Consider the following 56,705-nt stretch of genomic DNA (forward strand, 5'->3'; position numbering starts at 1 on the left):
GTCCGCGCGGGCGGGCGGGCCGCCGCCGCGACGGTGGCGGGCTCGGCGAGCCGGTCGGCGACCGCGGCCTCCTCGCGCTGCCAGTCGTCGAGCCGGTGCTGGAGCTCGCTCTGCTGCCGCTCGTCCAGGAAGGCGGCGGCCGCGGCCCGGGGGGTGTCGAACCCGGCCCGGAAGGCCGCCTCCGACAGCCGTCCGTCGGCGTCCTTGAGGCGCTGCGCGCTCGCCTCGACCTCGCGGACGTCCGTGGCGGCCGCTGCGAGCAGTCCGGCGCGGTGCTCCAGGAGCGCCGCCTGCTCGGCGACGCTGCCCGCCTCACCCCTCGCCTGCGCCAACTCCTTTTCGAGGGCGCCCTGTTCGCGGTCGAGCAGTTCGCATCGGGTCGTACGGGCCGATGCGCGGTTGGCTGCCTGCTGCTGTTCCGCGCGCCGCCGGTCGTGCTCGCGCTCCGCGCTCTCGAAGGCCTCGCGCGCGGCGTGCAGCCCGGCGGCGAGCGAGCGGACCTCGCCGTACTCGGCGTCCAACTTCCGTACCTCGTCGGAGAGTTCCGTGAGGGCCGCCACGCCCGCCTCGGCGCGCTTCGCCGCGTACTGCTCGCGGACCGAGGCGAGCGCGCGCTCGGCGTCGGCACGGGCCGCGTCGGCGCCTCGGTACGCCTGCTGCGCGGCCTCCTCCGTCGTACGGTCCACCTGGCCTGCGCCCACGCGCGCGGGGGCGGGGTGTTCGGGCGAGCCGCAGACGGCGCACGCCTCTCCGTCGCGCAACCCGGCGGCGAGCTCGGCGGCGATGCCGCGCAGCCGCTCCTCGCGCAGTTCGAGCCAGTGCTCATGGGCCGCGTTGGCCCGTTCGCGGGCAGCGCTCTGCTGTGCCTCGGCGGCGTGCAGACGTCCTTCGAGCGCGTCCCGGTCGCGGGCGGCGGCCAGTCGGCGCCGGGCCGGGTCGAGCTGTCCTGCCAGCTGTTCCGCGCGCGTGGCGGCCTGGTGCGCCGCCTCCACACGCTCCTGGTGGCGCAGCCGGGTGGCGTCCCAGGCGGCGAGCCAGGCGCCCGCCTCCAGGAGCAGTTCGTCGTCGGCCCTGGCCTGGCGGTCGAGGTCGGCGCGCTCGGCGGAGATCTCGGCGCTGCGCCGCTCGGCGCGGCGGGCGGCGTCAAGGGCGCCCAGGTCTTCGCGCATCTTCCGTTCAAGCGCGGCCAGTTGCTCGGCTCCGGCCTCGGCGAGGTCGGGGGGCAGCTGGGCCCGGGAGCGCTCGCGTGCGCCGCTCGCCGCGTGGTGCTCGCGCTCGGCCTGCTCCCGCAGGGCGAGGGCAGGCGCCACGAGGTCGGCTTTACGGGCCCGCTCCAGGCGCTCCCGTACGGCATCGCGCCGGGGCGCGGCGGCGGCCAGCTCGTCGGCGCGGCGCCGGGCGTCGGCGTAGCCGCGCTGGAGTTCGGCGAGGCGGCGCTCGTCGTCCAGGGCGGTGCGCGCGGCCGCCTCGCGGCTCTCGGCCGCGGCCAGCGCCGAGTCGGCGACGGCGAGCCGTTCACGGGCCCCTGCGCGCGCGACGGCGGCCCAGGCGAGGACGTCCTCGGCGAGCCCCGGCTCGCCCGGGCGGCTGTCGGGCAGCGGCCACTCGCGCGCGTCGGCGCTGTCCCCGGCGGCCTGCGCCATGCGCTGGGCGAGGGCGAGCAGCCGCTCGTCACCGCCTCGCACCTGCTGTTCGGCGCCCCGGCGCAGCTCGGCCAGGCGGTCCTCGACGGCGGCGAACCTGCCGGTGTTGAAGAGCCGCCCCAGGAGCTTGCCGCGCGCCTCGGCGTCCGAGCGCAGGAACTTGGCGAAGTCCCCCTGCGGCAACAGCACCACCTGGCAGAACTGCTCGCGGCTCATCCCGATGAGCTGCCCGATCTCCTCCCCCACCTCCTGGTGGGAGCGGCTCAGCGCCTGCCAGCCGTCCTCGGAGTCGTACTCGCGCAGCCAGGTCTGCGCCTTCTCCGTGGTGAAACCGGTGCCGCGCTTCTTGGGGCGGTTCTGCTGCGGCCGCCGGGTGATCTCCAACCGCCGTCCGCCGACGGTGAGTTCGAGCAGCACCTCGGTGACGGTGTCCGGCGCCGCGTGGTCGCTGCGCAGCGTCGCGCCGGGGCTCTGGCGCGCCCCGGGCACGGCCCCGTACAGGGCGTAGCAGACCGCGTCGAGCACGGAGGTCTTGCCCGCGCCGGTCGCGCCGTGCAACAGGAAGAGTCCGGCGCCGGAGAGCTCGTCGAAGTCGACTTCCTGGGCGGAGCCGAAGGGGCCGAAGGCGGTGACGCGCAGCCGGTGGAGTCTCATCGCCCGGCCTCCTGTCCGGCGCCGGTCACGGCCGTGCGGACGCGCGCGTGGTCGAGCGTCAGCGCCTCCTCGACCCGTACGTCGTCGAAGGCGCCGCGCAGCACCGTCCGCTCGTGCTCGTCGGGGCCGCTGCCGCCGCGCACATGGGCCACGAAGTCCTCCGCGATCTCCTGGTCGGTGCGGCCCTGGAGGCGTCGCGCGTACGAGGCGAGCGGGTCCTCGGGGGCGCGGTCCGGCTCGAAGACGAGGCTGAGGGTGTGCGGGAAGCGGGCGGCGAGGCGGGCCATCGCGTCGTCCGGGCGCACCGGGTCGGTCAGCGTCGCCTCGACCCACGCCTCCTCGTGGCGCTCAAGCGCCGGGTCCTCCAGGAGGTCGTCGAGCCGGCCCCGGACGCGGGCCAGCGCGCGCGGTACGGGGCAGTCGATCCGCTCGGCGCTCACGGCACCGTCGGGAGCGAGGTCGACGAGCCACATCGACTTGCGGTGGGTGGTCTCGGAGAACGAGTACGCGAGCGGGGAGCCCGAGTAGCGCACGCGCTCGGTGAGGGTCTGGCTGCCGTGCAGATGCCCGAGCGCCACATAGTCGACGCCGTCGAAGACGCCGGCCGGGACGGCGGCGACCCCGCCGACCGTGATGTCGCGCTCGCTCTCGCTCGGCTCCCCGCCCGCCACGAAGGCGTGCGCGAGAACGACGGAACGGGTGCCCGGCTGGCGGGCCGCGAGGTCGGCGCGGACGCGCTCCATGGCCGCGCTCAGCACCTGCTCGTGCCCGGCCTTCGCGGTCTTGAACTCGTCCCGGACCAGGGCCGGTTCGAGGTAGGGCAGCCCGTAGAAGGCCACCTCCCCGTCCGCGTCGGCCAGCAGGACCGGGGTGGAGCACCCCGCGGGGTCGGTGCGCAGATGGATGCCGGCCCGCTCGATGAGGCCCGCGCCGACACCGAGCCGCCGGGCCGAGTCATGGTTCCCGGAAATCATCACCGTGGGCACGCCCGCGTCGGCGAGGCGGTGGATGGCCCGGTCGAAGAGCTCCACGGCCGCGAGCGGCGGCACGGCCCGGTCGTAGACGTCGCCCGCCACCAGCACCGCGTCCACGGCGAACTCGCGCACCGTCGCCACCAGGCGGTCGAGGAACGCGGCCTGGGCGTCGAGCAGGCTCACCCGGTGGAACGACCGTCCCAGGTGCCAGTCCGACGTATGCAGGAATCTCATGATCCCCGAGGGTAACGGTGGGGTCGGACATCCCGGGCGGCAACTGCCTTACCGGTACGGCGCAGAGCTGTCACGCGTCCCCGTACGCCTCTCCGCCGAGCTCCAGCGTCGCGGTGCCCGCGGTGGTGTCGGCGAGCCAGGCGCGCAGGGCGTCCACGTCCGCCTCGGGGATGCCGATCTCGATCGTCACGGCCTCCGCGTAGCGCACCTCGCGCACCGCGCGGCCGGTGGCCCGAAGATCGTTCTCCAGCTTGCCCGCACGCTGGTGGTCGACGGTGACGGTGGCCAGGCGGAAGCGCTGGCGCACGACAGTGCCCAGCGCGTCCAGGGCTTCGCCGACCACGCCTCCGTAGGCGCGGATGAGGCCGCCCGCGCCGAGCTTCACACCGCCGTAGTAGCGGGTGACGACGGCGACGGCGTAGCGCACCTCGCGACGGGTGAGCATCTGGAGCATGGGGACTCCGGCGGTGCCGCCGGGCTCACCGTCGTCGCTGGCCTTCTGCACGGAGGCGTCGGCACCGATGACGTACGCGAAGCAGTTGTGAGTCGCCGTCGGGTGCTCCTTGCGCACGCGCGCGATGAACTCCTGCGCCTCCTTTTCGGTGGCGGCGGGCGCGAGCGCGCAGAGGAACCGCGATCGGTTGATCTCGGTCTCGTGCACGCCCTCGCGGGCGATCGTCCGGTACTGCTCCTGCATACGGCCACCCTATGCGGTGCCGCACACCCGACCACCCCGCTCACGGCCCACGCGCGCGTAGCGGCCGCAAGGGCGCGGGACCGGCGGTTCGCCGGAGGTCGCAAGGTGATGGATATCACGCGGTTCGGGACGAAAGCTGCCAGATCGCCTCCCGGGATGGCTGTCGGACGGCTGCCAAATGAACCCCCACCTGCGGCTCCCCCTTGATCCTCAACTCTCGCTATAGCAAGAGGCGACAGACTGCGGGGAGGAGTCGTGTCACAGCAGAGAGTGCGCCGGTTCACGAGGAGCAGCCTTATATGTCACCACATCTGCCGTTATTCACCGTCCTCCTGGGAGGCGATTACGCGGGCAAGTCATCGGCGATGTCCCGGCTCGCGGCCGACCCGGAGCCGGTGCGGGTCGTCTCGGTCGACGACCGGTTCCTGGAGGCCCGGCACACGCTGATCGGACGGCTGCGGCGCGATGTGGTCAAGACCGTCGCCGCGCCCGACGGCGCCTACTCGCCGGACTTCATGGCCAGCATGCTCCAGACGGCGGTGGTGCATCTGCGCGACCAGCTCCTGACCGCGGCGGAGACCGCCGACGGACGGCCGCTCGTCGTGGACTCGTACTACTACAAGATCCTTGCGAAGTGCCGTCTCGCGGGCGTGCGCGAGAACCCCATGTACGACTGGTGGCGCTCCTTTCCGCAGCCGTCCCGTGTCGTCTACCTGAAGGTCTCACCGCGCGAGGCCTGGCTGCGCAGCCGCCGAGGGACGCGGGTCAACTCCCTTGAGTACTACGGCGACCGGCCGGACCGGGCCTCCTTCGAGCGCTACCAGAGCGACCTGGACAAGCTGCTGTGGGACGAGATCAGCCATCTGCCCGTCACGGTGGTCGAGCAGCACCACTCGGCCGAGCGCACCGCCGAAGTCGTACGGGAGGCGGTCCGTCATGACCACGTCTGACCCGCACCGGGACGACACCTCGTGGGCGAGCCCGGAGCGCGTACGCCGCTACCACGCGCGCGTGCTCGGCGAGCGGGCCCGGCTGCGCGCCGCGTTCGCGGACGCCGCCGGCCACCAGCGGCGCACGCTCACCGACCTGCTGGCCTTCAACGCGGACACCGAGTACGGCCGCGCCCACGGCTTCGGCCGGATCCGTACCCTCGACGACTTCCGCAAGGCCGTCCCCGTACAGGACTACTCCGCTCTCGCGCCCTGGATCGAGCGGGCGGCGGCGGGCGAGGAGAACGTCCTGACCGCGGACCGGCCCGCGGTGTTCTTCACCAGCAGCGGCAGCACGGGCGCGCACAAGAAAGTCCCGGTCACCCCGCGCTTCATGCGGACGACGTTCTTCCCGTTCTACTACGCGGCGTGGGCGCCCCTGATCGAGCACTTCCCCGATGTCCTCGCGCGCCCGGACGCGGTGCTCAATCTGAAGCACGACCCGCTGGCCGCGCCCCCCACGACCGCCTCCGGCAGCCCCCATGTGGGCGCCAGCCAGGTCGACTTCGGCACCCGGTTCGGCGAGCCGCTGTCCGCCGAGCCCGGCACCGGCGCCCCCTGGGCGACCCTGCCCGTGCCCGTCGAGGCGGGCGAGCACCTGGAGAAGATGTATCTGCGGCTGCGCATGGCCGTGGAGAGCGATGTGCGCTGTGTCATCGGGATCAACCCGGCGATGGTCGCGGCCCTCCCGTACCAGCTGGACCTGTGGTGGCCCCGGATCGTCAAGGAGGTCCACGACGGCACGCTCGGCGGGCTGCCGCACGGCGCCCCCAACCCGGCGCGCGCCGCGGAACTCCAGCGGCTGGCCGATCGTTTCGGAAGAGTACGACCGGCTCACATCTGGCCGAACATGCGCGCCCTGTTCTGCTGGACCACCGGGCTCGCCTCGCTGTATCTGCCCAGGCTGCGCGAGGAGTTCGGGGCCGGGGTGACCGCGCTGCCCGCCCCGGTCGCGGCGTCCGAGGGTCCGGTGGGGGTGGCCCTCGACCGGCATCCGTCGGCCGGCAGCCTGGTGGTGACCGCGTCGGTGTACGAGTTCGCCGACGCCGACACCGACCTCGCGCCGGACACCGCGACGCTCGGGCCCGACGAGCTCGAACCGGGCCGCGACTACCACGTGATCTTCAGCCATGTGGGCGGGCTCTACCGCTACGGCGTGGGCGACGTGGTGCGTGTGGTGGACCGCGAGGACGGTGTGCCGCGCGTCGAGTACACCGGCCGCAGCACGCTCTCCGACGCGGCCGGGGAGCGGCTGCGGGACGCCCAGGTGATCCGGGCGCTCGGCGAGGCGCTGGCGGCCGGCGGGCTCGACCTGCGCAACGCCGCGTGCCGGGTGCGGAACGCCGAACAGGGCGCCCCCGCCTACGAGTTCGCGGTGGCCCCGGCGACCCCGTGGAGCGACGACGAGTCCCGCCGGTTCCTGCCGCGCCTGGACGACGCGCTCGGCCGGGAGTCGGCCGGGTACCGCCGGGCCCGCGCCGAGCACCGGCTCGGCGCGCCCACCCTGGTGCGGCTGCGGCCGGACGCGTTCCTGCGCGACTGGCAGGCGGCCGTCGCCACCGGCATCCGCCCCACCCAGGTCAAGGACCGGCTGTTCCGCCAGGACCCGGCCCAGTGGCACCGCCTCACCGACGGGGCCGGCGCCTGACCGACGCCACCCGGGCGCACGGCCGGATTCCCCACCCGGCCATGCCCCGACCGGCGGTCCTGGGCCTGCCGGTCCCTTCCAACGGCACGCGCGCGTGAGCTACGAACGTCCTCCACGCGCGCGACCGTCGCACTCCGTACTCGATTCCGCCGCACCCCCGCCCCCACCCGTCCATCGCCATCCGCCCGACCGAAGGAGACGAGCCCGCGTGACCGAACTGCTCGACGCCGTCGAACGCACCGCCCTGCTCACCGCCGCCCTGCGCGCCGCGGAGACACGGCGGCCCGACCGCATCTACCAGGACCCGTACGCGGACGTCCTGTGCGGCGACATCGGGCCCGAACTGCTCTGCCAGATCCGGGCGGCGACGTTCCCGGCGGATTCCTCCCGTACGCTCCCCAGCACCCCCGACTACAACGCGATCCGCACCCGGTTCTTCGACGACTACCTCCAGGAGGCGGCGCGCGAGCCCGGGATGCGGCAGATCGTGCTGGCCCCGGCCGGTATGGACTCGCGCGCGTACCGCCTCGAATGGCCCGAGGGGCTGCGCTACTTCGAGATCGACCGGCCCGCCGTCCTCGCGTACAAGGAAAGCCGCCTCGAGGGGATCACACCGCTCCCCGACCACCGCACGGTCGCCGTCGACCTCACCTCGCCCGACTGGGAGGACGACCTCAAGGCGGCCGGATACGACCCGTCGCTGCCCTCCACCTGGCTGCTCGAAGGGCTGCTGTACTACATCCCCGAGGCCGACACCCACCGCATCCTGAGCCGCGTAGCCGCCCTCTCGGCGCCGGGCAGCCGGATCGCCGCCGACCTGGTCAACGCCGCCGCCCTGACGCTGCCTCATATGCGGGGTCTGCTGGACATCTTCGCGGGCTGGGGCTGCCCCTGGCTGTTCGGGACGGACGAGCCCGAAGCGCTCTTCGACGGCCATGGCTTCTCCGTCGAGGCGCTCCAACCCGGCGAACCGGGCGCCGACTTCGGCCGCTGGCCGGACCCCGTACCGCCCCGGGACGTCGAGAACGTGCGCCGGGTGTTCTTCCTGCACGGTCGGCGGCGCTGACATGGCCAACGCGTTGGTCGTGGGAGGCAGCGTCGCGGGCCTGGCGGCCGCGCTCGCCCTCGCCGGGTCCGGCCGCAAGGTCGTGGTCCTGGAGCGCTCGGCCCCGCCGCCCCGGGGCGCGATGGCCGATCTGCACAACCGCTGGCAGCGCCCGACCGTGCCGCAGGCCCAGCAGTCCCACACGCTGACCTCGCTCGGGGTGCAGACGCTGCGCACGCGCGCGCCCGAGGTCCTGGAGCGGCTGCTGGCGTCCGGTGCCCCGCTGTTCGACCTCACGCGCGCGTTGCCGCCGGGAGCCACCGACCGGGGCCGCGAGGTCGGCGACGACGACCTGGTCGCGATCGGCTGCCGCCGCACCACGCTCGAACTCGTCCTGTACCGGACGGTCGAGGCGCTGCCGCAGGTCGAGATCCGGCACGGCACGACCGTGCGCGGACTGCGGCTCGACGCCGAAAAGCGGTCGGTACGCGGTGTGGTGACCGCCAACGGCGCGCATCTTTCCGCCGACGTGGTCGTGGACGCCACCGGCCGGCGCGCGGCCTCCCGCACCTGGCTCGCCGACGCAGGGGTGGGCCTGGGCAACGATCTGACCACGCCGTCCGGCCTGCGCGGCTTCACCCGGTTCTACCGGCTCAGAGGCAGCTCGCTGCCCGGACCGCTGACCCGTGGCCACGCCGCCGGGGACATCTGGGACCACTACGCGGGCGTGCTCCACCCCGGCGACGCGGGCACCTTCGCGATCGCCCTGGGCACGCTGCCCGGCGACCTCGAACTGGACCGGCTGCGGCACCCGGCCGTCTTCACCGCCCTCGCCCGTGCGACACCGGGCTTGTCGGCGTGGCTCGACGACAGCGTCAGCGAACCGCTCTCGGGCGTCCATGTGATCACCGGCCCGGCCAACGCCCTGCGTGCCGCCGCCGTACGGCCTTCCGTGGCGGGTCTGTTCCCGGTCGGCGACGCGGCCTGTGTCACCAATCCGCTTTTCGGGCGAGGCATGTCGCTGGCGCTCGCCCAGGCCTTCGGCCTCGCCGACGCGCTCGCGGCGCACCCGGCGGCCGAGCGGTCGGAGGCGGCGGCGCGGTTCGCGGACACCCTGCTGCGGCCGTGGTACGAGCACGCGGCCGGGAGCGACCGCGAGCGGATCGGACAGTGGAGCGCCGCCGTCCACGGCCGTTCCCAGCCGCCCGTCGACCCCGGCTGCCCGAGCGGTCAGATCCGCGCGGCCGCCGTGCACGACGGCATGGTGTGGCGGGGTCTGATGCGGGTCCTGATGGGGCTGAGGACGCCGGACGAGGTGTTCGGGGACGAGAAGTTCCACCACCGGGTCGCCCACGCACCGCGCGGCGCCACACCCTCGGGCACCGCGCCACTGCCCCGCCAGGAGCTCCTGCGGGCCCTCGACGAGGCCGAGGAGGTCCGGCCGTGACCTCACCCGCCCTCGCCCCCTCCCCGCGCCCCCGGCAGGCGACGAGCGCGCGCCGACGCGTCCTGCTCGCGCCGGTCACGATCACCCCGTCCAAACCGCTCGGCCCGTCCCACCTCAAGGGGCTGTTCTGGACGGACGTGATGTACCGGGCGACCGGCGCGCTCGCCGAGGTCGACTACCGCTTCAGCCACACCACGTACCACCTCACCGAACAGACCCTGGCCTTCTGGGAGTTCCTGGACCGCACCCAGGGCGACAGGGACTACACGGAGCTGTCCGAGGACGACATCGGCATGCTCTACGTCCGTCACCGGGCGGCGCAGGAGCAGGCCCCGGCCGCCGCACTGCGCCCGTACGCCGACGCCGTCGAGCACCACGGCTGGGTGCACCCGGCCGCCACCCGGGTGCTTGAGCTGTGGCGGACGCAGTACGCCCGGCTCGGCCTGCACGACCCCGGGCTCCTCGCCCACCAGCCGCCGGGCCTCGGCCTGGAGGAGATGCTGGAGCACCTACGCGCGCGTGGCCTGTGCCTGGACCACCGCGGCCTGGGCGGCCCGGTCTATCTCGACCTGACCCGCCACGGGCTGCCGCTGCGCCGGATCGTCACCGCCGACGGCCGCCCCAACTACCTCGCCTGCGCGCTGCGCGAACTCCTGCCGCTCGCGCCCGAGTACGACGAGGTGGTGTTCCTGTACGACCCCGACCTCGACCCCGACTACCAGTTGCTCGCGCGCGTGCTCGCGCCCCTGGGGCCGACCGTGCACCGGGTTCCGGTCGGACGGGTGCCGGTCGACGGCGAGATCCGCTCGGCCCGCAAGGGCGGCTGGCGGGGGCAGGACGCGGCTGCGCTCCTGGACGCGACCGCCGGGCACGACGAGGCGGCGACCCACCTCGGCATGCGGCTCTACTTCATCGCCACGCTCGGCCCGGGCCAGGGCCAGTCCCATCGGCCGGACCTGCTGGGCCAGTGCCTCAAGCGGGCCGAACGCCTGCTGGCCGGCGCCCCGGCGACCGCAGCGGACGACCTGCCCGAGCGGCTGGGCGTCCACCGCCGCGACCACGTGTACGTGGACCCGTACCGGCTCACGACCGGCCTGCTCGCCCGGCACCGCGCCGCGCCCGCGCGCGATCTGCTCTCGGCGGTGTTCCTGTGCCCCTGACCCAGCGACGACTTCACGACGAGGCGTACCGGCGGCTGCGGGACGTCCGGCCGGAACTCGCCACTCCGGCGGGCGAGTCGGACTTGGCCGCGCTTCTGCGGGCCCGAGCCGAGGCCGTCGAGCGGCCGGGCACGGACGCTGTCCTGGCGGTGGCGGTCCTGCGCGGCTTCGACCCCGCGGCCTGGGTCAGGGACGCGGCCGCGTTCGCGCTCGGGCTCGCCCCGGACACCGCGGCGGCCTGGCGGCGCTCATTCACCCGAACGGTGTACCTGGCCGGGAACCCGGAGAACCTGCTCGGCCGTTACTCCTTCGACCACCTGGCCGAGGACGGGTCGGTCGGCTGGTGCGGCCCGGCACCGGCCGGGAACAGCGCGGGGCTGCGCCGCCTGCTCAAGCTGTTCCTGTCCACGGCTCCGTTCCCGGTCGGCCCTCCGACCACGATCACCGTGCCGACCCCCGCCGCCAACGGGGGCGACACCACCTCGGGCCCACTCGGCCGCGCACTGGGGCGGCCCACTGTGCCGCTGCCACACGGGCCTGCGTCACACCGGCCCGCGCCGAGGGCCGCCGTCCACCGCGATCTGTACGTCGCGGCGTCCGGCGTGCCCGTGCCCGAGGCGCTGGTCCACCTCAACCACCTGGTGGTCGAGGCGGCCCTGGACGGGCTGATCGGGCCGGGCGACCGGCTGACCCTGCGGTCCGTCCCGAGCCTGACCGGGGCGGTCACGCCGTTCGCCGCGCTCCGCGTCGACGTCGACCGCACCCATCCGCACCAGCTCCGCGCGTTCGCCGCGCTGACCGAGGAGACTCCCGATGTCTGACCCGTCCACCAGCAGCGCCCCCGGCGCACCGCCCGTCCGCTTCGGCATCCACGGCTCGCCGCACCTCGCCTCAGCCGTGGTGCGCGCGGCGGGCCGCGACGGGAGCGCCGTGCAGATGGTCGGATACGACGTCGAGGACCCGTTCCGGGGACTGCGGGCCAAGGAGCTCGACGTCATGATCGTCAAGTACGGGCTGCGCGAGCCGGATCTGGCGCTCAGCCGTCCGGTGGCGTACGACCCGCGTGCGGCGATCGTCGGCGCCCATCACCCGCTCGCCACGCGCGCGTCGGTGTCGGTGGAGGAGCTGGCCGACTACGACGCGTTCCGCTGCCCCGGCGCCTTCCCCGCGTATGTGTGGGACGAGGTGGTACCACCCCGCACCCCGGCGGGCCGCACCATACGGCGGCGGTACGACATGGGCACCGTGCAGGGCCTGATGGAGCTGCTGGCCGGGACCGACGCCGTCCACATCTCGTTCCAGTCGCTCGACACCATCACGCCGCCGCACATCAAGGTGGTCCCGATCGCGGATCTGTCACCCGCGCCCGTGGCGTTGGCGTGGCTGCGGGAGCTCGAACCGGGCGCACACGTACGGCAGTTCATCACGGACGCGGAGAACGGGAGCACGGCCCGATGACGGCACAGGCAACGACCCACGCGATGACACGGGCAGCAGAGGGCGTCCCCGTGGTGCTGCTGCACGCGCTCTCGCTCGACTCCTCGATGTGGGACGCGCAGCGGTACGCGCTGGAGCGGCGCGGGCATCCCGTCGTCGCCCCCGATCAGCGCGGTTTCGGTACATCCCCGCTCGGCGACGGGCCGCCGTCGCTCGACACGGTCGCCGACGACCTGGCCCGGGAGCTGGACCGGCGGGGCATCGACCGTGCGGTGCTGGTCGGGGTGTCCATGGGCGGCTATGTCGCGATGGAGTTCCTGCGCCGACACCCCGGTCGGGCTCTCGGTCTCGCCCTGATGTCCACGCGCGCGGAGGCGGACGACGAGGCCGCGCGGGCGGGGCGGGAGGGCTTCGCCGCGCTGATGGCGGACCCGGTGAAGGCCCGGGCGGTCATCGAGTCGACGGCGCCCCGGCTGGTGGGCGCCACCACGCACGCCGAACGGCCGCAGGTGGTGGCCCGGTTGCGTGCCGTACTGGCCGGGGTCTCCCCCGTATCGCTGGCCTGGGCCCAACAGGCCATCGCGGCGCGGACGGACGCCACGGACGTGCTGCGGGCCGCCGACATACCGGCCGTGGTGCTCACCGGCGCGGAGGACCAGCTGGTCTCGGCGGCGGACGCGCGCGCGATGGTCGAGGCCCTGCCCCGGGGACGCCACTCGGTCATCCCGGGCTCGGGCCATCTGCCGCCGCTGGAGGTCCCGGCGGCGACGCTGGCCGAGCTGGACGCCCTCATAGCCGAAGTGGTCGCCGAAACGGAGGATGCCCGCTGATGCTGACGGACGACCACCGGGCCTGGGGGTTCACCTCCTCCACCGGGCTCGGCTTCACCCATCACACCATCGTCGACGCCCACTTCGACGCCTGCCGGGATGCGTATCTGGGCCTGCTCGGGCAGGCCGGGATCCGGCCGGGCGCACACGTCCTGGACGCGGGCTGCGGCGGCGGGGACTTCCTGCCGTGGCTGGCCGATCTGGTGGGCCCCGAGGGCCGGGTCACGGCCGTCGACCTGGCCGAGGAGAACGCCGAGCTGGCCACCGAACGTCTGACACGGTGGTCCCCCGCCTGTCCGGTGGAGGTGCGCCGCGCCGATCTCCTCGAACTCCCTTATCCGAACGACTCGTTCGACGCGGTGTGGTGCGCGAACACCGTCCAGTACCTCAGCGACGCCGAACTCGCCCTCGCCCTGCGGGAGATGCGGCGGGTGGTCCGGCCGGGCGGGACGGTGGCGGTGAAGGACCTGGACGCGCATCTGATCACCGCCCGGCCCACCGACCCGTACCTCTTCGCGGACTTCTTCCGCGCGGCCGGACGGACCCCGGGCTACGCGGCCCAGCTGCTGCGCACCCGCGACCTGTACCGCCATCTCAAGGCGGTCGGACTGACCGGGGTGCGGCAACAGACGGTCCTCATCGAGCACTTCGCCCCGCTCACCCCACAGGCCCGGGCGTTCTACGCGCCCACCTGCGCGCAGCTCGCCGGACAGGCCCTGGAGCTGGGCCTGAGTGAACAGTGGCGGCGCTTCGTGGACCCGGACGCGCCGGACCATCCGCTCGACTCGCCCGACGGGTACATCAGCGAGGGCAATGTGCTGGCGGTCGGGACCGTGCCGGGCGACGGGACCGGCCCCAGTCAAAGGACCGTTCCCGGTGGCGTGAATGTTCCCGGTGCCGGGGAATTCCAAGACCATCCCGTTCGTTCCCAGGGAGAGGAGAGCATCCAGACCAGCTGATGGACCCGAGGTCCGCGGGAGGCACGGCGTGAACAGCGAGCAGGAGACGATCCGCAGGGTCCTCACCCAGAGCGGGGACACCTGGGCGATCGTGGGGCTGTCCTCGAACGAGCGGCGGGCCGCGCACGGGGTCGCGGACGTGCTCCAGCGGTACGGGAAGCGGATCGTGCCCATACATCCCAAGGCCGAGACGGTGCACGGGGAGCAGGGGTATCCGTCGCTGGACGCGATTCCGTTCGAGGTCGACGTCGTGGACGTCTTCGTGAACAGCGAGCTCGCCGGGGACATAGCGGACCAGGCCGTCGCGGTCGGCGCCAAGGCCGTCTGGTTCCAGCTCGGGGTCATCGACGACGCGGCGTACGAGCGGACCCGGGCGGCGGGGCTGGACATGGTCATGGACCGATGCCCCGCGATCGAGATACCCCGGCTCGGCTGACCCCTCGGCCGCGCGCCACACGTCGCTCGCCCCCACACGTCGGTCACTGCCACACCTCGACCCCGGCCGCGCATCGGTCGCCTCCCAGGAACAGAACGCCCGCGATACGGAACACCCGGAACCGGTAGCCGCTGTACCGGCCGCGTTCCGTACGCGCATACTGGCGCCAGCCGCAGCCTGCGAACAGACGCACGGGAGGCGCTCCTTGCACAAGGTGATACGCACCCCGGACGGCCGCAAGCTGGCCGTCGAGACTCGTGGGCACCCCCTGGGCAGGCCGGTCTTCCTGCTGCACGGCACACCCGGAAGCCGGCACGGCCCGGCCCCGCGCAGCACCGTCCTGTACCGGATGGGCGTCCGGCTGATCACCTTCGACCGGCCGGGATACGGAGACTCCGACCGTCGGCCCGGACGCCGGGTGGTGGACGCGGCGGACGACGTGGCGGCGATCGCCGACGCGCTGGGGATCGACCGGTTCGCCGTGGTGGGGCGCTCGGGCGGTGCGCCGCACGCACTGGGGTGCGCCGCACGGCTTCCGGACCGTGCCGCCAGGACGGTGGCGCTCGTCCCGCTCGCGCCGCGCGACGCCGACGGGCTCGACTGGTTCGAGGGCATGACCGAGGACAACGTGCGCGCGTACACCATCGCGGCGGGCGGGCCCGAGGCCGTGACCGCCGCGCTGGAGGTGCGGGCCGAGGCGATACGGGCCGACCCGAGGGCCACGGTCGCCGCGATGCACGGCATGGTGCCCGATCCGGACCGGGGGGTCCTGACCGACGCGGCGATCAGAGCGCTGCTGGTGCGCAACTTCGCGGAGGGGCTGCGTACTTCGGCCGACGGATGGGTCGACGATGTGCTGGCGCTCAGCTCGCCGTGGCAGTTCCGGCCCGAGGACATCGGGGTGCCGGTGCTGCTGTGGCACGGGGCGCAGGATGTCTTCGCGCCCGCGTTGCACACGCGCTGGTTGGCGGAGCGGATTCCGGGGGCGTGCCTCGAAGTGCCGCCGGACGCAGCCCACTTCGGCGCGCTGGAGGTGTTCACCCGGGCCCTTCGGTGGGCCCGTTGGTGACCCGGCTACACCGGCTGGATCTCGATGTCCCTGTCCAGTCGTCGCCAGGCCCTCGCCGCCTCCGCTATCGGGTGGTCCACGCCCAGCTGCTCCGCCGCCGGTTCCAGGACCGTGGCGCGCAGGCGGGCGGCCTCCTCGCCCCGGCCTGCCGCTCGTAGGGTGACCGCCAGGTTGGAGCGGCAGATCAGGACGTCGGGGTGGCGGGGGCCGAGGGTGTCCAGCAACCGGTCCAGGACCGCGCGCTCCCAGCGTTCGGCGAGGTCCGGGCGGCTCAGATCGCCGTACACATTGGCCAAGTTGATGCCCGCCGCGTGGACGAAGGGGTGCTCCGGGCCGAGTGCGCCCTCCAGCGCCGCGCGGACCTTCTCGGCGTCGTCGGCGGCCTCCTGCGCGCCTTCGGTCGCCCGTCGGTGGACGACCACGTTGTCCCGGCAGGCCAGGGTGTAGGGATGGTGCTCGCCCAGCTTCTGGCGGTAGCCGTCCAGCATCCGGCACGCGAGGTCCAGGGCCCGGCCCGGGTCGCCGACGGCCGCGTGGTCGGCGGCGAGGTTGAGGCCGCAGGCCAGGGTGTCGGGCGCGGTGGGCCCGTACCGCTCGTACAGGCGCTCGTACGACTTCGTCGTGATGCGGATCGCTTCATGCGGGTGGCCGGCGCGGCGCAGGGAGACCGCGAGGCTCTTCGCGGTGCGCAGCACCTCGGGCGCGCGCGGGTCGAGGACACGGCGCAGCCCGTCGAGGACTTCCCTCAGCAACTGCACGGACGCCGCGTACTCGCCGTTCTCCCGCAGGTCCGTCGCGAGGTGGCCGGTGGTGGCGAGGGTGAAGGGGTGTTCGTCGCCGAGCAGCAGGGCGAGGCCCTCGACGGTCCGCTCGTCGAGCCGTCGCGCGGCCTCGCTGTTGCCGGTGAGCCGGTAGTCGATGGCGAGGTTGTTCGCCGCCATCAGGGTGCGCCGGTGGTCCTCGCCGAAGAGGCGGCGCATCCCCTGGTAGATCCACAGATCACGGTCGAGCGCCTCCGCGAAGCGGCCGACGGCGCGCAGGTCGGCGGCGAGGCTGCCGGTGACGATCAGGACGCTGGGGTGGTCGTCGGCCGGATGGTCCGCGTGGAAGTGCTGCCGCTGGCGCTCCAGGGTGTTCTCGTCCAGCTCCAGGGCCTCGTGGTACATCCCCTGGGCCCGCAGCACGTTGGCGAGCTCGAAGCGGATGGTGAGGGTCTGCAGGTCGTCGTCGCCGAGCCGACGGGTCCAGATGTCGTCGAGCTGGACGCCGAGGGCGCGGGCGCTCTCCAGTTCGCCGCGTTTGAGGAGGTAGCGGATCCGGTCGACCATCAGCTGGCGCACGCTCCCCTCGTCGCAGTCGGCGACGCCCGACGCGCTCAGATGCGGCCAGATCAGCTCGAACTCGGGCCAGCTCCTGGGGTCGCTGACCGGGTCCTCCCGGCCGACGCCCTCGGTGGGCCGCGCCTGGGCGAGCACGCGGTGCACCACGTGTTTGGCCTCGACCTGCTCCTGGGGGTTGAGTCCGGCCCGTACGGCGGCCTGGACCAGGCGGTGCACCTGGATGCTGTTGTCGGCGGCGTCCACCTTGGCGAGGGCGAACCGGTTCAGCGTCTGGATGACCCGGCCCAGCATGTACCGCTCGCGCAGGTCCGCGTCGTACGGAAGGAGCGCGTCGATCATCGCGTCGCTGCTGATGAGCCGCATCGAGACCGACTCGGCCGAGAAGAACGACAGCAGCTCCAACAGCCGTACGGCGGAGCGGGATTTCTCGCGCAGCCTGTTGATGGAGATGGCCCAGGTCGCGCCGATGCGATGGCCGTAGTCCTCGGGTGTGCCGAGCGAGAGGACCTGGGTGCTCTGCTCCCTGAGCTGTTCCAGATACGCGTCGACGGGCGTCGCCGTCTCGGCGAGCCAGGCCCCCGCCGCCTCCACGGCCAACGGCAGGTCACCGACGGCGGCGGCGACCCGGTCTGCGTCCGTGCCCGGCAGCCCGGCGACCCGCCAGGTCAGATGCTCGACGCTCTCGGCCCGGGTGAAGACCTCGACCTCGATGGTCTCGGCCCGGGCGGACGCGGGCTTGCTGCGACAGGTGGCGATCACATGCCCGTACACCCGGCCCGGCAGCGGGGCGACGCTCGGCGACAGTCGTCGCAGCGCCGAGTCGGGGTCCTCCACGTTGTCGAAGATCAGCAGCCAGCGCGGATAGCGCTCGCCGCTCCACAGCTCCTGGAGCGCCGCGAGGGCCGCCACGCCGACCACGTCGCCGGCCTTGAGGTCCATCTCCACGGCGAGTTGGGCGAGCGAGGCCACCACGCGGTCGGGCCGCTCGGCTTCGATCCACCACACCAGGTCGTAGTCGGCCCGGAACCGGTGCGCGTACTCCAGCGCCACCTGGGTCTTGCCGACGCCGCCCAGGCCGTGCAGGACCTGGGCACGGCGATGGGTGGAGCGGCTGTCGCCGCGCAGCTGGTCGCGCATCCGGTCGATCAGGGTGGTGCGGCCGGTGAACCAGCTGTTGCGCGGCCGTATGTTGGAGATCCGGGGCGCGTTGCCGGGAAAGCGCGGCCGGTCGGGGCCGGTCGGCAGGGCGGGTATCGCCTCGGTCCGCTCCAGGGCGCTCAGCAGCGCGGCCGCCGCCCGGGTCTCGTCGACGCGGACCAGGTCGACCGGGCCCCGGCTGCCCGGCGGCGGGGTCAGGCGCACGTCGCCGACGCGCACCGGCAGCATCCTGCGGCGCCCGCCCGAGCGGTCCTGGGCGGAGCCGCCGTCCCACAGGCCGCGCCCCTCGCGGGACTTGAGGTAGGCGGCGGAGGCGATGTGCAGGACGCGGTAGGCGCCCTCCTTGGCGAACTCCTCCTCGATCCGGGCCGGTTGCGGGGTGCGGGCGTCGGCGGCCACCGGGTGGAACCCGGCCGCTTCCAGCACGGAGGTGATCCAGTCCACCCACATCCGGTCCTCGGAGACATGGCTGAGCACGATGTTCACCGGCGACTTGGGGCGGCGCCGGGTGAAGGCGCCGACGTGCGCGGTCCGCAGCGACTCGTCGATCGGCGGCAGCCCGGTGACCTGGCCATGGGTGAGCACCGAGGTCAGCCGCTCGCAGGCGGCGAGCACGGAGCTGGCGACGCCCGGCGGGTCGCCGAAGGTGGCCAGGACCTCCTCGTACGCGTAGAACGGCCGGTACGGGATCTCGACGGTGCCCCAGTAGGCGCCCGCACCCTCGATGCCGAGGCCGGTGGGGAAGCCCGCGAACGCCTCTCTGGCCAGCGCCCGCCCGGCGTCCGCCTTCTCCTTCTCGCCGTCGTCGATGCGGGTCGGCACCGGCAGGATGCGGATGTTGCGCTCGCCGTAGCGCTCCTCGATGTCGCGGGCGACGGCGGAGGCGCCGTCGATGCTCTGGTCGCTGAGGGTGAAGCAGACGACGAGGACCTGGGGCATCTGGACCGTACAGATGTCGGCGATGTCGCTGAGGCCCGTGCGGCTGTCGATGAGGGTGTAGTCGTAGTGGGCGCGCATGTCGGCGCTCATGGCGTCGAAGAACTGGCCGCCGCCGGAGTGCTCGTAGAAGTGGTCCCAGTCCATCCGGCCGACGACGGAGGCGTAGTCGCGGTTGCGGCGGCCGGCGGAGAGGAAGTCCAGGCTGCCGCCGCCGGGGAAGGACCAGTCCAGCGAGACGGCGTGCGGGCGCACGCGCGCGTAGCCGCGGTACCAGTCGGGGTCCCGGTCGGGGGCGGCGCGGCGCACCTCCTCCTGGTACTCGGTGATCAGGTTGATGAGCCCCGGCGTCGCCTCCAGGGCGCGCAGGTCGAGGAAGGGGTGGAAGAAGCGGTGCAGTCCGGGCGCTTCGAGGTCCCAGTCGACGGCGAGCACGCGATGGCCGTTGGCCGCCAGGATCCAGGCGCAGTTGGCGAGCGCCATGGTCCGCCCGGTGCCGCCCTTGTACGAGTAGAACGTGATGACGGTCCCGTCACGGTTCTCGGCCATCTGAGGGGCCCTCCACCCGGTCGGCCTTGCTCTGGTCGGCGGCTCGCCGCTCGCGCCGCCCCTCGGCCTCCTGGGACCGCCCGTATCCGACTCCGTGCGGCAGGACCCGGGGAAGCGGTGTGCCCGGCCCGGGCGTCGCGTCCGTGCGGCCGGCGCTCTCGTAGTGCCTGACCGCCGACCGTACCGCCCGGGGCAGCTCCTGGCTGAAGGCTTCCAGAGTAGGCAGTCCGCCTCCGCGCGTCAGGTGTCCTTCGCTGTCCCAGGCGCGCGCGGCGAGCACGTCGTCGGCGGTGTCGCGCAACTCGCCCTCGTGGAGCCGGGATTCGGGGTCCACCCGGTTCCAGGGAATCATGACGCTGATCCAGGGCCTCGGTTCGGCCGAGAACCGCCGTACCAGTTCGCGATGGCGGGCCGAGCCGAGCGCCCAGCGGTCCAGCAGCAGCAGCCCGGGGGCGGCGGGCGGCCCCGGGCTCAGTATCCGCTCGGCGTTCTCGTCGAACTCCCCCAGGACGACCGAGTAGTTGAGGTTGCTGACCAGGTCGGCGGTGTGGCTGGCCAGGGGCCTGGCGGACATCGGGTGGTACGGGTTCCAGTCCTGCGGCCGGGAGCCGTAGCAGTCGGGGCCGCGCCCGGGCGGCAGACCGTCGCGGGAGCATGCGAGGACCGTGACCTCAAGCTGGCGGCCGGGCCCGGGGGCGGAGCCGAACGCGGAGGTCAGCGTGGCGTAGTCCTGGTAGGGGTCCCCGTCGGCGATCCGGGTCTGCTCGGCGACGCTGACGACGCGCTTGGCCAGGCGGTAGACGGCGTGTTCGTAGTGGTCGCGCAGATAGTTGAGCTTGATCATCCCGTAGAAGCCCTCGTCGGCGTACTCGTCGCCGAAGTCCGCGTGATTGAACCTCAACCTGCGGGCGGGTTCCGGCAGTTGGTGCGGCAGTACGGGGGTCCACAGCGCGGGGATGATCGCCGGGGGTGTGCGGCGCTCGCTGCGCGACTGGTGCAGGGTGTCGCGGCCGGCGAACGCGAACCACTCCCGGCCGCACTGCTCGCTCAGGAAGTAGCGCGGCGAGTAGAGCGGCACGAAGACCCGGCACAGCGCCAGGGCCTCGGTGATCTGCCCCTGCCAGTCCTCGCCGGGGCGTACGTGCTGGTCCATGAAGCCCGCGGGCACCCCGGCCGGGAGCGCGGTCAACTGCATCACGTGCGCGGACAGGTCGCGGAAGAAACGCTGCACCCACAGATCGGGGTCCCTGTCCCGGGGGTCGTTCTTGGGGGTGTGCGCATAGCTCAGGAAGAAGTACGGCCTCGGCTCGCGCCCCCCGCCCCCAGCGGCTTCGTGCGGCACCGCTCCCTCCCGGTCCGAGTGGGTGGGTCCTCAGTGTAGGAAGCCGACGATCCACGGCGGAACCGCCTGTACGCGCCGAATCGACGGCTCCCGGTCAACCGCGCGGCGCGTTGCGGGCGCGCCAGGCGTCGCGGTGGCGCCGGGCGGCGTCCCGCGCGCCGGTCAGCGCCCGGGGCGGCACCTGCTCGGCCCGCCAGGCGGCCGCCGTCTCGCCCATCGCGGCGACGAAACGCTTCCCGTGCGCGGTGAGCGAACCGCTGCGGGCGAGGGTGTCGATGGCGTCCGTGGTCTGCTGGCGCCAGCGCGCGAACTCCGTCTGCGCCCTCTCGCGCGCCGCCGGTCCCTCGGCGGTGGAGCGGCGCACCCGCCAGAAGTCGGTGACGGCGAGGTGTGCGTAGGCCCCTTGCAGCAGCCCGTCCAGGGGCCTGGGGTCATCGCGCCAAGGGGCGTAGTAGTGGCTGTGGTCCTCGGGGTCGTACAGGTCGCAGACATCGAGCACCGCGCCCAGCTTGACGTGCTGGAACTCATGGACGATCAACAGAGCCAACAGGTCCGGGTCGGACGGGCGGGCCGCCGCGACCGCCCCGAAGGCGTCGCGACACGTGGCGCTGGTGTGGCAGCCGGGCCGCGGGGTGAGCGGGGTGACAACCCGCAGCCCCGCGGCGATTCCCGGTGCGTACGCAGTGAGTTGACGCTGCATCAGGGACCATGCGATGGCGAGCCCTTGAGCCCACGCGCGCGCTCCCGGCGCCGGGAGCCGGTCCGCGACGGGCCACTCGTAACGGTCGCGCAGCGGGTCGGTGTCCTCCAGGGCGACCGTCCAGCCGTCCGCCTCGAAGAGCCTGACCGGCTGCCAGTACGGAGTGCGCCCGTCGAGCCCGTCGCCCCAGCCCATCCGCAGCCTCTGGCCCCCGGACCGTACCGTGAACCCATAGGACTCGGCGGTCACTTCGGCCTCCTCGGCATCGCCCGGCAGTAGGGCGCGGCCGATGCCGGGCAACCGCAGGGTGCCGGCGCGCAGCGGGACGGTGACGGCGTCGGCGCGACGGGCGCGCAGCGCGGCCGCCGCCGCGAGCTCGGCGAGGCCGGTGGCGGGCGCGCTCCGGGTGTCGTCACCGAGGACGCGCAGCGCCCATGGCCGGAAGTAGGGGTGCGCGAGCGCCGCCTCAAGGGCCTGCGGCGCGTCCGCGTCGAGGTCGACGAGGAGTTCCCAGGCGGCCATCGCCCGGCGGTCCGAGTCCCGGACGCGGCCGCCGACGGCGGCGAGCAGGTCCCGGTTGAGGTCGAGCTGCGCGAGGGCCAGGCGCCGGACGGTCGCGGCGCCGCCGAACCCGGCCGCCAGCTCGTCGAAGTCGCCCGGTTCCAGAGGGTGTTCGGCCATCTCGGCGGCTTCCCCGACCGCCGCGTGAGCGGTCGCCTCGTGCGGACGGGTGTGTGCGTCCTCGGGTATCTGCTCGTACGTACGGATGCGCGTGATCAGGGCCAGTAGGTCCGGGCAGAACACGGACGGGTTGTCGAAGCCGTTCGCGGTGCGGTAGCGGTGGGCGTACAGGCCGCCGCCGCAGGACTCGACGACCGGACACGCGGTGCACTGGGCGCACAGCGCCTCGATGCCCTTCTGCCGGGCCAGCATCCCGGGATGGCGCAGGACGTCGTCCAACGAGTGCTCGAAGACGTTCAGTCCGGTGGCCGGGGCGCCGTCGTACGCCGTCTTGAGGCTGTCCGCCTGCTCGTATGCGCCGTCGGTCTCGATCACCACGAGGTCGGCGGGGGCGAGGCCGAGCGATTCGGTGAGGCTGCTTCCGCCGCGCAGGGTGCGGTGCACCGACTCGAAGGTCCGCACCGGGACCGGACGGCCCGCCGCGTCCCAGCGCCGGTAGACGGCGTCGAGCCAGTCGGCGTACGGGGTGGGGCGTCCGGCGGGGCGCGGCGGCGGGGTGTCCCAGGTGGCGTGCGGCAGCAGGAAGTCGATGCGCGGCGGACCGAGGGCGACCAGCGCGTCGTGGACGGCGACCGGGTCGTTCTCGATGTCGATGGTGCACAGCAGCCCGGCGAACAGCTCGCGGTAGCGCGGGCGGCTCAGCAGGGCGACCGCGTCGAGGACCTTGGCGTGGCTGCTGCGGCCGTCGGCGTACCGGCGGTGGCGGTCGTTGGACTCGCGGTCGCCGTCCAGGGAGATGCCGACGCGGACGCCGAGTTCACGGAAGAGCTCGCAGAACTCCTCGTCCAGCAGGACCCCGTTGGTGTGGATACGCAGATCGAGGGCGCTGATCCCGTCCAGGGCGCGGCCCAGTTCCTCGGCGGCGCGGCGCAGCAGGGCCGGTCCGGCGAGCAGTGGTTCGCCGCCGTGCAGGACGACATGGACGGTGGGCAGCCGGTGGAGGAGGGCGTGTTCGGCGATCCTGGCCGCCGCAGCGGCCAGGATCTCCTGCGACACCGCTCTGGGCCGGCCGCGCCAGCTGGTGTCGGCGTGCTCGTAGACGTAGCAGTGGTCACACGCGAGGTCGCAGCGGCTGTGTGTCTTCAGCACGATCTGCGACAGCGTCGGCGGCCGGTCCACGGCGCTAGAGCGACGACTGGAAGGCGGCGACCCGTACCGTCGGGCCGTCGTCGGCCGCCATCAGTCTCCGTACGCCGACCGGCAGTTCGCCGGCGCGTGCCTTGACCGCCTGCACTTGCAGCTGCGACCGCTCGCGTCCCTGCCGGTCGATCGTGGGACAGGGCCTTTCGGCGGCCGTGACGAGGTATTCCAGAGGAGCCCCCGCAGACAGGTGTACGGAAGATCGAGGGCGGATGCCCTCTCCGCACATACTTTTCCCCGCTCAGTGCGAATAATCGCACAGGAGTCCGTGCGGGAGTACAACCCCTTTACGGGGACGGCTTGTTCGAGCCACTGGACGAGGGCACGGGGTCGGCTCCCTGGCCACTCGGGCACCGCGCCCCACGCCTCAGCGCTCGAAACGTCTCAGCGCTCGAAGGGGACCGAGATCGCCATGGTCATCTCGACGGGTTCCGTGCCGTCGTTACGGTACGTGTGGGGCGCGTTGGCCTCGAAGGACGCCGAGTGGCCGGGCGGGACGGGGTGGTCGGCGCCGTCCACGACCAGGGTCAGGGTGCCCTCGGTGACATGGATCAGCTCGATCGTGCCCGCCGGGTGCGGGTCGGAGGCGCTGCCGTCGCCGGGCATCAGGTGCCACTTCCACATCTCCAGCGGACCGGGCGCCTCCGTGCCCGCGAGGAGCGTGGAGTAGCTGCCCCGCTCGGTGGACCAGAGCCGGACGGCCTGGTCCGGCGGCACGATCCGCACGCTGGGTCCGCTCTCGTAGTCGAGCAGGGTCGTGATGCTCACGCCGAGCGCGTCGGCGATCTTCACCACGGTGCCGACGCTGGGGTTGGTGCGCGCCTGCTCGATCTGGATGAGCATGCCGCGGCTCACCCCGGCGCGGGTCGCGAGCGCTTCCAGGGTGAAGCCGCGCTCGGAGCGCCAGTGCTTGACGTTGCGGGCCAGGGACTGGGTCAGCAGGTCGAGGTCCGACACATTCCGTCCATCGTGTGGGCCGCGGTGGCGGCCGATCAATCCCGCCATCCAATATTCTGAATGACAGGTCTAATATATTGCACTACGGTGCGGTGCACCCCACCGTTCACCGCACTGTACTGCGAGGCCCCCCATGACAGCACTGTTCGCCCTGGCCACCAGCCTCCTGTGGGGGCTGGCCGACTTCGGCGGCGGCTTGCTCACCCGACGCGTCCCCGCGCTGACCGTGGTCGTCGTCTCGCAGTGCATCGCCGTCGCGGTGCTCGGCGCGATCGTGGTGGCGACGGGCGGCTGGCACCAGGCCGATCACCGGCTCTGGTTCGCGGTGGCCGCGGGCGTGGTCGGCCCGGTCGCGATGCTCAGCTTCTACAAGGCGCTGGCGCTCGGCCCGATGGGCGTGGTCTCCCCGCTCGGCTCGCTCGGCGTGGCCGTGCCGGTCGGCGTCGGCCTGGTGCTCGGCGAGCGCCCCGGCGTCCTCCAGTTCGCCGGGATCGCGGTCGCCGTGGCGGGTGTCGTGATGGCGGGCGGCCCGCAGTTCCGGGGCGCGCCGGTGCAGCGGCAGGCGATCGTGCTCACGCTGCTCGCCGCGTTCGGGTTCGGCGCGGTGATGGCGCTGATCTCCGAGGCGTCGACCACGGTCACCGGCCTGTTCCTCGCGCTGTTCGTCCAGCGCGTCACCAATGTCGCCGTCGGCGGCGCCGCGCTGTACGTGTCCGTGAAGCGCGGCGGGGAGGCGCTGCCCGAGGGCGGCCTTGGCGTCGTCCGGGCGGCGCTGCCCGCGCTCGCCTTCGTGGGACTCGCCGATGTGGCCGCCAACGGTACGTACGCGATGGCCGCCCACCAGGGCCCCGTCACCGTCGCTGCCGTGCTCGCCTCGCTCTACCCGGTGGTGACGGCGCTGGCCGCGCGGGGCGTCCTCAAGGAACGGCTGCGCGGGGTGCAGGCCGCGGGGGCGGGCATCGCGCTGGTGGGGACGTTGCTTCTGGCGGCGGGGTGACGCGCACGTCGACCGCCCCGCAAGGAACTGACCCCTACACCTCGTCCGGCGTCAACTCGGCCACCGCCAGCAGCTGTTCGGGCGTCACGCCCTCCGGGATCGGGACCGGGGTCGGGGTGCGCAGGGGTGGCTGCCAGCCGTTCTGCTCGTCCCAGGTCCGTACGACCCGGGCGGGGGCGCCAGCCACCACCGCGTGGTCGGGGACCTCGCCCCGGACGACCGCGCCCGCCGCCACGACCACGTTGCGGCCGAGTCGGGCGCCCGGCAGCACCATGGCGCCCGTGCCGAGCCAGCAGCCCGGGCCGATCTCCACCGGCTCCATGCGCGGCCACTGCTTGCCGACGGGCTGGTGCGGGTCGTCGTAGCTGTGGTTGGTCGAGGTGATGTAGACGTACGGGCCGCAGTACGTGTTGGAGCCGATGGTCACCGTCGTGTCCGCGATGACATGGCTGCCCCGGCCGAGCACCACGCCGTCACCGAGCCGCAGTATCGGCTCGGCGCCGAGGTCCAGGCCCGGCATCATCCCGGCCGTGAGCGTGACCTGTTCGCCGATGATGCAGTGGTCGCCGAGCTCGATCCACGGCTCGCCGAAGACCGTGCCCTGGGGGAACGCGAGCCGGGTGCCGTGGCCGATGCGGCCGAAACGCAGCCGCCCGGGGTGCTCGGCGGTGACCGCGCCCGCGTTCTGGACCCACTGCCAGCCGCGCTGGACCGCGCCCGCGACGGTGCGGCGCCGCCAGGCGGTCAGGGATGAGAACGTGTTTCTGTTCTTCGGCACCAGCACACGGTACTCACCGACGACTCCCTGGTCAGCGGCCGGACCTGTGATCTTCCGCTCAGCCACCTGCACAGCGCGGCCCCGCCCTCAACCGCCGTGCGCCTCGCGGTGGTCGCGCGCCAACCCGAGGTACATCGCCGCGTTGACCTTGATGCCCTCGCGCTCCTCCTCCGTCAGTTCCCGGCGGACCTTGGCGGGTACGCCCGCGACCAGCGAGCCGGGCGGGACGACCATGCCCTGCGGCACCAGCGCCTGCGCGGCGACCAGCGAACCCGCCCCGATCACGGCCCCGTTGAGCACGGTGGCGCCCATGCCGACGAGCACGTCGTCCTCGACGGTGCAGCCGTGCAGCACGGCGTTGTGCCCCACCGAGACGCGCTCGCCGACGGTGACCGGGAAGCCGGGGTCGACGTGGACCGTGCAGTTGTCCTGAATGTTGCTGTCGGCGCCGAGCACGATCGGGCCGCAGTCGGCCCGCAGCACCGTGTGGTACCAGACGCTCGCCCCGGCGGCCAGGGTCACCTCGCCGAGCACCACGGCGGTGGGTGCGGTGAACGCCGCCGGATCGATCTGCGGCTTCTTGCCGCCCACACCCACGACCAACGCCCGCTCTGCCATGCGCCACTCCTTCGTACGGATCTCATCGCACCCAGGGGGCACGGTAGGCGACGGTGCGCCCGGGCGTGCGCGCGGGTGGTCCGTACGATCGTCGAATGGCACTCTTCCGGATCGACCGGCGTACGGAGCTGAGCTGCGCCGAGGCGTGGCGGCGGCTGACCGACTGGCCCCGCCACTCGGGGAGCGTGCCGCTGACCCGGATCACCGTCGCCACCCCGCCGCCGACCGGCGTCGGCACGGTCTTCGTGGCGCGGACCGGCATCGGGCGCCTGGCGTTCGAGGACCCGATGGAGGTCGTGGTCTGGGAGCCGCCGCAGGCGCAGCGGCTCCCAGGACACTGCCGGATGGAGAAGCGCGGGCGGCTCGTCATCGGCTGGGCCGAGATCGAGGTGCGCCCCGATCCCTCGGGGACCGGGGCGCGTCTCGTCTGGCGCGAGGAGCTGCGGGTGCGCGGACTGCCGCGCGCGCTCGACCCGTTGGTCGCCCCGGCGGGGCGGCTGGTCTTCGGGCGAGCGCTGACCGTACTCCTGAAGAGCTGACGGTCAGTCAGCGGCAGGAACGTTCTCGGCGGGGGCCGACTCGACCTCGGCCGATGCCTTCTTGGCGCGGTTCTTGACGACGAGCATCGAGACCACGCCGAACACCGCCGCGAGCCCGAGGCCGACGTACGAGAAGTTCTTCAGATACGACTCGGCGACCGTGCCGATGTAGTAGATCGCGGCCGTGGTGCCGCCCGCCCAGCAGATGCCGCCGAGCAGGTTGGCGATGAAGAACTTCCAGTACGGCATGTGCAGCACGCCCGCCAGCGGCCCCGCGAAGATCCGCAGCAGCGCGATGAAGCGGCCGACGAACACCGCCCACATGCCCCACTTCTGGAAGGACTTCTCCGCCATGGCGACATGGCCTTCGCTGAAGTGCTTGGGGAACTTGGCGGCGAGCCAGGCGAGCAGCGGTCTGCCGCCCTTGCGGCCGATCGCGTAGCCGATCGAGTCGCCGACGACCGCGCCGACCACGGCGGCGGCGCCCAGGATCACCGGGTTGATGTGTCCCTGCTGGGAGGCCAGCAGCGCCGAGCTGACGAGGACGATCTCGCCCGGCAGCGGAATGCCGAGGCTTTCCAAGCCGATGACCAGCCCCACCAGGAGATAGACACTGACGGCGGGGATGTTCTCCAGCCACTCCTGGATGTGCAACGCCCGTTTCCTCCCGATAGCGACGGGCTGACGCCCGGCGTACGCCCCCCTTGGCGCACGTCGGGAAGCCTACCCGCTCGGGTCCGCTCACCGACGGTCCGCGACGCGCACCTCCCCGTACCCCGTGAGTCTGAGGTCGCGCGCCGAGGCGCCCACCTCGACGCGGCGGCGCCCCGTGCCGAGCACCCAGCCGTGCCGCACCGCGTCCCAGGACGAGAGTGAGCGGGGCGCGATGCGGACCGTGACCCGGCGCGAGTCGCCCGGGTCCAACTCCAGGCGCCGGTAGCCCGCGAGCGCGCGCTCCACCTGGTCGAGCCGCAGCTCCGGCGAGGGCCCGACGTAGACCTGGGCGACCTCGATGCCGGTGCGCCGCCCCGTGTTGCGGACGGTGAAGCCCACCACCAGTCCCCCGTGCTCGGCCCGCACGTCCAGATCGTCGTACGCGAACGTCGTGTACGAGAGCCCGTGGCCGAACGGGAACAGCGGCTCCACTCCCTCCGCGTCGTACCAGCGGTAGCCGAGGTGGATGCCCTCGGAGTACTCCTCGACGCCGTCGACGCCCGGGTAGCGGCGCGCGTCCCCGGCCACCGGGTGGCGGTCGTCGGAGACCGGGAACGACTGGGTGAGCCGTCCGCCCGGGTCGCAGTCTCCGAACAGCACGGCGGCGGTGGCGGCCGCGCCCTCCTGGCCCGGGTAGTACATCTGGAGCACGGCGGCGGTCCGCTCCAGCCACGGCATCGTGGTGCTGGAGGAGGTGTTGAGGACCACGGTGGTACGGGAGTTGACGGCGGCGACCGCGTCGACGAGCGCGTTCTGGTGGCCGGGCAGGGCCAGGGTGGTGCGGTCGGCGCCCTCGGTCGCGTCCTCGTACACGAAGAGCACGACGCTCGCGGCCGCGCGCGCCACGCGTACCGCCTCGGCGACATCGGCGGCGCGGGTCGCCCCGGTGATCCGGCGCAGCCGGAAGAGCTGCCCGTCGGCGCCGCCCTTCGCGGTGATCTTCAGGGTGTGCGGCCCGGCCGCGAGCCGCAGCGTGGCGCGCCGCACGGCGAGGCCGTCGGGGGCCGCGCTGACCAGGCCGCCCGCGAAGTACTCGCCGTAGCCCGGAGCGAGCGGGAAGAGGTCGGTGCCGTCGAGCAGGACGACGGGCCGTTCGCGTCCGGAGTAGTGGATGACCAGCGTCCACTCGTCGGCCTCGGCGACCGTGAGCGTTCCGTCGTACGTCCAGGTCGCCCCGGCCGCCACGTGTTGGCCTTCGAAGTCGGCGCCTGGCGAGACGGCGGTGGCGGGCAGGGCGCGGCCGAACAGGTCCTCGCCGAGCGCGTACCGCACCCGCGCACCCTCGCCCGCCCGGGCGGTGATCGCGTCCAGCGGGCTGTCCGCCCGGTCCGGCACGACATGGGCGCTGCCGCCGCCGCTGACGAACGGGAGCGCGCCGGTCGGGCCGATGACGGCGAGGGAGCGGGCGGCGGCGCCGGTGAGCGGCAGGGCGCGGTCCTCGTTGCGCAGCAGGGTCGCGCCCGCCTTGGCGACCTTCAGAGCGGTACGGGCCCCGGCCGCCGCGTCGCGCGCGGGCCGGGGCGGGGCGCCGCCGTCGAGCAGCCCGAAGCGGTCCATGACGGACAGGACGCGGCGCACCGAGCGGTCGACCAGCGCCTCGGGGACGCTGCCGTCCCGCACGGCCCGCTTGAGTGCCTCGCCGAAGTAGGCGTCGTTCGGCATCTCCATGTCGAGCCCGGCGCCGATCGCGGCGGCCGTGGAGTGGGCGGCGAACCAGTCGGTCATCACCCACCCCTCGAAGCCCCACGCGTCCCGCAGCACCCCGGTGAGCAGGCTCGCGTTCTCGCAGGCGAAGGTGCCGTTGACCTTGTTGTACGCGCCCATCACCGCGCCGGCACGGGCTCCGACCGCCGCCTCGAAGCCGCGCAGCTCCGCCTCGTGCAGGGTCTGCTCGTCGGCCCGCACGTCGATCGACATGCGGTCCTTCTCCTGGTTGTTGAGGGCGAAGTGCTTGACCGTGGCGATCAGTCCCTGCCCCTGGATGCCGCGCACCTCCTCGGCGACGAGGTCGGCCGCGAGCAGCGGGTCCTCGGAGAAGGTCTCGAAGTTGCGGCCCGCGTACGGGGTGCGGATCCGGTTGACCATCGGCGAGAGCAGCACGTCCTGGCCGAGCGCGCGGCCCTCGCGGCCGATGACCTCGCCGTACTCGCGGGCGAGCGCGGGGTCGAAGGCCGAGGCGAGCATCACGGGCGCGGGCAGGGCGGTGGCGTGCCGGGCGACCCGCACCCCGGCGGGGCCGTCGGCGAGGCGCAGGGGCGGGATGCCCAGGCGCGGGACGCCCGGGAGGTAGCCGGCCTGGCCGAGGCTGTGCGGGTCGTCGGCGCCGTGCAGGAGGGTCAGCTTCTCGTCGAGGGTGAGGCGGCTCAGGAGCGCCGCTACGCGGTGGCCGGACGCGTGGGCGGGCACGGCGCTCCAGCCGGTGGCGGCCGCGGCGACCGTGACGGCGCCGCCGAGCAGCCAGAGTGCGGAGCGCCGGGAAACGGTGTCGGACATGACCGTCACTCCTTTGTGTGCGGGCACCACGAGATGACACGTGCAAACGGGCGGACGTGCTTCGGCTTGTGAACCCACCATGCGCCACAACAGTGTTGACACGCCGTCAGGCGTCACGTGTTGTCCGAGAAAGCTAGGACTGCCCCCTGAAGGAGTCAATAAGTTGAACAAGAAATAGCCCCGGCCCCGAGCGCGTCAGCACTCGGGGCCGGGGCAGGTCCGGACGTGGGTCCGTCAGGCGTTGGGGCGCAGGGTCCACACGACGGTCATCTCGCCGGTGACCGCGCCGTCCTCGCGCTGGATGGCGATGGCGACGGGGAACTCCGGGCGCTGCCCGGCGTCCAGCTCGGCGACGACGTCGGCGATCGGGCGGCCGAGCGTCGCAGTGGCGGTGACCACACCCATCGCGAGCTTCTTGTAGCCGATTTCCGCCTTGACGGCGAGCGGCACGGCACGGTGCATCTGGTCGCCGAAGGCCGCGATCACGATCGCGCCGCTGGCGGACTCGGCGAGCGTGAACATCGCGCCGGCGTGCGGTCCGCCCACGTGGTTGTGGTAGTCGGCCTGGTCCGGCAGCCGGACCACGGCCCGCTCCGGGGTGGTCTCCAGGAACTCCAGGTTCAGGGTCCTGGCCATGGGAACGGTGGCGGCGAGCATCTCGCCGACGGACATCTGATCAGCGCTCATGGGGAGCGATGTTACCCGCGAGTAGTAGACCTTGACCATCCCCCCACAGGGGCGGACGTAGCAGGAGTGACGTGGCCCCTCTATGGTTACTCGCCATGTGGCAAGGACAGCAGCCGCCCGGGGGCGAGCAGAATCCGCAGGACCCTAACCAGAACCCGTATCAGCAGCCGGGGTACCAAGCACCCAACCCGTACCAGCAGCCGACGCAGCCGGGGTACCAGGCTCCGGCCGGCGGCTACCAGCAGCCGGGTTACCCGCAGCAGCCCAACCCGTACCAGCAGCCGACGGTGCCGCAGTACCCCGTCGCGGCTCCGCCCGGACCGCCGATGCCGGGCCAGGACGGCGGGAACAAGAAGAAGACGACGATCATCGCGATCGTCGCCGCGAGCGCGGTCGTGATCGCGGCCGTCGTCACCGGCGTCGTGGTCATGAAGGACGACGGCAAGAAGGACGACAAGGCCGACAACAAGCCGACCAAGAGCGCCGCACCGCAGCAGTCCGCGTCGTCCGGCGCCCCCACCGACAACCCGCGTGGCGGCTCCACCGTGGAGGAGAAGCCGACCATCGAGGGGTGGAAGGTCATCACCAACCCCAAGTGGGGCACGTCCTTCGACGTCCCGGCGGACTGGGACTTCAAGGGGCCGGACTGGACCGGTGGCTTCGAGGACCACAAGGACCCGACCGGCAAGCCGCTGATCGTGCAGTCGGCGCCCGCGTACTACAAGCCCAAGTGGTGCTCGGAGGACTCCAACCACGACGGCAACCTTGAGTACACCGACCTCGCGGGCACCGGCACCAAGGGCGCCGACGGCGCCAAGAACACCGACGAGGTCGCCGAGAACCAGGTGCCCTGGTGGGTGTACGGCGCGTACACGCAGCCGGACAAGAAGATCATCAAGACCGTCAAGCCGGTCCCGTACACCACCAAGTCGGGCATCACCGGCAGCGTCGCCCGCGCCTCGGCGACCGGGGTCAAGAAGACCGGCAAGTGCTCCACCGACGGCCAGGCGATCGTCTTCGGCTTCAAGAACGCCAAGGGCGACTTCGTGGCCTGGAACCTGTACTCGGCCACCGGCGTCAACGGCGCGGTCTCCGAAGAAACGATCCAGAAGATCCTCAGCACCGTCCGTCTGGCGAGCACGGCGCCCACCGGCTGATCCGGCCGACACGCCGTAGAACCGGCCGGTTCCGAGCGCGGTAGCACCCCCGGTACCGCAATCGGTTTGGCACATCGAGGCGGCGGCGGAGATAGTCCACACGTGACATCTGCCGCCGCCGCTTCCCGTTTCCGCCGTCCCACCTGGGCGGGCCGCAACTACTCCTTGCTCACCGCCGCCGCGATCGTGACCAACCTGGGCAGCCAGGGCGCGCTCATCGCCTCGGCGTTCGCGGTGCTGCAATCGGGCGGCGACGGCGGGGACGTGGGTCTGGTGGCGGCGGCCCGTACCGTGCCGCTCGTCCTCTTCCTGCTCGTCGGCGGCGCGTTGGCGGACCGCATACCCCGGCACCGGGTGATGGTCGCCGCCAACACCCTCAACTTCCTCTCCCAGGGCGCCTTCGCGCTGCTCGTTCTCAACGGCACCCCCGCGCTCTGGCAGATGATGGCGCTCAGCGCACTCGGCGGAGTGGGGCAGGCGTTCTTCAGCCCGGCCTCCGAGGGCATGCTGATGTCCAGCGTGCAGGGCGAGCAGGCCGGACGCGCCTTCGCGCTCTACCGGATGGCGATGCAGGGCGCCGGGATCGGCGGCGCGGCCCTCGGCGGCGCGCTCATCGCCGCGGTCGGCCCCGGCTGGGTCCTCGCCGTCGACGCCGCCGCCTTCGCCGTCGCGGGCGCGCTGCGCGCCTTCATCGACGTGAGCGACGTCCCGGCCCGCGCGCCCGGCGGTGGCATCCTCGCCGATCTGCGCGACGGCTGGCAGGAGTTCATCGGCCGCCCCTGGCTGTGGGCGATCGTGGCGCAGTTCTCCCTCGTCAACGCCGTGGTGGTGGCCGCCGACGCGGTGTACGGGCCGCTGGTCGCCCGGGATCATCTGGGCGGGCCGGGGCCGTGGGGTCTGGCGCTCGCCGCGTTCGGGGCGGGCACCGTCGGCGGCGCGCTGGTGATGATGCGCTGGAAGCCGCGCCGACTGCTGTTCGTCGGCACGCTCTGCGTCTTCCCGCTCGCCCTGCCGTCCGCCGCGCTCGCGGTGCCCGCGCCGGTCGGGGTGCTGGTCGCGGTGATGTTCGTGACGGGTGTGTCGATCGAGGTGTTCGGCGTCTCCTGGATGACCGCGATGCACCAGGAGATCCCCGAGGAGAAGCTGTCCCGGGTCTCCGCGTACGACTGGCTGGGCTCGCTCGCCATGGTGCCGCTGGCCACGGCGCTGGCAGGCCCGGCCGAGAGCGCGTTCGGCCGGACGTCCGCGCTGTGGGGCTGCGCGGTGGTGATCGTGGTCCTGACGGCAGCGGTGCTGCTGGTCCCGGACGTACGCAATCTGGTGCGCCGCACCACGCCGGTGGCGTCCGGGATGCCTTCGGACGCGGCTGCCGATTCAGCCGATGCCGAACGCCCCGTCGGGGGGCTGGGGTGACGGCTGCGCCTCGGCGTCCGGTACCGGCACCGCGGCACCGATGAACCGCCGCAGCGCGTCGCCGTGTTCGACCCGCGCCGGGAACGCGTCCCCGGCGGTCAGCCGGGCGAGCTCCGCGATCGGGAGCGGCCGCTGCGAGGCGAGCAGCACCACGTTCCCGAACCGCCGCCCGCGCAGCACCGCCGGTTCGGCGATCAGTGCGACCTCGGCGAACACCGCCCGGAAATTGGCGAGTTGGGAGCGCAGGAAGGCGAAGGGCGCGCCGTCGGCGAGGTTGGCCACATAGAGCCCGCCGGGCTTCAGCACCCGCTCGGCGACCCGTGCGTACTCGACCGAGGTCAGGTGCGCGGGCACCCGGGAGCCGCCGAAGACATCGGCGACCAGCAGATCGACCGAGTGGGCCGGGGCTTTCTCGGCCCAGCCGCGCGCGTCGTCCGCGTGCACCCGGATCCCACACCCCTCGGGCAGCGGCAGATGTTCGCCGACGAGCCCGATCAGCCCCCGGTCGGCCTCCACCACGTCCTGGCGCGAGCCGGGCCGGGTGGCCGCCACATAGCGGGGCAGCGTGAGCGCGCCACCGCCGAGGTGCAGGACGTCCAGCGGGGCGCCCTCCTCCCCCGCGCGGTCGACGACATGGGCGAGCCTGCGGGCGTACTCGAACTCGATGTACGTCGGGTCGTCGAGGTCGACGTACGACTGGGGCGCCCCGTTCACCGTGAGCAGCCAGGCCCGCTCCCGGTCCACGTCGGGCATCAGCTTGGCGGTGCCCCAGTCCACTGTCCGGCTGACCGGTATCGGCTCGTTCACCGTCCCATTGTGCGTCAGCGGATGGTCCCTAGGACCAGAGCTCGGCCACGGCCGCCGCGTGGGCGGCCGCCTGGGCCCGGCCCGCTCGGGCGGCCGGGGCGCGGCGGGCGGGCTCAAGGGAGTTGCGGCCGAACGACCTGCGGGCGGCCGCGTCGGGCGTGAGGAGCTCGACGCGCGCGCCCGCCGCGATCAGCTTCGCCACCTGGGTGCGGGGCGAGTCCAGCGGGCCGCCGCCCATCGCCAGCGGGGCGAGCACCACCACCCGGTCGTACCCGGCGGCGAGCTGGGCGTTGGCCGGGGAGTGCACACCCCCGTCGATCCACCGGCGGCCCTCCACGCCCACGGTCGGCCACACTCCGGGCACCGCGCAGCTGGCGGCGACCGCGTCCACCAGCTCCACCCCGCTCTCCCGGTCGAAGATCCGCAACTCGCCGCTGTCCGCCGCGACCGCCGTGATCCGCAGCCGCCGCCGGGGCCACTCGTGGGACACCAGCCGCCCCGCGATCACCGCGCGCCGCGCGGCCTCGCCGGGTGTGTCGGCGGCGAGCGCCATCCGCCCGAGCTTTCGCCCGTACTCCTCGGGCGTACGGGAGGTAAGCGCCGCACGGGCGAAACGGAACAGCGTGGCGGGGCCGAGGTGGGCCGGGATCTCGCCGTCCGGGCGGGCGAGCTGGCGCTCGTACAGCGCGGGCAGGTCGATGCGCCCCGAAGTGATCTGCGCGGCGACCACCGAGCCCGCCGAACTGCCGACGACCAGCTCGGCGCCGGTCACGTCGATGCCCGCCTCGGCGAGCCCGTACAGCATGCCGATCTCCCAGCCGACGCCGGTGATTCCGCCCGCGCCGAGCACGAGTGCCGTGTGTCCCATGCCGCAGAGTCTGACGGAGCGCGCGGAGCCCGCCTCCCTCGGGGTACCGAAGAAGACGGGCTCCTTGTGGCGCCGCTCAGAGCACCTCGGTGACCGTGCCCGCGCCGACCGTGCGGCCGCCCTCGCGGATGGCGAAGCCGAGGCCCGGCTCCAGCGGGATGTCCCGGCCCAGCTCGACGGTCATGGTGACCGTGTCGCCGGGGCGCGCGACAGCGCTCTCGCCGAGGTCTACGTCGCCGACCACGTCCGCGGTGCGGAGGTAGAACTGCGGGCGGTAGCCGGTGGCGACCGGGGTGGTGCGGCCGCCCTCGCGCGCCGACAGGACGTACACCTGCGCGGTGAACCGCCGGCTCGTCGTGGTGCTGCCCGGCGCCGCCACCACATGCCCGCGCCGCACCGCGTCTCGGGGCACCCCGCGCAGCAGCAGCGCCACGTTGTCCCCGGCCTCGGCGGACTCCATCGGCTTGCCGAAGGTCTCCAGACCCGTGACGACGCTCTCGACGTCCGCGCCCAGGACCTCGACGCGGTCGCCGACCCGGACCGTGCCGCGCTCCACCGCGCCGGTGACGACCGTGCCCCGGCCGGTGATGGTCAGGACGTTCTCCACCGACAGCAGGAACGGCGCGTCGGTGTAGCGGACCGGCATCGGCACATAGGTGTCGACCGCGTCGAGCAGCGCCTCGACGGCCCCCGTCCAGCGTGGGTCGCCCTCCAGGGCCTTCAGCCCGGAGACGCGGACGACCGGCACCGAGTCGCCCCCGTACCCGTGCGCCGAGAGCAGGTCGCGGACCTCCAGCTCGACCAGGTCGGTCAGCTCCTCGTCGCCCGCGTCCGCCTTGTTCAGCGCGACCACGATGTGGTCGACGCCGACCTGGCGGGCGAGCAGCACGTGTTCGGCGGTCTGCGGCATGATCCCGTCGAGCGCCGAGACGACGAGGATCGCCCCGTCCAGCTGGGCGGCGCCGGTGACCATGTTCTTTACGTAGTCGGCGTGACCCGGCATGTCGACATGGGCGTAGTGGCGGGTGTCGGTCTCGTACTCGACGTGCGCGATGTTGATGGTGATGCCCCGCGCCGCCTCCTCCGGCGCCCGGTCGATCCGGTCGAAGGGGACGAACGTGCCGGTGCCGCGCTCGGCGAGCACCTTGGTGATGGCGGCGGTCAACGTGGTCTTGCCGTGGTCGACATGGCCCATGGTGCCGATGTTCAGATGGGGCTTGGTGCGTACGTATGCCGTCTTGGGCATGGCTGTGTCCCTCGGGATGCTGATGGCTCGAAGCCGCGACGGGACCCCTGAGTCCGACCGACCCTCCCCCTGCGGGGTCCGCCGGTCTCTCCGGGAAGGGTCAGCTTCGGGCGCCGTCGAGGGGCGCTGCGGCAGCGATGAACGCTGCGGCGGCCGCGATCGCCGCCGCCGCGAGGGCAGCCTTCGGCGCGTCCGCGACTGCGGACGGCGCTGCGAGGAAGGCGTGCCGGAACATGTGGCCGATCATGCCCGGTGGGCGGGGCTCCGTCGAATGGTTTTCCCCGGCGGGGAGTTGGGGCGGCACCCCGCCGCGCGGGGTCTGCGGGCGGCTTCCGGCGCCGGGGGTCCGCCTCGGGATCGGAGCCGGGTGTTCACCTCGTCGTCGGGGCCGGTGCGATGTCCGTTACGGCGATCACATGCCCGGGTCGGTTAGTCTCCCCGGATGCTCGACGACCCCGTCGCCCGCCCGTCCGCCGGGCTCGCCGTGCGCTGCACCAGGGCCCTGCTCTCGCCCTGGTCCCGGCTCGCCCTGCTGGTCCTGGTGCTCGCGGCGGCCGTTACGACCGTGCTGCTGTTCCAGCCGCAGCGGCTGCTCGCCACGGGCTGGCCGCCGCAGCTCAGTGGTGGCGCGGCGGTCGTGCTCTTCGGTGTGGCGTACGGGCTGTGCACCGCGGCGTTCGTGCCGCGCCCCCTGCTGAACCTCGCCGCGGGCGCCCTCTTCGGTTCGTCGGCGGGCCTGGCCTCGGCGCTCGCCGGGACCGTGCTGGGCGCCGGGATCTCGTTCGGGCTCGGCCGGGTGCTCGGCCAGGACGCGCTGCGGCCGCTGCTGCGGGGCCGCTGGCTGACGGCGGCGGACGGCCAGCTGAGCCGGCACGGCTTCCGCTCGATGCTGGCGATCCGGCTCTTCCCCGGCGTCCCGTTCGCCGCGGCCAACTACTGCGCGGCCGTCTCGCGGATGGGCTGGCTGCCGTTCCTGCTGGCGACGGGGCTCGGCTCGATCCCCAACACGGCGGCGTACGTGGTCGCGGGCAGCCGCGCCGCGTCCCCGAGTTCGCCGGTGTTCCTGATCGCGATGGGCTTCATCGCGGTGACGGGCGTGGGCGCGGCGGTCCTGGCCTGGTTCAAGCGCCACCGGCTGGCCGGGAAGCCGACGGGCGACTGAGCCGGGGTCAGCTGAAGGATCCGTGCCGCCCCTCACCCGACGCGAACCGCGCCACCCCCTCGGCCGCCACCTTCAGGGACCGTACGCCGTGGGCGAGTTCATTGCGCAGGGCCTCCGGCTCGCTCATGCCCTCCTGCTCCAGCATCGCGAGACGGTCCTCGCGCAGGCACAGCTGCGGGAACGCGGCGATCTCGGCCGCCAGCGCCTCGGCCGCCGCCCGGGCCGTCCCGGTCTGCACCACCCGGTCCGCGAGGCCGATGGCCAGCGCCTCGGCGGCGTCCACCGGGCGCCCGGTCAGGACCAGGTCCATCGCACGCCCCGCGCCGATCAGCCGGGGCAGCCGTACCGTACCGCCGTCGATCAGCGGGACGCCCCAGCGGCGGCAGAAGACGCCGAACACCGCGTCCTGTTCGGCCACCCGAAGATCGCACCAGAGCGCCAGCTCCAGACCGCCCGCCACGGCGTGGCCCGCCACCGCCGCGATCACCGGCTTGGAGAGCCGCATCCGGGTCGGTCCCATCGGGCCGTCGCCCTCCTCGGCGACCACGTTGCCCCTGTCGGTGCCGAACGCCTTGAGGTCCGCTCCCGCGCAGAACGTGCCGCCCTCGCCCCAGAGCACGGCGACCGCCGCCTCGTCGTCGGCCTCGAAGGCCCGGAAGGCATCGGCGAGGGCGCGGGCGGTGGGGCCGTCGACGGCGTTGCGCGCGCCGGGCCGCGAGAGCACCACGGTCGTGACGGGGCCATTGCGTTCACTGCGTACGGTCATGGCGCCCACGGGTAGCACGTACGTTCCGCCGCCCACAAGAGCCACCCCGCCACCGCGGCCCGGCCCGTCGGCACTCTTGGCCTGCCGCCCCCGCTGCCCGAGACTGACCCGATGACCCAGCGTGTGGAACTCGCGACCGTGATGGACCGGCTCGCCATCGACGAACTCATCACCGGCTATGCGGCGGCCGTCGACGACGCCGACTGGGCCGCGTACGGGGCGCTGTTCACCCCCGACGGACGCGCCGACTACCGCGCGGCGGGCGGCACCGAGGGACCGGCCGCCGAGGTGGCGGCCTGGCTCGCGGAGACCATGCGGCTCTTCCCCGTCCGCCAGCATCTGATCGTGAACCGGCTGCTCACCCTCCAGGACCTGGGCGGCTACCCGGGCGACCGGGCGCGCGTGCGGGCCGACTACATCAACCCGATGTGCTTCGGCGCGGGCGCCAACGGCGACGGCGGACCGGCCGAGCCCAACTTCGTCTCCGGCGGCCGGTACGCCTTCGCCCTGCGGCGTACGGAACCCGGCTGGCGCATCGACGCGGTGACCGTCCAGGAGAAGTGGCGGCATGTGTCGGGGGCGCTCGGCACCTGACCCGGCACATGGGAGACGCGCACCGGGGCAGACACCCGGAAAGCACACTGAAGACGCACACTGGGGGCGGACACGCGAAAAGCACCGCTCAGGGTGGTCGAGGAGGCGCGCATGCGGATTCCGGTCGGGCTGCGGCATCTGCTCGCGGGGCTGCGCCGCCGCGTGGCGGTCTCGCGGTGGTGGCGCGGCGGCGCCGCCCTGCTCGCCGGGGCGCTCCCGGCGCTGGCCTTCCCGGCGCCGAGCCTGTGGTGGTTCGCATACGTCGCGCTCGTGCCGTGGCTGCTGCTGATCCGCTCGGCCCGCGACGGACGCCGGGCGGCCGTGGACGGCTGGCTCGGCGGGACCGGGTTCATGATGGCGGTCCACCACTGGCTGATGCCGAGCCTGAACGTGTTCATCGTCGTCCTCGCCGCGCTGCTCGGGCTGCTGTGGGCGCCCTGGGGCGCGATGGCGCGGTCGCTGCTGCGGGGCAGGGTGTCCACCGGCCGCGCGCTCGCCGCGCTCGCGGTGCTGCCCTCGGGCTGGCTGATGGTCGAACTGGTCCGGTCCTGGCAGGGGTTGGGCGGGCCGTGGGGGCTGCTCGGATCCAGCCAGTGGCAGGTGGTGCCCGCGCTGCGGCTCGCCTCGGTCGGCGGGGTGTGGCTGGTGAGCCTGTTCGTGGTGGCGGCCAATGTCGCGGTGACGGTCCTGGTGGTGGCGCCCCAGGCCCGTACCCCGGCCGCGGCCGCGGTGCTGGCCGGGGCCGTGGCCACCGGAGCGGTGTGGCTGTGGGCCCCGCACACCGAACGGGCGGGCCGGGTGCGGGTCGCCGTCGTCCAGCCCGGCGTCTACGAGAACGGCGACGCCCGCTTCGCCCGCAGCGAGGCCCTGACCCGGTCCCTGGTGGGCAAGGACGTCGGGCTCGTGGTGTGGGGCGAGAGCAGCGTCGGCGCGGATCTGACGGCCCGGCCCGATCTCGCGGCCCGGATCGCCACGCTGTCGCGGGCGGTGGGCGCCGACATCCTGGTGAACGTGGACGCGCGCCGCGCCGACCGGCCCGGGATCTTCAAGAGCACGGTCCTGGTCGGGCCGGACGGGCCGACCGGTGACCGCTACGACAAGATGCGCCTGGTGCCGTTCGGCGAGTACATCCCGGCCCGCTCGCTGCTCGGCTGGGCCACCTCGGTGGGCAAGGCGGCGGGCGAGGACCGGCGCCGGGGCACGACACCGGTGGTGATGACGCTCCCGGACGGGCTGCGGGTCGGCCCGGTCATCTGCTTCGAGTCGGCGTTCCCCGACATGAGCCGCCATCTGGTGCGCGACGGAGCCCAGTTGATCGTCGCCCAGTCCTCGACCTCGTCCTTCCAGCACAGCTGGGCGCCCGCGCAGCACGCCTCGCTCGCCGCGCTGCGGGCCGCCGAGACGGGCCGCCCGGCCGTGCACGCCACGCTGACCGGGATCAGCGCGGCGTACGGTCCGGACGGCGAGCGCATCGGCCACCGGCTGGGCACCGACCGCAGTGCGAGCGCCGTCTACGACATGCCGCTGGCGCACGGCTCCACGCTCTACGACCGGTTCGGCGACTGGGCGGTGTACTCGGCCCTGGTCGTCCTCGCCGCGTACTGCGCCGTCGAGGGACGGCGCTCGCTCAGGAGGCCTGCTCCAGAGCCTCCCGTACCACCCGCTCGCACAGCTCATGAGTCGCCAGCGCGTCGCGTGCGCTGAGCAGCTTTCCGGCCCGTACGGCGTCGAGGAAGGCGTGGACCGACTGCTCGATGCCGCGCTGGCGGGCCACCGGCACCCAGTCGCCGCGCCGGCGCAGGGTCGGCTGGCCCTTGTGGTCGACGATCTCGGCGAGGTTGAGCACCTGGCGCTTGGTGTCCTGCCCGGAGACCTCCAGGATCTCCTCGGTGGAACCGTTCATCCGGTTCATCGTGCCGATGGCGGTGAAGCCGTCGCCGGAGAGCTGGAGGACGACGTGCTCCATCAGGCCCTCGCGCACCCGCGCCCGTACCACCGTGTGCTCGACGGGGCCCGGCGCCAGGAAGCGCAGGGTGTCGACGACATGGATGAAGTCGTCGAGGACCATGGTGCGCGGGTCCTCGGGCAGGCCGACGCGGTTCTTCTGCATCAGGATGAGCTCGCGCGGGTGCTCGGCGCACTGGGCATAGCCGGGCGCGAGGCGCCGGTTGAACCCGACGGCGAGGCTCACACCGCGCTCCTCGGCGAGCTCCACCAGCCGCTCGGAGTCCGCGAGTTCATACGCCATCGGCTTGTCCACGTACGTCGGGACGCCCGCTTCCAGGAGCCGGGTGACGATCGCCGGGTGCACGGCGGTCGGCGCGTGCACGAACGCCGCGTCGAGGCCCTGCGCGATCAGCGCGTCGAGCTCGGTGTGGCGCCGCTCGGCCGGGATGTGGTGGGTGTCCGCGACGCGCGCGAGGGTGGCGGGAGTGCGGGTCTGCAGATGCAGCTCCGCGCCGGGGAGTGTGGTCAGGACCGGCAGATAGGCCTTCTGTGCGATGTCCCCGAGTCCGATGCAGCCGACCTTCACGAAGTCTCCTGTCGCCGTCCGACGTCACGCTTGCTTGCCTGATCAGCATACGGGTGCCGGGCATACCGCCCGATAGGTGGCCGGATCCACCGGGGTCCTAAACCCCTGGCGGCCGCGTCGCCCATCCGTGAGGATGGCCGCCATGACGACGACTCAGACGCCCGACCGCCATGAGCCCGCCCTCGACGCCGCCGAGCTGCCCATGCTCGTGGGGTGGCTGGACTACCACCGCGAGACGCTGGCCCTGAAGTGTTCCGGGCTCAGTGACGAACAGCTCAGGACGGCCTCGATGCCGCCCTCCACGCTGACCCTGATGGGCCTGGTGCGGCACATGGCCGAGGTCGAGCAGCACTGGTTCAGCAATGTCTTCGGCGGCGAGAACGGCAAGGCGCACTTCTACACCGACGAGGACCCGGACGGCGACTTCCACCCCGGGCCCGCGGACACCATGGAGGTGGCGCTGGCCACCTGGCAGGGCGAGATCGACAAGGCCCGCACCCAGGCGGCCGGACACTCGCTCGACACCCTGAGCAAGGGCACCGCCCGCAAGGGACAGCACGTCAACCTGCGCTGGATCTACACGCACATGATCGAGGAGTACGCGCGCCACAACGGCCACGCCGACCTGCTGCGCGAGGCCATCGACGGCACGACCGGCGACTGACCGCAGACCTGTCACCGACTCCCCTCGCTTTGATCGCCGTCACTCGTGCGGGCCATTCCTGGCCCGCACGCTCCCCCAACGGGCCCCGCACCCACCAGAGTTGAGCGGGTGCACCGAACACGAAACGCAGCGAGGCTCCTGGTCGGCGTGGCCGCCCTGACGGTATCCGGGTGCGTCACCGTCGAGCGCGGACCCGGCGAACGGCCACCGGCGCCGCCGCCTCCCCGGCTCACCAGCGAGCGCGCCGACCGCAAAGTGGCGCCGCAGATCGTCCAGGCGCCGGTCCGCGAGGCCCTGGACACGGCGCTCCCGCCGGTCCCCTCGCCTCGGGCCTCGACCCCGGCTCCCGCTCCGGCCCCGCGCCGCCCCGACCGGGTGCCCCAGCCCCGCCCGCGCCCCACGGCCCACCGGGCCGCCCCGCACGCCCCGGCCCCGACCCCGCCGCCGTCGGCCACCGGCGACGACGTCTGCGCCCTGGGCCGGTCGCTGGGCGGCTGGACCCCGGACAGCCCCGCATCCCGTATCTGCGACCAGACATACGGGAGGTGACAGGAGGTACGGGGAAGCAGCGAGACATACGGGAAGTCGTGAGATGAGCCCGATTGTCAGTGGCTGCGGTTAGCGTCGCCCTGATCGGATGCGTACGAACAGGTCGGCGGAGGACGCGGTGACGGAGCAGCAGGAGACGTCGGAGGACGTCGTCATGACCCGGATCGGGCAGGCGCTGATGCTCCTGCACGGCGGCGACCGCGAGGAGGCCCGCAACCGCCTGGGCGCCATCTGGGCGGAGATCGGCGAGCACGGCGACCCGCTGCACCGCTGCACGCTGGCGCACTACATGGCGGACGCGCAGGACGACGCGGGCGATGAACTAGCCTGGGATCTACGGGCGTTGGCGGCCGCCGACGGTCTGAGCCAGGACCGTCTCGACGAGCACCACGCCTCGCTGGCGGTCAAGGCACTGTATCCGTCGCTCCACCTCAACCTGGCGGCCGACTATGTGAAGCTGCACCGCCCGGACGCCGCCCGCATCCATCTGGAGCGGGCGCACACGGCCCTGGACGCGCTCGCGAACGACGCGTACGGGAACGGCATCCGGGCCGCGCTCGACCGCCTGGAGCGGCAGCTGGAGGGCGCGTGAGGCGCCCTCCGGCGGCCGCCCGGGTCAGCCCAGGTCGGGGATGCGCCAGTCGATCGGCGCGTGGCCCTGGGCCGCGACCGCGGCGTCGATCTGGGTGAAGGGCTTCGAGCCGAAGAACTTCTTGGCCGACAGCGGCGAGGGGTGGGCACCCTTCACCACGACGTGCCGCTCCTCGTCGATCAGGGGGAGCTTCTTCTGCGCGTAGTTCCCCCACAGCACGAAGACCGCCGGGTCGGGGCGCTCGGCGACCGCGCGGATCACCGCGTCGGTGAACTTCTCCCAGCCCTTGTTCTTGTGGGAGTTGGCCTCGCCCGCGCGGACGGTGAGCACCGCGTTGAGCAGCAGGACGCCCTGCTCGGCCCACGGCATCAGATAGCCGTTGTCCGGCACCGGGTGGCCGAGCTCCTCCTTCATCTCCTTGTAGATGTTGCGCAGCGAGGGCGGGGTCTTCACGCCCGGCCGCACGGAGAAGCACAGACCGTGCCCCTGGCCCTCGCCGTGGTACGGGTCCTGGCCGAGGACCAGGACCTTCACCTTGTCGTACGGCGTCGCGTCCAGGGCGGCGAAGACCTCCTCGCGGGGCGGGTAGACGGGACCCTTCGCCCGCTCCTCCTCGACGAACTCGGTGAGCTCCTTGAAGTAGGGCTTCTGAAGCTCCTCGCCGAGGACGCCGCGCCAGGACTCGGGCAGCATGGCGATGTCGGTCACGTCAACAACCTCCGTGGGACGTACGGTTCCCGCACTCTTCGGTGCGGATTCCCGAACCTACCGGGCCCCACTGACAACGCCCCCGCCGCCCACCTCCGCAAGGCCCCTACCAGCTGGTCTTGCGGTGCAGCTCCCACATGCACATGACGGTTTGCGGGTCGATAGCGCGCTCGCCGCCGGCGATGTCGTCGCTGGCCGCGACATAGAGCTTGCCCTGCCACAGCGGCAGCAGCCGCACGTCGTCGACCAGGATGTCCTGGGCGCGCTCGAACTTCTTGCTGACCGCTCCCCGGTCGGAGACCTCGCGGGTCTGAGGGATCAGCTGGTTGACGATCTCCTTGGGCTCGTACGGCGTGCCGACGGCGTTCTCCTTGCCCACGAAGGGCGCGATGAAGTTGTCGGGGTCCGGGAAGTCCGGGAACCAGCCGCGCCCGAAGACGGGGTAGTCACCGGCCTGCATGCCCTGCGTGTACGTCTTCCAGGGGCGGCTCTGCAGGTTCACCGTGAACAGCCCCGAGGCCTCCAGCTGCCGCTTGAGCTCGGCGAACTCCAGCGCGGTCGAGGAGCCGTAGCGGTCGGTGGTGTACCAGAGGGTGAGCGGCACCGGGTCGGTGATCCCGGCCTTGCGCAGGATCGCCTTCGCCTTGGGGACGCTGGGCGCGCCGAAGGTGTCGAAGAAGCTCACGGTGTGCCCGGCGACGCCCTTGGGCACCATCGAGTACAGCGGTTCGGCGGTGCCCTTGTAGACCTTGGCCACCAGTGCGTCCCGGTCGACGAGCTGGGCGATCGCCTTGCGTACGGCGGGGTTGGCGGCGGCCGGGTCCTTGGGGTTGAAGACCAGGAAGCGGATCTCGGTGCCGACCGTCTCGACCAGCTGGAGCGGCTTGCCCGCGGCCTTCTGGTTCTGGACGTCCAGGACCTCGTCGGCGGTCAGACCCCGGTAGGTGACATCGATCTGCTTCTTCTTGAGGGACTCCACCATGTCGGAGGAGTCCTTGAAGTACCGGATCGAGACGGCGTCGTTCTTGAGCTGCGCGAACCCCTGGTAGTGCGGGTTCTTCTTGAGGTCGGCCCGGTCGCCCGCGTGGTAGGACTCCAGGGTGTACGGGCCGGAGCCGGTGAGCCCGCCGTCGTCGCGCACCGCGTCCGCGGGGTAGGCCTTGGGGTCCACGATGGACATCGCGGGCGCGCCCAGGACGTACGGGAAGGTCGCGTCGGACTTGTTCAGATGGAAGGTGACCGTCCGCCCGTCCTCGGCGGTGACCTTGTCCAGGCTGGTCAGCAGACCCTTGGGGCCCGCCTTCACGTTGATCTTCACGATGCGGTCGATGGAGTACTTGACGGCCGCCGCGTCGAGCTTGTCGCCGTTGGAGAACTGCAGGTCCTTGCGGAGTGTGCACTGGTACGTACGGCTGTCGGGGTCCTTGAACTCGCAGGCCTCGGCCGCGTCCGGCTGGGGTGTGTTGCTGCCGGTGGGGAAGGAGAGCAGTGTCTGGAAGACGTTGCGGTAGAGCTCCCAGGAGCCGTCCCAGGAGGCGGCCGGGTCGAGCGTGCTCGGCTCGCTGACCGTGCCGACCTTGATCGTCTGCTGGGTGTTCGAACTGCCCCCCGAGAGCAGTCCGCAGCCGCCCGTCAGGGCCACCGACGACATGGACGCAAGGGCCGCGGTGGTGCGCAGGCATATGGTCCGGTTGAACACGTGCACGCTCCTCGTTCAGCCATGGATCGGCAGACCATACCGCAGCGCCCCGCCCGGTCAACTGAGCGACCAGACGGGGCACTTGGGGTCATTTAGGAGCAAACCGGTTCACTACTCGCCGGTACCAAGATCAGCGTACCCGGTAGGTGATCAACGAACCCCGGCGTCGACGATCAGTGGACCCCGACGTTGAGGAACAGCCCGCCGTCGACCACCAGGGTCTGACCGGTGATCCACTCCGACTGGTCGGAGGTGAGGAACGCCGCCGCTCCCCCGATGTCGGACGGCACCCCGAGGCGGCCCATCGGGTAGGCCGCGGCGGCCTCCTCCTCGCGGCCCTCGTAGAGCGCCTGGGCGAACTTGGTCTTGATCACGGCCGGGGCGATCGAGTTGACCCGCACCCCGGGCGCGAACTCGTGCGCCAGCTGGAGGGTCAGATTGACCATGGCCGCCTTGCTCATGCCGTACGCACCGATGAAGGGCGAGGCGGAGACGCCGGCGATGGAGGCGATGTTCACGATCGCGCCGCCGTTCGCCTGCTGCCAGGCCTTCCACGTCTGCTGGGCGAAGCCGAGCGCGGAGATCACATTGGTCTCGAAGACCTTGCGGGCCACATTGAGGTCGAGCTCGGCGATCGGGCCGAAGACCGGGTTGGTGCCGGCGTTGTTGACCAGGAAGTCGACCCGGCCGAAGGCCTCCATCGCGCGCGCCACGGCGGCGGCCTGGTGGGCCTCGTCGTGGGCCTTGCCGGCGACGCCGATGACGCGGTCGGGGCCGAGCCTGTCGACGGCCTCCTTGAGGGCGTCCTCATTGCGGCCGGTGATGCAGACGCGGTCGCCGCGCGCGACCAGCGCCTCGGCGATGCCGTAGCCGATGCCCCGGCTCGCGCCGGTGACCAGGGCCGCCTTGCCGGAGAGCTCGGGGAGCTGAGTGTCAGTCATGTTCTTTTTCCCTCAGCCCTAGTTGAGCGGTCCGCCGGCCACGTACATCACCTGTCCGGAGACGAAGCCCGCGTCGTCTCCGGCGAAGAAGGCGATGGCGTTGGCGATGTCCTCGGGCCTGCCCACGCGCTGCACCGGGATCTGCGAGGCGGCCGCGGTCTGGAAGTCCTCGAAGTCCATGCCGACCCGGGCGGCGGTCTGCGCGGTCATCTCGGTGACGATGAAGCCGGGGGCCACCGCGTTGGCGGTGACGCCGAACTTGCCGAGCTCGATGGCGAGGGTCTTGGTGAAGCCCTGCAGGCCCGCCTTGACGGCGGAGTAGTTCGCCTGGCCTCGGTTGCCGAGCGCGGAGGACGAGGAGAGCGAGACGATACGGCCCCAGCCCGCGTCCACCATGTGCTTCTGCACGGCCTTCGCCATCAGGAACGCGCCCTTGAGGTGGACGTTCATCACCATGTCCCAGTCGGACTCGCTCATCTTGAAGAGCAGGTTGTCCCGGAGCACACCCGCGTTGTTGACGAGGATGGTGGGCGCGCCGAGCTCGGCGGCGACGCGCGCCACGGCGGCCTCCACCTGGGCGCTGTCGGAGACGTCGCAGCCGACGGCGATCGCCCGGCCGCCCGCCGCCGTGATCTTCTCGACGGTGTCCTTGCAGGCCGCCTCGTCGAGGTCGAGTACGGCGACCGCGCGGCCCTCGGCCGCGAGCCGGACGGCGGTCGCGGCGCCGATGCCCCGGGCCGCCCCGGTCACGATGGCTACGCGCTGCTCGGTGGTGGACATGCTGTTCTCCTCGCCCTGGGGATCCGCGGCTCCTCGTCCCTGAGCAACCGCTTAGTAGCTTCAGCAGTCGAGACGCTAGAAGCCCTGGCACGCGGTGTCAACGGCCCACGGATCCCGCCAACGAAGGTCACACCCGTCAGCGCACCAGCAGGTCGAGCAGCCGCTCGGTCTCGGCCGCCGGGTCGGCGGTGAGCCCGGTGTGCACCGGGCCGGGCTGGACGACCGTGGAGCGCGGCGCGATCAGCCAGCGAAAGCGCCGCCCCGCGTCGTCGCGCGCCGCCTGCCCGGCCGCCTCGCCGCCGTGGCAGACCCCCTCCACGGCCTTGAGAGCGGCTCGTACACCGACGACGTCCGCGTTCGGGTCGAGCGCCCTCAGCTTGGCCTCGTCCAGATGCGTACGGGCCGCGACGAACGACTGGGCACGGCAGTAGACCAGCACCCCGGCGTTGAAGCACTCCCCGCGCTCGACACGTGGCACCACGCGCAGCAGTGCGTACTCGAAGACATGGCGGTCGTTCACTGGCCGTCCTTCTTGCTGTTCTTGGTGGGGTGCGGCCAGGGGGTGAGGTGGTCGGTGAGCCAGCCGGGGGCCTGCGACGGGCGGTCCTTGGTGGGCGCCTCCAGCGTGATCCGCTCGTGGATGTCACGGGCGCGCGAGAGCAGCGGCGCCACATACGCGCGGCGCAGCGCGTCGGTCGTCTCGAAGCCCGGCTCGTCGACCAGCCACTCGTCGGGCACCAGGGCGGTGACCTCGGTCAGCAGCTCCTCGGTGACCAGCGGCGCCAACTCGGCGGCAGCGGTGGCGACATCGGGCCCGAAGGGGGCGAGCGCGTGGTCGGAGGCGTTGTACGGCTTGGCCGCCGAGGCCTGCGCGCCCGGCCAGTTGTGGTGCCAGATCATCGTGGCGCCGTGGTCGATGAGCCACAGATCGCCGTGCCAGACCAGCATGTTAGGGTTCCGCCACGATCGGTCGACGTTGTTGATCAACGCGTCGAACCACACGACCCGGCCCGCTTCCGCGGCACTCACCTCATAGGCGAGCGGATCGAACCCGATCGAACCGGGCAGATAGTCCATTCCGAGATTCAGCCCGCCGCTCGCCTTCAGCAGCTCCTGCACCTCCTGGTCCGGCTCCGAGAGCCCGATGACCGGGTCCAGCTGAATGGTGACCAGCTCGGGGACCCGCATCCCGAGCCGCCTGGCCAGTTCACCGCAGATCACCTCCGCGACGAGGGTCTTGCGCCCCTGCCCCGCGCCGGTGAACTTCATGACGTAGGTCCCGAGATCGTCGGCCTCGACGATGCCCGGGAGCGAGCCGCCCTCACGCAGCGGCGTGACATAGCGGGTCGCTGTGACTTCATTGAGCATCCGTCCAGGCTACTGGGGCGGATGGGACTGTTCGATCACTTATTCACGAGGGGACGTCGGCCATGTCAGCACCGCACACCACCGAGAAGGACACCACCACCGAGGACCTGCCGTTGCAGTTCGCCCGCACCAAGCGCTTCTCGCTCGGTGTGCCCAAGCAGTTCACGGTCTCCCCCGACGGCGAGCGCGTCCTGTTCGTCCGCACCGCCGACGGGCGCTCCTCGGTGAGCTCGCTGTGGCTCCACGAGAGCGGCGAGGAGCGGATACTCGTCGACCCGCTGACGCTGACCGGGGCCGACGACGACGTTCCCGAGGCGGAGCTGATCCGCCGCGAGCGGGCCCGCGAGACGAGCGCGGGAATCGTCGCGTACGCCACCGACGCGGCGGTCCGCACGGTCGTCTTCGCCGTCTCGGGCACGCTCTGGCTCGCCGCAACGGACGGCTCCGCCCCGCGCCCGCTCCCCACGGCGGGCCCGGCCGTCGACCCGCGCCTGTCCCCCGACGGCACACTCGTCTCGTACGTGACAGGCGGCGCCCTGCACGTCGTACGCGCCGACGGCACGGGTGAGCGCCAACTGGCCGCGCCGGAGGGGCCGGAGGTGACCTACGGCCTCGCCGACCACGCCTCCGCCGAGTCGATCCACCGCGAGGCCAGCTCCTGGTGGTCGCCAGACGGCAGCGCGCTGCTGGTCGTACGGGCCGACAGCGCGCCCGTGCAGCGCTGGTACCTCAGCGACCCGGCGAACCCGACGAAGGCCCCGCGCACCATGGCGTACCCGGCGGCGGGCACGGCCAACGCGGAGGTGTCGCTGCACCTCGTCCGCGTCGACGGCACGCGGGTACCGGTCCGACTGCCGCGCTCGGCCGACCTCGACACGCACCCGGCGGGCGCCTGGACCGCCCCGGCCTTCGAGTACATCGTCGAGGGCGGCTGGGACGCGGGCGGCGCGTTCGCCACCGTACAGACCAGGGACCAGCGCACCGCGTACCAACTCGCCATCGCCCCGGAGACCGGCGAAGTGGAGCCGACAGACCGTCAACACGACGACGCCTGGCTGGAGTTCCTGCCGGGTGCGACCCGGCTCGCCCGCTCCGGTCTCACCCTCGGTACGGATCTTCCCCCCACTCTGGACGTACGCGCGGTGCTCGGCACGGTCGGCGGGACGGTCTACTTCACGGCGAGCGACGAGCCGACCGAGACCCATGTCTGGACGTACACACCGGGATCAGGCTACGTCCGGCTCACCGAGGAGCCGGGGGTGCACACGGCGGTCCTCGGGGGCGACACCGTCGTCCTGGACAGCCGCACGCTCGACGGGCAGACCGTCACCGTGCTGCGCGACGGCAAGCCGGCCGGGCGGATCGAAGTGCTCGCCGAGCAGCCGCTGGTGACGCCCAGGCCCGTCTTCCTGGCCCTGGGCGAGCGCGAACTCCGTACCTCGCTCTATCTGCCGTCATGGCACCAGGAGGGCTCGGCGAGGCTCCCGGTCGTCGTCCACTCGTACGCGGGTCCCGGCGCCCAGACCGTGCAGCGCGGCAACGGCTGGCAGCACGCGGTGAACCAGTGGTTCGCCGAGCAGGGGTTCGCGGTCCTGTCCATCGACGGGCGCGGCACTCCGGGGCGCGGCGTGGAGTGGCGCAAGGCCGTCCACGGCGACCAGTTGACGCCGGTCCTGGAGGACCAGGCCGACGCGGTGCGGGCGGCCGTCGAGCGGTTCCCGGACCTGGACGGGGACCGGGTCGGCATCCGGGGCTGGTCGTTCGGCGGCTATCTCGCGGCGGGCGCCGTGCTGCACCGGCCGGACGTCTTCCACGCGGCCGTCGCAGGTGCCGCCCCGACCGATCTCGCGCTCTACGACACCCACTGGAAGGAGCGGTTCCTCGGCCACCCGGACGTCCTGCCCGAGAACTACGAGCGCTGCTCGCTGGTGGCCCACGCCCACAAGCTGACCCGGCCGCTGCTGCTCGTCCACGGCATGGCCGACGACAATGTGGTGCCCGCACACATGCTGCGGTTCTCGCAGGCGCTGGTCGCGGCGGGACGGCTGCACAGTGTGCTCCCGCTGCCGGGCGAGACCCACCTGGTCACCAAGGAAGGTGTGGCCGACACACTGCTGTGGCTGAATCTGGAATTCCTGAAGAAGTCCTTGAACGCCTGAACACCGGGCGGGGCGGGACCGTATCCCTTCACGCAGCCCCGTGTAGCAAGGTGAAGGGAAAGCCAGTATGACGACCCAACCGCTTGTGTCCGAGCCGGGCCCGGCCCGCCGTACCGTCGTCGCGGCGGCGGGCGTGGCCGGGCTCGCCGCCGCGCTCACCGCGTGCGGCAGTTCGGACAAGTCCAGTGATGCCGCCCCGCCCTCCGGCAACGGGGGTACCGGAGGGACGGGCGGCACCGCCGGGGGCGACGCCGGTTCGGCCGGCGGCGGGGTGCTGGCGAAGACCGCCGACATCCCGCAGGGCGGCGGCAAGGTCTTCCCGGACCAGGGCGTGGTGGTGACCCAGCCGACGGCGGGCACCTTCAAGGCGTTCTCCGCCACCTGCACCCATCAGGGCTGCACGGTGAAGGACGTCGTCGGCGGCACCATCAACTGCCCGTGCCACGGCAGCAAGTACGACCCGGCGACCGGGAGCGTGAAGGCGGGCCCGGCGCCCCGCCCGCTCCCGGCGAAGAAGATCACCGTGGAGGGGGGCGCGATCAAGCTCGCCTGACCTGCCTCGCGCGCTCAGGCCCGGGTGGCCCGGCGCGGCCCTTTCCAGCAGCTGACGATGTCGTCCGTGGTGGCGACCGTGGCGACCAGGGCCAGCGTGTTGCGGATCATCGCGGGGGTGTACTCGGCGGGCACCCCCGCGATCCCGTCGGCCACGACCACCGCCGTATAGCCGAGGTTGACCGCGTCGAAGACGGCGTTGGGGATCGCCACATTGGCCGAGACGCCGGTGACGATCAGGGTGCGGCAGCCGAGGTTGCGCAGCAGCGCGTCGACGTCGGTCCCGGCGATCGGCGAGAGCCCGTGCAGCCTGCGCACCACGATGTCCTCGTCCGCCACCTCGATGCCCTCGACGATCCGTACCGCCGTCGAGCCGGAGTGCTGCTGTACGGGCAGCCGTTCTGCGGCCCGGAACAGACGGGCGTTGCGGGACGCCCCGCGCCCGTCCGGCCGCCGCTCGGCCACCGCGTGCAGCACCTGTACGCCGGTCTCATGGGCGACGGCGACCAGCCGCGCGATGTTATGAAGGGCGCCCGACGACCGTGCCACCTTGGCGAGTTCGGGCAGCGCGCTGTCGACGCCGACGACTCCCCGTTGACACTCGACGGTCATCAGGACCGTCGAGACGGGGTCCAACTGCTCGGCCAGATGTTCGCGGGTCGCCATGGCGCGCGAGGTTAACGGCCATTGCGCCAGAGGGAAAGAGCGCGCATGATTCCTGACGACCCGTCAGACACCGTGGTGGTCGGAACGCGAAGGAGCCGCAGATGGCCGCAGTCCAGCGCCGGGGCCGCCGGATCATGATGACGGACGCGGAACGGGACGCGTTCCTCGCCGAACAGCGCACCTGCCGCGTCGCCACCGTCGCCCCCGACGGCCACCCGCACGTCGGCGCGCTCTGGTACGCCTGGGACGGCACCTCGCTCTGGCTCTACTCGATCACCCGCAGCCTGCGCTGGACCCAGCTGCGCAAGGACCCCCGGATCGCGGTGGTAGTGGACGCGGGCGAGTCGTACGGGGAGCTGCGCGGCGTGGAACTACGCGGCAAGGCCGTCCCGGTCGGCGAATCCCCCCGCACGGGCGAGCCATGCCCGGAACTGGACGCTCCCGAGCGCCAGTTCGCCCGCAAGAACTTCGGCCTGGAAGAGCTGCCCCACGACGGCCGCCACGCGTGGCTACGACTGACGCCGGAGGCGATCGTGTCGTGGGATTTCAGGAAGCTGGGGGGCACCTCCGGCAATTTCAGCCCCTCCGGCGTTTGAGGAGCGGGGGCCCGGGGGCAGCGCCCCCGGCAACGGCGCTCAACCCCGACATGGCCGCCCGCCCAGGGCTTCTGGGAAGGGGCGGGGAGGGGCAAAAAGCCCGCCGCAGGCGCATCCCACCTCACCCACCAACCGCCGCCCCCGCCAGGGCCAACGCCTCCACCGCAGCCCGAATGGACGGCCGCCGATCCGCATCCGCACGCCACACCGCGTACACATGCCGCCGCATGGCACCCCGCACCGGCACCAGCCGAACCCCCGCCGGAACGGGCCCGCGCCCGAGCCGGGGCGCGACGCTCACACCGAGCCCCGCCGACACCAGCATGAGCTGCGTCGCATGCTCCCGCGCCACATGCCCGATCCGAGGCTCGACCCCCTTGCCGCGCAGCGTGAACGCCAGCCACTCATGGCAGAACTCCCCCTCGGGCCAAGTGATCCACTCGTCCTCGGCGAACTCCTCCAGATCCACCGCCTCCCGCCCCGCGAGCCGATGCCCGACAGGCATCGCCACATCGGCGAGGTCATCCAACAGCGACCGCTTGGCCAGCCCGTCGGGCAGCGGCAGCGGCTTGTTGTTCCAGTCGAGGACGACCGCCAGATCGAGGTCACCGAGGATCACACCCCGCACGGAATCCTCGGCCTCCAACTCGTCCGAGCGGACGGCGAGTTGGGGATGCTCGGCGCGCAAAGAGGTCAGCGCGGCCGGGAACAGCCCGCGCGCGGCGGTGGCGAACCCCGCGATGCGCAGCTCGCCGACGACCTGCCCGCGCTGCGCCTCCAGATCGGCCTGGGCGACCTGGACCTGGGAGAGGATCCGGGCCGCGTGCTCGGCGAGCAACCGGCCCGCGTCGGTGAGCCGTACGCCCCGGCCGTTCTTGGCGAGCAGCGGCTGCCCGGCCTCCCGCTCCAGCTTCGCCAGCTGCTGGGACACGGCGGAGGTCGTGACATGCAGATTGTCGGCGGCGCCACCCACCGAGCCATGGCGGGCCACCGCGTCGAGGGTCCGCAGGCGCTCCAGGTTCAACATATAAGGAATGCTAACCGAACCCATCCACATTTTCTCGCTTGTGCTACGAGGTTGAAGGGCTCAAGGTTGGGTGTCATGAGCACCGTCACCTCATCCAGGTCCTCCAGTTCCCTGTCGACCCCTTCCCCCACCCTGCGCCGCCCGTCCCTCGACTGGCGCGTCCGGTTCGCGGCGCTCTCGCTGATCTGGGGGTTCAGCTTTCTCCTGATCAAGGTCGGCACGGACGGCTACGCCCCGTTCCAAGTCACCTTCGGGCGGCTCTTCTTCGGCACGGCGGTGCTCGCCGTAGCGATGATCATCAAGCGGGAACGACTGCCACGCGGCGTCCGGACCTGGTTCCACCTGACAGTCGCCGCACTGCTCCTCAACGCCCTGCCGTTCTCGCTGTTCGCCTACTCCGAGCTGACGATCCCGTCGACGCTCGCCGGGATCTGCAACGCCACCTCACCGCTGTGGGGCATGGCCCTGTCACTGGTGGCGCTCTCGGAGGACCGCCCGAGCAGGCGCCGCGTCGCGGGCCTCGGCCTCGGCTTCCTCGGGGTGCTCACGGTCCTGGGCGCCTGGCAGGGCTTCCACGGCCTGGACCCGGCCGGCACCGCGATGGCCCTGCTCGCCTCGCTCTGCTACCCGATCGGCTGGATCTACGTCCGCCGTACGCTGGCGGGCAGCAGCCACTCCAACCTCTCCCTCATCGGCTCCCAACTGGGCGTCGCGACCCTCCAACTGGCCCTGGTCACCCCCCTGTTCGCAGGCTTCCCGACGGCGTTCCACCCGGTCTCGCTGCTCGCCATCGCGGCCCTGGGCGCCCTGGGCACGGGCCTCGCCCTGCTGATCCAGTACGGCCTGGTCAAGGAGGTCGGCCCGACGACCGCACAGATGGTCACGTACTTCATCCCGGTCATCGCCACGGCAGCGGGCGTCCTGGTCCTGGGCGAATCGTTGAGCTGGAACACCCCGGTGGGAGCGGCGATAGTCCTGGCGGGCGCGGCCCTGACGCAGAGCCGAGCGACTCAGCAGAGCCAAGCCACCAAGGGGCGCGGGGAACTGCGCGACCAGCCACAGACGGCCCGCAGTCAAACGACCACGCCTCCCTCTGCCCAGCGAAGCTAGTCGTACCGCCGCCCCGGCAAAGACCCCATGGCCGCAGCCACAGCATCCGCGGCGGGCCCGATCTCGGCCGGGGCCAGCGAAGAAACGGTCAGCCGAATCCCCGGCGGCGCCGAAAGCCGAAAGCGCGCCCCCGGCGCCACGGCCCACCCGGCGTGCAACAACCGCGCCACCGCCGCAGTCTCGTCCGGCACCGGCACCCACACGCTGAACCCACTGCGGCCGTGCGCCGCGACACCCCGCCGCCGCAGCGCCCGTACGAGCGTGTCGCGCCGCTCCCCGTAAGAGCGGGCCACGCGCGCGGAGTCGACGACGCCCGAGGTCCACAGATGGACGACGGTCCGCTGGAGCAGTCGACTGACCCACCCGGGCCCGAGCCGCTGGCGCCCCCGCACCCGGCCCATCGTCACCGCGTCCCCGGTGAGCACGGCGAGCCGCAGGTCCGGCCCGTACGCCTTGGCCACCGACCGTACGAACGCCCAGTGTTCGGCGACCGGCGAGAGGGGAGCCAGCGGCACGTCGACCATGCCGTGGCCGTGGTCGTCCTCGATCAGCAGGACGCCGGGGTGGCGCGCCACGACCTCGCGCAGCGCACGCGCGCGGTCCGAACTGACGGCCGCGCCGGTCGGGTTCTGCGCCCGGCAGGTCACGACAAGGGCCCGCGCGCCACCCGCCAGCGCGCTCTCGACGGCCTCGGGCAGCGGCCCCTCGTCGTCGAGCGCCATCGGCACCGGCCGCAGCCCGAGCGCCGGAACGAGGTCGAGCAGCGCGCCCCAGCCCGGATCCTCGATGGCGACCGCGTCGCCCGGCCGCAGATGCGCGGCGAGGACGCGTTCGATCGCGTCGAGCGAGCCGGAGAAGACACCGATGGGCCCGTCGGGCACCGCGTCGGCGTCCAGGGCCGCGCGCGCGAGCCGGGCCAGCTCGGGATCGACCGGGTCCTCGCCGTACAGCGCGGGATGCTCGGCATGGTCGCGCGCGGCGGCCGCGAGCGCGTCGGCGAGCGGCGGCAGCAGCGCCGGGTCCGGGTTGCCGTCGCCGATGTCGCGCACGCCGGCGGGCACGTCGATCCGCTGGACATCGCGCGTGGTGCTGGCGGGTCGCGACCGCACCCGGCTGCCCCGGCGGCCCGAGGTCTCGATCACCCCACGGTCGCGCAGCAGCCGGTACGCGGCCGCGACCGTATTGGGATTCACCCCGAGATCCGTCGCCAACTCCCGCAGCGGCGGCAGCAGTTGGCCCGGTTCCAGCTCCCCGGTGCCCACCGCACGCTCCACGTCGACGGCGATCTCCGATGCGCGACGCCCCACAATCCGATACTCTCCTAGCACAAACAATATTATGCACTAGTGCAATGGAGAGCGCAATGTCGGAGACCGCTTCCTACGAGCCCACCGGGCGCACCGTCCCCACCCGCTCGCGCGAGCGGGCCTCGTACGACCGCGAGGTGGTGCACGGGATACTCGACGAGGGATACGTCTGCCACCTCGGCTTCGTCCGCGACGGCGCCCCGGTCGTGCTGCCGACGCTCTACGGCAGGATCGGCGAGCGCCTGTACGTGCACGGCTCGACGGGGTCGCGGCCGCTGCGCATGGCCGGCCAGGCCGACCCCGGACTCCCGGTCTGCCTCACCGTCACCCACGTCGACGGCCTGGTCCTGGCCCGCTCGGCCTTCCACCACTCCCTCAACTACCGCTCGGTCGTGGTGCACGGCATCGCGCACCAGGTCACCGACCCCGAGGAGCGGCGCGTCGCGCTCGACGCGCTGGTCGACCAGGTGGTGCCCGGCCGCTCGTACGACTCGCGCCCGGCCAACGCCAAGGAGCTCGCCGCGACTTCG

The 56,705-nt window shown here is 72.7% G+C and carries 54 protein-coding genes (1 of these 54 running past the window's edge); 26 read left to right on the forward strand and 28 right to left on the reverse strand.

Features of this window, described 5'->3' with window-relative positions; translation table 11 throughout:
- From BG418_RS09300 to BG418_RS09310, 3 genes are all read right to left on the reverse strand, one after another.
- A partial coding sequence (locus BG418_RS09300; protein ID WP_188273271.1) for an AAA family ATPase occupies positions 1-2,297 on the reverse strand: 2,297 nt, incomplete at its 3' end.
- On the reverse strand, positions 2,294-3,505 hold the full coding sequence (locus BG418_RS09305) for an exonuclease SbcCD subunit D (RefSeq protein ID WP_188273272.1): 1,212 nt from the start codon (positions 3,503-3,505) through the stop codon (positions 2,294-2,296). The genes BG418_RS09300 and BG418_RS09305, both read right to left, overlap by 4 nt.
- Before the next feature lie 70 nt (positions 3,506-3,575).
- A complete protein-coding gene (locus BG418_RS09310) occupies positions 3,576-4,202 on the reverse strand; it encodes a YigZ family protein (RefSeq protein ID WP_188273273.1) in 627 nt (208 codons plus the stop codon).
- Positions 4,203-4,501: 299 nt separating this feature from the next.
- On the opposite strand from BG418_RS09310, the gene BG418_RS09315 reads away from it, so the two are divergent.
- The 10 genes from BG418_RS09315 (at position 4,502) to BG418_RS09360 (ending at position 14,153) form a co-directional block, all read left to right on the forward strand.
- The gene (locus BG418_RS09315) at positions 4,502-5,152 is read left to right on the forward strand and encodes a hypothetical protein (protein ID WP_188273274.1); all 651 of its coding nucleotides are present in this window, start codon (positions 4,502-4,504) and stop codon (positions 5,150-5,152) included.
- On the forward strand, positions 5,139-6,839 hold the full coding sequence (locus BG418_RS09320) for a GH3 auxin-responsive promoter family protein (RefSeq protein WP_188273275.1): 1,701 nt from the start codon (positions 5,139-5,141) through the stop codon (positions 6,837-6,839). The genes BG418_RS09315 and BG418_RS09320 overlap by 14 nt, the downstream gene beginning before the upstream one ends.
- Positions 6,840-7,047: 208 nt before the next feature.
- Positions 7,048-7,905: a class I SAM-dependent methyltransferase gene (locus tag BG418_RS09325; protein WP_188273276.1), complete on the forward strand. Its 858-nt coding sequence runs from the start codon at positions 7,048-7,050 to the stop codon at positions 7,903-7,905.
- A gap of 1 nt (position 7,906) precedes the next feature.
- Complete coding sequence (locus BG418_RS09330; RefSeq protein WP_188273277.1) at positions 7,907-9,331, forward strand: NAD(P)/FAD-dependent oxidoreductase; 1,425 nt, start codon at positions 7,907-7,909, stop codon at positions 9,329-9,331.
- The gene (locus BG418_RS09335) at positions 9,328-10,491 is read left to right on the forward strand and encodes a hypothetical protein (RefSeq protein WP_188273278.1); all 1,164 of its coding nucleotides are present in this window, start codon (positions 9,328-9,330) and stop codon (positions 10,489-10,491) included. The genes BG418_RS09330 and BG418_RS09335 overlap by 4 nt, the downstream gene beginning before the upstream one ends.
- Entirely contained in the window at positions 10,482-11,312 is an 831-nt protein-coding gene (locus BG418_RS09340) for a DUF6182 family protein (RefSeq protein ID WP_188273279.1), read from the forward strand. Before BG418_RS09335 ends, BG418_RS09340 begins: the two co-directional genes overlap by 10 nt.
- Positions 11,305-11,949 carry a LysR substrate-binding domain-containing protein gene (locus BG418_RS09345; RefSeq protein ID WP_188273280.1) on the forward strand — a complete coding sequence of 215 codons (645 nt, stop codon included), beginning with the start codon at positions 11,305-11,307 and terminating at the stop codon, positions 11,947-11,949. Before BG418_RS09340 ends, BG418_RS09345 begins: the two co-directional genes overlap by 8 nt.
- 23 nt (positions 11,950-11,972) lie before the next feature.
- Positions 11,973-12,758 carry an alpha/beta fold hydrolase gene (locus BG418_RS09350; protein ID WP_188273339.1) on the forward strand — a complete coding sequence of 262 codons (786 nt, stop codon included), beginning with the start codon at positions 11,973-11,975 and terminating at the stop codon, positions 12,756-12,758.
- Complete coding sequence (locus BG418_RS09355; protein ID WP_188273281.1) at positions 12,758-13,717, forward strand: class I SAM-dependent methyltransferase; 960 nt, start codon at positions 12,758-12,760, stop codon at positions 13,715-13,717. The genes BG418_RS09350 and BG418_RS09355 overlap by 1 nt, the downstream gene beginning before the upstream one ends.
- A 28-nt stretch (positions 13,718-13,745) precedes the next feature.
- On the forward strand, positions 13,746-14,153 hold the full coding sequence (locus tag BG418_RS09360) for a CoA-binding protein (protein ID WP_317453580.1): 408 nt from the start codon (positions 13,746-13,748) through the stop codon (positions 14,151-14,153).
- 43 nt (positions 14,154-14,196) lie between these two features.
- Here BG418_RS09360 and BG418_RS09365 read toward each other — a convergent pair whose 3' ends face one another.
- Entirely contained in the window at positions 14,197-14,346 is a 150-nt protein-coding gene (locus BG418_RS09365) for a hypothetical protein (RefSeq protein ID WP_188273283.1), read from the reverse strand.
- A gap of 12 nt (positions 14,347-14,358) precedes the next feature.
- Between BG418_RS09365 and BG418_RS09370 the strand changes: the two genes are divergently transcribed.
- Positions 14,359-15,222 (forward strand): alpha/beta fold hydrolase, encoded by an 864-nt coding sequence (locus BG418_RS09370; protein ID WP_188273284.1) that lies wholly within the window; start codon positions 14,359-14,361, stop codon positions 15,220-15,222.
- Positions 15,223-15,227: 5 nt separating this feature from the next.
- Here BG418_RS09370 and fxsT read toward each other — a convergent pair whose 3' ends face one another.
- The 4 genes from fxsT to BG418_RS09390 form a co-directional block, all read right to left on the reverse strand.
- Positions 15,228-19,205 carry an FxSxx-COOH system tetratricopeptide repeat protein gene (gene fxsT / locus BG418_RS09375; RefSeq protein ID WP_188273285.1) on the reverse strand — a complete coding sequence of 1,326 codons (3,978 nt, stop codon included), beginning with the start codon at positions 19,203-19,205 and terminating at the stop codon, positions 15,228-15,230.
- On the reverse strand, positions 19,189-20,547 hold the full coding sequence (locus BG418_RS09380; protein WP_188273286.1) for a TIR-like protein FxsC: 1,359 nt from the start codon (positions 20,545-20,547) through the stop codon (positions 19,189-19,191). Before BG418_RS09380 ends, fxsT begins: the two co-directional genes overlap by 17 nt.
- A 94-nt stretch (positions 20,548-20,641) precedes the next feature.
- Positions 20,642-23,077, reverse strand: coding sequence for an FxsB family cyclophane-forming radical SAM/SPASM peptide maturase (locus BG418_RS09385; protein WP_317453581.1), 2,436 nt, complete (start codon positions 23,075-23,077; stop codon positions 20,642-20,644).
- Positions 23,078-23,512: 435 nt separating this feature from the next.
- Entirely contained in the window at positions 23,513-24,085 is a 573-nt protein-coding gene (locus BG418_RS09390; RefSeq protein ID WP_188273288.1) for a helix-turn-helix domain-containing protein, read from the reverse strand.
- Between the two features lie 133 nt (positions 24,086-24,218).
- Between BG418_RS09390 and BG418_RS09395 the strand changes: the two genes are divergently transcribed.
- Positions 24,219-25,082 (forward strand): DMT family transporter, encoded by an 864-nt coding sequence (locus tag BG418_RS09395; RefSeq protein WP_188273289.1) that lies wholly within the window; start codon positions 24,219-24,221, stop codon positions 25,080-25,082.
- Between the two features lie 34 nt (positions 25,083-25,116).
- Here BG418_RS09395 and BG418_RS09400 read toward each other — a convergent pair whose 3' ends face one another.
- Complete coding sequence (locus BG418_RS09400; protein WP_188273290.1) at positions 25,117-25,860, reverse strand: DapH/DapD/GlmU-related protein; 744 nt, start codon at positions 25,858-25,860, stop codon at positions 25,117-25,119.
- 87 nt (positions 25,861-25,947) lie between these two features.
- On the reverse strand, positions 25,948-26,478 hold the full coding sequence (locus BG418_RS09405) for a gamma carbonic anhydrase family protein (RefSeq protein WP_188273291.1): 531 nt from the start codon (positions 26,476-26,478) through the stop codon (positions 25,948-25,950).
- A 95-nt stretch (positions 26,479-26,573) separates the two neighbouring features.
- Between BG418_RS09405 and BG418_RS09410 the strand changes: the two genes are divergently transcribed.
- Complete coding sequence (locus BG418_RS09410) at positions 26,574-27,017, forward strand: SRPBCC family protein (protein WP_188273292.1); 444 nt, start codon at positions 26,574-26,576, stop codon at positions 27,015-27,017.
- A 3-nt stretch (positions 27,018-27,020) separates the two neighbouring features.
- Here the strand turns inward: BG418_RS09410 and BG418_RS09415 are convergent, their stop codons facing one another.
- From BG418_RS09415 to BG418_RS09425, 3 genes are all read right to left on the reverse strand, one after another.
- A complete protein-coding gene (locus BG418_RS09415; RefSeq protein ID WP_188273293.1) occupies positions 27,021-27,671 on the reverse strand; it encodes a DedA family protein in 651 nt (216 codons plus the stop codon).
- An 87-nt stretch (positions 27,672-27,758) separates the two neighbouring features.
- A complete protein-coding gene (locus BG418_RS09420; RefSeq protein ID WP_188273294.1) occupies positions 27,759-30,224 on the reverse strand; it encodes a beta-glucosidase in 2,466 nt (821 codons plus the stop codon).
- A 234-nt stretch (positions 30,225-30,458) separates the two neighbouring features.
- Entirely contained in the window at positions 30,459-30,896 is a 438-nt protein-coding gene (locus BG418_RS09425) for a DUF4442 domain-containing protein (protein WP_188273340.1), read from the reverse strand.
- 110 nt (positions 30,897-31,006) lie between these two features.
- Between BG418_RS09425 and BG418_RS09430 the strand changes: the two genes are divergently transcribed.
- Together BG418_RS09430 and BG418_RS09435 are read left to right on the forward strand one after the other, a co-directional pair.
- Positions 31,007-32,068, forward strand: coding sequence for a hypothetical protein (locus BG418_RS09430; RefSeq protein ID WP_188273295.1), 1,062 nt, complete (start codon positions 31,007-31,009; stop codon positions 32,066-32,068).
- A 102-nt stretch (positions 32,069-32,170) separates the two neighbouring features.
- Positions 32,171-33,481 (forward strand): MFS transporter, encoded by a 1,311-nt coding sequence (locus BG418_RS09435; RefSeq protein ID WP_317453582.1) that lies wholly within the window; start codon positions 32,171-32,173, stop codon positions 33,479-33,481.
- Here BG418_RS09435 and BG418_RS09440 read toward each other — a convergent pair.
- From BG418_RS09440 to BG418_RS40485, 4 genes are all read right to left on the reverse strand, one after another.
- Positions 33,443-34,288: a spermidine synthase gene (locus tag BG418_RS09440; RefSeq protein WP_188273297.1), complete on the reverse strand. Its 846-nt coding sequence runs from the start codon at positions 34,286-34,288 to the stop codon at positions 33,443-33,445. The two genes, BG418_RS09435 and BG418_RS09440, sit on opposite strands and share 39 nt — an antisense overlap.
- 28 nt (positions 34,289-34,316) lie before the next feature.
- Positions 34,317-35,156 carry a patatin-like phospholipase family protein gene (locus BG418_RS09445; RefSeq protein WP_188273298.1) on the reverse strand — a complete coding sequence of 280 codons (840 nt, stop codon included), beginning with the start codon at positions 35,154-35,156 and terminating at the stop codon, positions 34,317-34,319.
- 76 nt (positions 35,157-35,232) lie between these two features.
- Positions 35,233-36,402 (reverse strand): elongation factor Tu, encoded by a 1,170-nt coding sequence (gene tuf, locus BG418_RS09450; protein ID WP_188273299.1) that lies wholly within the window; start codon positions 36,400-36,402, stop codon positions 35,233-35,235.
- A 100-nt stretch (positions 36,403-36,502) separates the two neighbouring features.
- Complete coding sequence (locus BG418_RS40485; protein WP_262928567.1) at positions 36,503-36,637, reverse strand: hypothetical protein; 135 nt, start codon at positions 36,635-36,637, stop codon at positions 36,503-36,505.
- A gap of 207 nt (positions 36,638-36,844) precedes the next feature.
- Between BG418_RS40485 and BG418_RS09455 the strand changes: the two genes are divergently transcribed.
- Complete coding sequence (locus tag BG418_RS09455; protein WP_188273300.1) at positions 36,845-37,564, forward strand: TVP38/TMEM64 family protein; 720 nt, start codon at positions 36,845-36,847, stop codon at positions 37,562-37,564.
- A 7-nt stretch (positions 37,565-37,571) separates the two neighbouring features.
- On the opposite strand, the gene BG418_RS09460 is transcribed toward BG418_RS09455, so the two are convergent.
- Positions 37,572-38,330: a crotonase/enoyl-CoA hydratase family protein gene (locus BG418_RS09460; RefSeq protein WP_188273301.1), complete on the reverse strand. Its 759-nt coding sequence runs from the start codon at positions 38,328-38,330 to the stop codon at positions 37,572-37,574.
- A 111-nt stretch (positions 38,331-38,441) separates the two neighbouring features.
- On the opposite strand from BG418_RS09460, the gene BG418_RS09465 reads away from it, so the two are divergent.
- Complete coding sequence (locus BG418_RS09465) at positions 38,442-38,924, forward strand: nuclear transport factor 2 family protein (RefSeq protein ID WP_188273302.1); 483 nt, start codon at positions 38,442-38,444, stop codon at positions 38,922-38,924.
- Between the two features lie 111 nt (positions 38,925-39,035).
- Positions 39,036-40,628: an apolipoprotein N-acyltransferase gene (lnt, locus tag BG418_RS09470; RefSeq protein ID WP_188273303.1), complete on the forward strand. Its 1,593-nt coding sequence runs from the start codon at positions 39,036-39,038 to the stop codon at positions 40,626-40,628.
- Here lnt and BG418_RS09475 read toward each other — a convergent pair.
- On the reverse strand, positions 40,552-41,457 hold the full coding sequence (locus tag BG418_RS09475) for a Gfo/Idh/MocA family protein (RefSeq protein ID WP_188273304.1): 906 nt from the start codon (positions 41,455-41,457) through the stop codon (positions 40,552-40,554). The genes lnt and BG418_RS09475 overlap by 77 nt on opposite strands.
- A gap of 142 nt (positions 41,458-41,599) precedes the next feature.
- On the opposite strand from BG418_RS09475, the gene BG418_RS09480 reads away from it, so the two are divergent.
- The 3 genes from BG418_RS09480 to BG418_RS09490 all read left to right on the forward strand — a co-directional run bounded on the left by BG418_RS09480 (position 41,600) and on the right by BG418_RS09490 (position 43,262).
- Positions 41,600-42,121: a DinB family protein gene (locus tag BG418_RS09480; protein ID WP_188273305.1), complete on the forward strand. Its 522-nt coding sequence runs from the start codon at positions 41,600-41,602 to the stop codon at positions 42,119-42,121.
- A 108-nt stretch (positions 42,122-42,229) separates the two neighbouring features.
- Positions 42,230-42,670 (forward strand): hypothetical protein, encoded by a 441-nt coding sequence (locus tag BG418_RS09485; RefSeq protein ID WP_188273306.1) that lies wholly within the window; start codon positions 42,230-42,232, stop codon positions 42,668-42,670.
- 118 nt (positions 42,671-42,788) lie between these two features.
- Positions 42,789-43,262, forward strand: a complete 474-nt coding sequence (locus BG418_RS09490) for a hypothetical protein (protein ID WP_188273341.1) — start codon at positions 42,789-42,791, stop codon at positions 43,260-43,262.
- Between the two features lie 24 nt (positions 43,263-43,286).
- Here the strand turns inward: BG418_RS09490 and ung are convergent, their stop codons facing one another.
- The 6 genes from ung to BG418_RS09520 form a co-directional block, all read right to left on the reverse strand.
- The gene (ung, locus tag BG418_RS09495; RefSeq protein ID WP_188273307.1) at positions 43,287-43,970 is read right to left on the reverse strand and encodes a uracil-DNA glycosylase; all 684 of its coding nucleotides are present in this window, start codon (positions 43,968-43,970) and stop codon (positions 43,287-43,289) included.
- A 106-nt stretch (positions 43,971-44,076) separates the two neighbouring features.
- Entirely contained in the window at positions 44,077-45,621 is a 1,545-nt protein-coding gene (locus BG418_RS09500; protein WP_188273342.1) for an ABC transporter substrate-binding protein, read from the reverse strand.
- A gap of 221 nt (positions 45,622-45,842) precedes the next feature.
- Positions 45,843-46,610 carry an SDR family oxidoreductase gene (locus BG418_RS09505; protein WP_188273308.1) on the reverse strand — a complete coding sequence of 256 codons (768 nt, stop codon included), beginning with the start codon at positions 46,608-46,610 and terminating at the stop codon, positions 45,843-45,845.
- An 18-nt stretch (positions 46,611-46,628) separates the two neighbouring features.
- On the reverse strand, positions 46,629-47,390 hold the full coding sequence (gene fabG, locus BG418_RS09510) for a 3-oxoacyl-ACP reductase FabG (protein WP_188273309.1): 762 nt from the start codon (positions 47,388-47,390) through the stop codon (positions 46,629-46,631).
- Positions 47,391-47,526: 136 nt separating this feature from the next.
- On the reverse strand, positions 47,527-47,910 hold the full coding sequence (locus BG418_RS09515; RefSeq protein WP_188273310.1) for a DUF3037 domain-containing protein: 384 nt from the start codon (positions 47,908-47,910) through the stop codon (positions 47,527-47,529).
- Positions 47,907-48,758: a HipA family kinase gene (locus tag BG418_RS09520; RefSeq protein WP_188273311.1), complete on the reverse strand. Its 852-nt coding sequence runs from the start codon at positions 48,756-48,758 to the stop codon at positions 47,907-47,909. Before BG418_RS09520 ends, BG418_RS09515 begins: the two co-directional genes overlap by 4 nt.
- A gap of 62 nt (positions 48,759-48,820) precedes the next feature.
- Between BG418_RS09520 and BG418_RS09525 the strand changes: the two genes are divergently transcribed.
- Positions 48,821-50,917, forward strand: coding sequence for a S9 family peptidase (locus BG418_RS09525; RefSeq protein ID WP_188273312.1), 2,097 nt, complete (start codon positions 48,821-48,823; stop codon positions 50,915-50,917).
- A gap of 67 nt (positions 50,918-50,984) precedes the next feature.
- The gene (locus tag BG418_RS09530) at positions 50,985-51,470 is read left to right on the forward strand and encodes a Rieske (2Fe-2S) protein (protein ID WP_188273313.1); all 486 of its coding nucleotides are present in this window, start codon (positions 50,985-50,987) and stop codon (positions 51,468-51,470) included.
- 14 nt (positions 51,471-51,484) lie between these two features.
- On the opposite strand, the gene BG418_RS09535 is transcribed toward BG418_RS09530, so the two are convergent.
- A complete protein-coding gene (locus BG418_RS09535) occupies positions 51,485-52,135 on the reverse strand; it encodes a cysteine hydrolase (RefSeq protein ID WP_188273314.1) in 651 nt (216 codons plus the stop codon).
- Positions 52,136-52,236: 101 nt separating this feature from the next.
- Here BG418_RS09535 and BG418_RS09540 point away from each other — a divergent pair, with 101 nt between their 5' ends.
- Positions 52,237-52,731, forward strand: coding sequence for a pyridoxamine 5'-phosphate oxidase family protein (locus BG418_RS09540; protein ID WP_188273315.1), 495 nt, complete (start codon positions 52,237-52,239; stop codon positions 52,729-52,731).
- 121 nt (positions 52,732-52,852) lie between these two features.
- Here BG418_RS09540 and BG418_RS09545 read toward each other — a convergent pair whose 3' ends face one another.
- Positions 52,853-53,758 carry a LysR family transcriptional regulator gene (locus tag BG418_RS09545; RefSeq protein WP_188273316.1) on the reverse strand — a complete coding sequence of 302 codons (906 nt, stop codon included), beginning with the start codon at positions 53,756-53,758 and terminating at the stop codon, positions 52,853-52,855.
- 75 nt (positions 53,759-53,833) lie between these two features.
- Here BG418_RS09545 and BG418_RS09550 point away from each other — a divergent pair, with 75 nt between their 5' ends.
- Positions 53,834-54,868: a DMT family transporter gene (locus BG418_RS09550; RefSeq protein ID WP_188273317.1), complete on the forward strand. Its 1,035-nt coding sequence runs from the start codon at positions 53,834-53,836 to the stop codon at positions 54,866-54,868.
- Here BG418_RS09550 and BG418_RS09555 read toward each other — a convergent pair.
- Positions 54,865-56,196: an aminotransferase class I/II-fold pyridoxal phosphate-dependent enzyme gene (locus BG418_RS09555; protein WP_188273318.1), complete on the reverse strand. Its 1,332-nt coding sequence runs from the start codon at positions 56,194-56,196 to the stop codon at positions 54,865-54,867. The genes BG418_RS09550 and BG418_RS09555 overlap by 4 nt on opposite strands.
- Positions 56,197-56,231: 35 nt before the next feature.
- On the opposite strand from BG418_RS09555, the gene BG418_RS09560 reads away from it, so the two are divergent.
- A protein-coding gene (locus BG418_RS09560) for a pyridoxamine 5'-phosphate oxidase family protein (RefSeq protein ID WP_223184599.1) crosses the window boundary here: on the forward strand, positions 56,232-56,705 show its 5' portion. The gene runs 189 nt beyond the window's last position; 474 of the gene's 663 nt are visible here — the first part of the coding sequence; its start codon is at positions 56,232-56,234; its stop codon lies beyond the right edge, outside the window.

This window comes from Streptomyces sp. CBMA152 (assembly GCF_014596475.1).
In the GTDB taxonomy this organism is placed as follows: domain Bacteria; phylum Actinomycetota; class Actinomycetes; order Streptomycetales; family Streptomycetaceae; genus Streptomyces.

Coding starts and splice junctions, on each gene's coding strand:
- BG418_RS09305 (WP_188273272.1), bottom strand. CDS start 3,505: ATGAGATTCCTGCATACGTCGGACTGGCACCTGGGACGGTCGTTCCAC.
- BG418_RS09310 (WP_188273273.1), bottom strand. CDS start 4,202: ATGCAGGAGCAGTACCGGACGATCGCCCGCGAGGGCGTGCACGAGACC.
- BG418_RS09315 (WP_188273274.1), top strand. CDS start 4,502: ATGTCACCACATCTGCCGTTATTCACCGTCCTCCTGGGAGGCGATTAC.
- BG418_RS09320 (WP_188273275.1), top strand. CDS start 5,139: ATGACCACGTCTGACCCGCACCGGGACGACACCTCGTGGGCGAGCCCG.
- BG418_RS09330 (WP_188273277.1), top strand. CDS start 7,907: ATGGCCAACGCGTTGGTCGTGGGAGGCAGCGTCGCGGGCCTGGCGGCC.
- BG418_RS09345 (WP_188273280.1), top strand. CDS start 11,305: ATGTCTGACCCGTCCACCAGCAGCGCCCCCGGCGCACCGCCCGTCCGC.
- BG418_RS09350 (WP_188273339.1), top strand. CDS start 11,973: ATGACACGGGCAGCAGAGGGCGTCCCCGTGGTGCTGCTGCACGCGCTC.
- BG418_RS09355 (WP_188273281.1), top strand. CDS start 12,758: ATGCTGACGGACGACCACCGGGCCTGGGGGTTCACCTCCTCCACCGGG.
- fxsT (WP_188273285.1), bottom strand. CDS start 19,205: ATGGCCGAGAACCGTGACGGGACCGTCATCACGTTCTACTCGTACAAG.
- BG418_RS09395 (WP_188273289.1), top strand. CDS start 24,219: ATGACAGCACTGTTCGCCCTGGCCACCAGCCTCCTGTGGGGGCTGGCC.
- BG418_RS09405 (WP_188273291.1), bottom strand. CDS start 26,478: ATGGCAGAGCGGGCGTTGGTCGTGGGTGTGGGCGGCAAGAAGCCGCAG.
- BG418_RS09410 (WP_188273292.1), top strand. CDS start 26,574: ATGGCACTCTTCCGGATCGACCGGCGTACGGAGCTGAGCTGCGCCGAG.
- BG418_RS09420 (WP_188273294.1), bottom strand. CDS start 30,224: ATGTCCGACACCGTTTCCCGGCGCTCCGCACTCTGGCTGCTCGGCGGC.
- BG418_RS09425 (WP_188273340.1), bottom strand. CDS start 30,896: ATGTCCGTCGGCGAGATGCTCGCCGCCACCGTTCCCATGGCCAGGACC.
- BG418_RS09430 (WP_188273295.1), top strand. CDS start 31,007: ATGTGGCAAGGACAGCAGCCGCCCGGGGGCGAGCAGAATCCGCAGGAC.
- BG418_RS09445 (WP_188273298.1), bottom strand. CDS start 35,156: ATGGGACACACGGCACTCGTGCTCGGCGCGGGCGGAATCACCGGCGTC.
- tuf (WP_188273299.1), bottom strand. CDS start 36,402: ATGCCCAAGACGGCATACGTACGCACCAAGCCCCATCTGAACATCGGC.
- BG418_RS40485 (WP_262928567.1), bottom strand. CDS start 36,637: ATGTTCCGGCACGCCTTCCTCGCAGCGCCGTCCGCAGTCGCGGACGCG.
- BG418_RS09455 (WP_188273300.1), top strand. CDS start 36,845: ATGCTCGACGACCCCGTCGCCCGCCCGTCCGCCGGGCTCGCCGTGCGC.
- BG418_RS09460 (WP_188273301.1), bottom strand. CDS start 38,330: ATGACCGTACGCAGTGAACGCAATGGCCCCGTCACGACCGTGGTGCTC.
- BG418_RS09465 (WP_188273302.1), top strand. CDS start 38,442: ATGACCCAGCGTGTGGAACTCGCGACCGTGATGGACCGGCTCGCCATC.
- lnt (WP_188273303.1), top strand. CDS start 39,036: ATGCGGATTCCGGTCGGGCTGCGGCATCTGCTCGCGGGGCTGCGCCGC.
- BG418_RS09480 (WP_188273305.1), top strand. CDS start 41,600: ATGACGACGACTCAGACGCCCGACCGCCATGAGCCCGCCCTCGACGCC.
- BG418_RS09500 (WP_188273342.1), bottom strand. CDS start 45,621: ATGTCGTCGGTGGCCCTGACGGGCGGCTGCGGACTGCTCTCGGGGGGC.
- BG418_RS09505 (WP_188273308.1), bottom strand. CDS start 46,610: ATGACTGACACTCAGCTCCCCGAGCTCTCCGGCAAGGCGGCCCTGGTC.
- fabG (WP_188273309.1), bottom strand. CDS start 47,390: ATGTCCACCACCGAGCAGCGCGTAGCCATCGTGACCGGGGCGGCCCGG.
- BG418_RS09520 (WP_188273311.1), bottom strand. CDS start 48,758: ATGCTCAATGAAGTCACAGCGACCCGCTATGTCACGCCGCTGCGTGAG.
- BG418_RS09525 (WP_188273312.1), top strand. CDS start 48,821: ATGTCAGCACCGCACACCACCGAGAAGGACACCACCACCGAGGACCTG.
- BG418_RS09530 (WP_188273313.1), top strand. CDS start 50,985: ATGACGACCCAACCGCTTGTGTCCGAGCCGGGCCCGGCCCGCCGTACC.
- BG418_RS09535 (WP_188273314.1), bottom strand. CDS start 52,135: ATGGCGACCCGCGAACATCTGGCCGAGCAGTTGGACCCCGTCTCGACG.
- BG418_RS09540 (WP_188273315.1), top strand. CDS start 52,237: ATGGCCGCAGTCCAGCGCCGGGGCCGCCGGATCATGATGACGGACGCG.
- BG418_RS09545 (WP_188273316.1), bottom strand. CDS start 53,758: ATGTTGAACCTGGAGCGCCTGCGGACCCTCGACGCGGTGGCCCGCCAT.
- BG418_RS09550 (WP_188273317.1), top strand. CDS start 53,834: ATGAGCACCGTCACCTCATCCAGGTCCTCCAGTTCCCTGTCGACCCCT.